Consider the following 55,353-nt stretch of genomic DNA (forward strand, 5'->3'; position numbering starts at 1 on the left):
GTTGTAGGCGAACCGCAAAGTCACCGAGAACACCCCGCGCAGCGGTTCGGGCAGTTCGGGCAGCGGTGGCAGCCGCAGCACGGCGAACGACGAAACCATCGTCTCCGGGGTGCCCGGGTGCCAGGCCGTCCAGGCTCGCAACACGTCGGCCATCCGCTCACCGGGGAAGTAGATGCCGCCACCGTAGAGGCGGGCCACCGGGAACAAGGCGAATTCCAGCGCGGTCACCACTGCGAAGTTGCCCTTGCCGCCCCGCAACGCCCAGAACAGTTCGGGCTCGGACTCCGCGTCGACGTGCCGGAGTTCGCCGTCCGCGGTCACCACCTCGAGCGAGTGCACATGGTCGGCGGCGTAGCCGTGGGAGCGGCCGAGGGTCGGGCTGAGACCACCGCCCAAGGTGTACCCCGAGACTCCCACCGTGGGATTCGACCCGTTCAGCGGAGCCAGCCCCTCCTTGGCCGCCTCCGCGACGACCTCCGACCAGATCGCTCCGGCGCCGACGCGGGCCGTTTGGCCGACCGCGTCGATGGCCACGTCGTTCATCCGGTGGGTCGCGATCACCACGGCACCGTGCGCCGTGCCGACCATCTGGTGGCCGGTGGTCTTCACCAGGACCGGCCGGTGCCGGTCCGCCGCGAACGCGACCGCGGCCTGGACATCGGCCACACCCTGCGCCACCACGATCACCGCCGGCACCAGCTCGTGATTCAGGTTGAAGACGGCGCGTTCCTCGTCATATCCCGCATCGCCCGGCAGCAGAACCGAACCCGCCACCCCGGCCACCAGTGCGGCAACATCCTCCGGCAGGACCGGAGGCAAAGACAAATCTCTGAAAGTCATGACATACGTCCTATTGAGAGTGTGAATAATGTGAAGCCCGAGTCAGCTCGACAAGTCCGGAGACCATTTGACCAAAGGTCACCCAAGCCACGTGGCGACGGAGCCAGAGTACAGAGAATGACGAATCGGGCCAAAAGCTCATCCCCGAAGGGCGGACCGCATTGGCAATAACCAAAGTAACAAGATTGGACCGATTGCAGCGGAGGTGCCGGTTATGATCATCGTCACTGGACTCAATGGGCACTTTCCGTGCCCGTGAGCACGCGAAGCCCACTACTGCGGACAGGCTCCGTTCAGGCGAGCCACGAGGCCGGCCACTGAGTTCTGCCGCCGACGCCAAGAACCGGTGAGCGTGACGCGACCGGCGGTCCGGGACCTGGTGGAGCCGGAGGGCGTTTGGGCGGACTTGCGGGACGCGAAGGCCGAATCCGTCATCGATGGATCGATCAGTGGGCCACACCATGGCGAGCATCTCGAATCTCGAGCGCATGTGGGCGTCCTGGAATATCGACTTCCGCGCTGTCCGGATCTGAGTGGTTTCTGGCCGGATCAAGGCGGCGCCGAACGGTCAGTTCACTCACCGTTCAAAATTGCGAAAGACCGACATCACCCTTCCTCCCCTTGGCGGGATCCCCCGTCCGATCACGCAGCGGTCATGCGCGGAGCGACCTTGAAGGAATTGTGACGTCGAGAACTTCCTCTACCGTGGGGATGCGTTCCCCGGAGCCCAGGTCGACGCTTCCCAGGTCATCGATCGTGGGCTCTTCTATGGGCGTGTGGGAGTCTCCGCCACGACGGTCCGCGCCACGGTTCGATCGTGTTCGGCGCCGTCACGCAGTAACGCCATCCCGTCGGCCGGCGGCCACCCCTCCAGCTCGTGCGCCCGCACTGCCGGCACCATCGCGGCGCTGTTCGACGCCACGGTCGGCAGCCGCAGCTCGGCGGCCATGTCGGCGAGCAGGTCGTTGTACACCCGCGTCCTGCGGCTGGCGTGGTCGATCAGCTCGACCGCCACTTGGTCCCGGCCGAACCAGGCGACCAGCTTCTGCAGCTCGGTTGCCGCCGCGGCCACACCTTCGTCCCCGGTCAGGGCCTGGCGCAGGAGGCCCTTGCGGCAGCTGATGGGCCCAACACGTGGCGCGCAGCTCTTCCACTGGTCGAAGTCGTAGGCGGGAAGGTCTCTTCTTCCCGCCCGGTGCGAGCGGGGCGTGGGAGATCACCCGGCACAGCCGCCGGTAGCCCTCGCTCACGTGGGCCGGCGCAAGCAGATGCGACCTCTCGGGGTCTGGCACGCCGCCTCGACATCCGCGCGTGGCCACCACGCCGCAGGGCGCTGGTAGCTCTCCCGCCCGCCGGGTATCCACCCGCACCTCGGCATGGGTCACCTCGGAGATCTCACGGAGGCGGGCCGGGAGTACCTGGCCTTCTCGTTCGCTCCGGAGGTGTTCCGCGCCTGACGCGATCTCGCAGACTGCTCGAACCCGTCGGCGACGACGCGCTCGTCGTGCAGCCCGGCGCCTCGGCGGAGGCCAGCCACACGATGGGCGGCCCCATCACCCCGGCTCGAGGAAGGTGTGGCCGGTAGGCGTGTCCGGCAGCATCCCGGTGACGGCCGCCCCACCCGGCAGCAGGAGGTTCGCCGCGACGCCGGTGCCGCGCAGGTCGGCCGCCATCACCCGCGACAGTGACTCGCTGCCCGCGCGCGAAAGGCCGTAGGGCCGAACTCCGCCCGGCGCATGATCGCCTCGCTCACCGCGATGTTCACGATCCGCCCGCCGCCCGCCGCCGGCATCCACGGCGTGACCGCGCGCACAACGAGGAAGTAGCCGGTCAGATTCGTCTCGGCCACCTGGCGGAATCCCTCTACCGAGACTTCCCAGAAGCCCCGCGGCTGCGTCATGAACCGAGGGTTGACCGTGCGCATCCCGAGCCCGGCGGCGGCGCGGCGCCTGACCTGACAGTCGCTCCTGCGGTGCGGCATTGAACGGCCAGCCACGATCTCCGACCAGGACCTCGGCGGAAACGTCCTGGGCGCCACCGCCCAGCGCGCCGTCAACATGGGCTTCGCGGTGTGGCTACCGCTGGCGAGCTCGCTCCGCGTGCCCGAGGCGACCATGGCGCAGCGCATCAGCCGGGCAGAGCAACGCCACAAAGCGGCCGGAACCAGCTTCGACCTGCCGCCGGCAGCTGAGCAGGCGGCGTGGCTCGGCGTCATGCTCCATGTGCTGCACCTCGTCGTCAACGAGGGCTCCACGGCCACGCCGGGAGCAGTTGCCGCCCGCCTTCACGACGCTGCCCGCGCCCGGGCCACCCTCGAGGACGGTGCGGGGGGCAGCGAATCGTGACCGCCCCACTCGTCGGGTCTGCTCCGCGTCCGACCAGCCGGTCGAAGTGCCGCGTCGCGAAGCAAAGGGCGGCGCCAGGGTATGGCCCCGGGCCGCTCGGCACTTTGCTGAACTCACACCGGAGCCATCACTCACCGGTCTGGACGGGCAGGCTCTCCGGGCCGTGCATCAACGTGCTGTCGCGCCACCGGACCTCGTCTCGCGGGACGGCGAGCCGCAGGTGCGGAAACCGCGTCACCAAGGCGGCGATGGCGAGCCGGCCCTCCATCCGGGCCAGGGGCGCACCCGGGCAGTAGTGGATGCCGTGTCCGAAGGCCAGGTGCCCGGCGGCCGACCGCGTGATGTCGAACCGGTCCGGGTCCGGGAACACCGATTCGTCGCGGTTGGCCGACAGCACCGACAGCAGCACCATCTCGCCCTCCGGAATGGTCCCGCCTGCCAGCTCGATCGCCGAGCCCGCGAACCGCGGCGGCAGGATGTTCACCGGGGACTCGTACCGCAGCACCTCTTCGACGACGTTGTCCACCAGCGAAGGATCGGCGCGCAACGCAGCGAGCTGGTCGGGCGAGGTCAGCAGGCACAGCACCGCGTTGGCGATCAGGTGCACCGACGTGTCGTGTCCTGCGATCAACAGCAGCAGCGACGTGGCGACCAGCTCGTCCGCGCTCAGCCGGTCACCGTCCTCATCGGACACGGCGATGAGTTCGGAGAGCAGGTCCGTCCCGGGGTTGGCCCGCTTGCGTTCGATCAGGGCGGTCAGGTATGCGACGGCGTCGGCGAGCGCTTCGTAGTACCCGTCGCCGAGTTCGGCGTCGTTGATCTCCTGCGACCAGCCCCAGAACGCGGCGCGTTCGTCCTGCGGGATCCCGAGCAGCTCGCAGATCGCGAAGGTGGTCAGCGGCACGGCGAACTCGGCCACCAGGTCCACCGACCGACCCGGGGTGAACGCGGAGATCAGCTCGTCGATCACCGTCGACAGCCGCGGGCGGAGTCGTTCGACCGCTCGCGGGGTGAAGGCCCGGTTGATCAGCCTGCGCAGCCGCGTGTGGTCGGGCGGGTCGCGGTAGATCATGCTGATGCCCAGCGCCCGGTGCATCAACTCTTCGCGCGGCGTGAGCTCACGCTGCTCGGCCGCGGCCTCCTGCTCGGCCTTCGACCGGACGTCGTGGCGGACGCGGCCGTCACCGACGAGAGCGCGCACGTCCTCGTAACGGGTGACGAGGACAGCCGCCGCCTGGCGCGCCTCCGAAGCCGGACACACCGGCGCTGACGCGCGCAACTTGGCCATGAAGCCGTGCGCATCCTGCATCGCTTCACCATCCACGACCACCCGCATTCGCCCACCGTAAGCCCGTGACCCACCTGATCAGCGACCGCGGAGCCGCAGTGGCCCGGTCAGACAGCAGGCGAAGGTGATATCGGGCAGCTCAGCCCTGGCGATTGAGAGGTACCGCCCGAGTACGGCCGTTTGCCCCCGTTTTCGGCATCAGGCCGGGTCTGGTCAGTTGTGCGAGTTCTGCGGAGCGGCCATCGCCGCTCGAAGATCCGCAGGTCAGCTTCACTCCGAACAGACCCGCTTACCGCCAGGGCACCCACAGCAGCAGTGGATGGCGGCCTGTCACGACGATGGCTTCCGCACCGCTATGAGTCCGGATCGGCGGCCGCGACGATCCGGGTCTGTTTGCTGACGCTGCGGTGACCCGGACAGTCCCGGAGGCCGTCTGGGCGATGATCTCAGCGCATTGAGCCGGTAAGCACCACCTTGTCGCCCGGACACAGGTCCAGGCCACCGACTGTGGGGGTGCATGTCAGGCCGGCAGAGGGCGCCCGCGCATCGGCACGTTCGTCTACGACGCGGGTGACGAGGGCGTGCTCACGCCGGTTCACCGACCAGTTGCGCCCGGCTCCTTGGCTTCCGGTGCCGGGTGACCAATCGAGTCGGCCACCCGGTCCCCGCCCGAGCCTCGTAGATCGTCAACCGCTTGAGGCTCCGGACGGCTGGGTATCTCCCGGCCACGATCACTCGCCCTGGGGACGCCGGACCGCAGATGCGGGGGTACTGCGCCACGGCCGCGGTCCCCCTTGGCTGGACCGCGTCCACGCGACCGATACAGGAGTGTCCGACCTTGTCTTGGTCCAGTAGTGACTGCGCGAAGAAGGCTACCGCGGACCAAGGAGAATTCGAGGAAGGTACCGATGAACTTTTCCACCGCACTGGCCGCGAACGAGGGTGCGCACATCGCCACGGCTGTGGGAATCAGGGCGTTGCTCCTGGTCCCGCTGGTTTTTTTCGTGGTTGCGCTCGTCAGCATTCTGAGTAGCCCGCTGACGGGTGGCATGAGACTGGTCTGGGTCGTGTTCGCGTTCTGCGCTCCGTGCCTCGGCCCGCTGCTGTGGTTCCTGATGGGTCGGCGCAGCGCCGAAGCCGGGGGGACTGCCGCATCGGCGGATGATCCTGAGTCGGCTGGCGGTGGCCCTAGGTGGACACGCCCGACGGGGGGGCATGGCAGCGACTCGGGCCACGGTCCGACACGGATACGTCGCGCCCACCGGCGTGCGGTGGCCCTGCCGGTCGAGCACCGGCCGGCGGCGCCGCCGCCACGGGCGGTGGGGCGGCGGACGCGGAGGGGCTGTGCCCGGACCGGAATACGCCATTCGCCGGTGGTGCTCACCGACGGCGTGCGCAGGGTTAACCGCGTACTGGTCGTCGGACGATGCGAGCACCACCACACGCGGCCACCCGAGAACTGCCGCGGGAGGAAATCGGTCTCCTACTTCAGGTCCCGTGGGCACCGCCTGGCAGGTCGAGGTACCCGCACACCGCCCCGGTCGCGACGGCGAACGACATTGCGGACCGCCGTGCAGGACGTCGCCGAGCGTGCACAGCGACTCCCCCGTTGGTGAGCCGGCTACGGAAGACTCCTTGCCATCCGAGGGGACCTCGATGCCGCGCCGTTCGCCGAAGGGCATGGTCCGGCGGAGCAGTTGCGTGCCCTCGGGATCGGCCGTGCCTAGCAGTCGGCTGCAGCCGGCTGTGGTGCGTCGACGACCTCCGGAGTGATCAACCGAGGGGGTTGGTGAGCAGCAGCTCCGTGTTGTGGTCGCCGACCGAGCCGACGCGGTTCAGGTCGACGTGGATGTCGTTGTAGGACAGCTCGCGGTAGAGAGCGGCAAGCGCTTGGGGGTTCCGCGCTGAATAGTCCACAGCGTACGGCGCGTCGGCTTCGATGAGCGTGGTGAAGATCGACAGCGTGCCGTCACTGTTGTCCACCAACTCGAGCACGCGCGCGTGCTGCGGGAAGTCGACGTGGGAGGCGGTGTTGATCTCCCAAAAACCCTGCGCCGGCGTGTCACCGGGATGCGGCGTGATCTTGTTGCGGTGCGTGTGCCCGTTGACCCAGGCGAGCACGTTCGGGAAGCGGTTGAGCAGCGCTACGAACGCGTCGCCGTCGAGCCGCGGCTCCAGGGGGTGGCGCGAGTCGGGTGCGGGGTTGCCCATGGTGTCGCTCGTGTGGTGGCTGAAGAGTACGAACAGCTCGTCGGTGACGTCGTGGGTGATTCTGCGGCCGAAGAAGTCGTAGTACGTCGACGAGTTGCGTGCGAGCAACGCCTCGAGCCAGTTGTACTGCCGGAGCCCGATCGAGCCGTCGACGAACCCGCCGAGCGTGGTCGTGTCGAGGCTGACACCGGTGATACCGGGTGCGATGCGGAAGGTGTAGTACACGTCGCGGCCATCGGCGTTGTGGTCGGTGAACCCGTGGCCTGCCGGGCCGGGACCGGTGTTGCGGGTATCGAGGTGGGCCCGCACGAACTCCGCGGTGGAGAAGGGCCGGCGGCGCGCGTCGGGAGTGACTTCGCGCAGAATCGTGCCGGGAGCGCTCAGCATCTCGGCCATCGACACGGTGGTGCGGTTGCCGATCCCCGTGACGATCTTCTTCGCGGTGCTGTCGGACACGCCGGTCACCTTGTCCCGGCCGGTGTAGAAGCTCTCGATTCCGGCGGTGTCCTCCGGCAGGAGGCCGGAGATGCTGTCGTCGTGGTTGCCGAACGTGCAGAACCACGGCACGTCCAGCCCAGGGGCGCGGAACGGCGCGATCGCCGCGTCAAGCAGGCCCGAAAGCTGGGGAAAACCCTTCAACGTGTAGGGGTCGTCGAGCCGGGCCGACGGGTTCCAGAACGCGGCGCTGCCGGAGTTCTGCACGCCCTCGTACCGCTTCGGATCCCCCGAGTTCGGGCTCACGGTGCCGCCGTTGAGGCTGGTCAGGAACCAGTCGAGCTCGATCAGCTCGTGGTTGTCGGTGTTGTCGCCGGTGGTCACGAGGAAGTCGAACGGCCGGGCGGTGAACGGTCCCCGCTTGAGCGTGTTGACCCGACGCACGAGCGCGCTGGTCGCGACGGTACCGAGCGTTTCGTGCGGCCGGAAGGCCGCGGCGTTGAACGGGTGCAGGTACTCGAACCGCACCGGGGATTCCGTGTCGGTCACGTGCAGGTCGGTGAACTGCACGAAGGCACTGACCGCGCGGCGGCGATCGTCGCGGCCGGGTTTCGGCTCCGCGAGGTCACCGCGGACCACGAGCGGCCAGCCGGGGCCGCCGGTGAGCCGGCTGTAGGTGGCGGTGCCGGGAGTGAGGGCCGTGGCGACCTGTTCGAGCGTGGTGCCCGCGGTGCGGACGGTGCGCGCGCCAGTGCGCTTCAAAGCCCTGTCGAGCGCGTTGGCTGTCGGCGTGCACAACAGCAACCCCACGCCGGCTGCCCCCGCCGCGGTGAACGTCCGCCTCGTCAGCCGCGCCATCTTCACCTCCTCCAGGCCATCTCAACCCAAGCTGCCGGAGGGGGGTGGCCCTGCGGTGAACAGCACCTGAAACTCACATTGATCATGGCGGTATGGCTGGCGGGGTCGAGGGATTTGCCAAGGTGCCGGTACATGGTGGGTCAGGTGACGCCGAACTCGGCGAGGATCTCGCCGAGGGTGCAGCGGCGTTTGCCGTCGTCGCCGCGCTCGTCGTGCATCTGCCGGGCCGGCTGCACCTGGCGGGATCCGAGCTTCGGCTTCTGCCCGACGGTGCGGCCGCCTGCGCGGGCGGCGGCCAGACCGTCGACGGTGCGTTCGGACATCAGGGCGTGCTCGAACTCGGCGATTGAGCCGAGGATATGGAAGAACATCCGCCCGACTGCGGTGGAGGTGTCGATGCGCTGGTAAGGCATCACGCGATGCGTGCGACCCCGAAGCCGACCAGGCTCGCCGTCGCGACGTCCACTCGGTTCACCTCGTCGCTACCGAACAAGAGGCTCAGGGATACCTGGATGATGCGAGCGATGACCACCGCCGAGCCGAGCAACAGTGCCGTGAGAGCGACACCGACCGCCAGCCCGAAAGCACCCGGCAGCACGACGATCCCGGTTCCGATCAGCCAGCGCGACCACAGACTCAGGATGCCTCGTCGGTCCCGAGTTCGCGCAGACCGACACCGCCGGGTACCCGTGCCGTAGCGCCCGCCGACCGGCGCCACGCGGCCCGACCCGCACCCGCGGAACGTCGGCCTTGGGACAACTCCTCCAGCGCGGCCCGGGCCACGAAGTCACCCGACGTCGCGAACTTCGCCACGCGGTCAAGGCCGGCGGCGTACGGGTTGAGCTCACGTGTGAGCTCAACCCGTACAACAGCATCCTGGCTAACCCGCGCAGCTTGCCGGTAAAGGATCCAGGCGAAGACCCTGAGCCACTCGATCAGACCGTCATCCGGCTCCAGAATGAACAGGGAAGGTCCCTAGGGATGTCTCGTAACTGATCTTGTGGTTGGTGGGTTGGTGTTGCGGGTCAGTCGGTGAGGAGTGCAGGTGGGCGATGCCGGACACGGTGTCGTTGAGTGTGCGGGCGGCGCGGCGGTAGTCGCGCAGGATTTTCCAGCACTTCGTCCGCGCCAGCGCGTGTTCGACGCGGGCACGGATTTTGCGGTGGCCGGCGTTGAGGTCTTCCTGCCAGTGCAGCAGATCGCGGCCGTCGCGAGGTTGGCGGTAGGGCATGATCACGGCCTGGTTGCCTTGGTAGCCGCCGTCGGCCATCACCGGGCGCCCTGCCAGTTCCTGTTCGATGCCGGAGTCGCGGTAGACGGTGCAGTCGTTGCGGTTGCCGGGATGTGCGTCGCCGGTGGCGATCACCAGCCGGGTGTCAGCGTCGATCGCGATCTGCACGAACGCCTGAGTACCGGTAGTTCTTCGACGGTGCCGCCAGCCGGTGATCCCGCGTCGGCACCAAGGTGCCATCCACGATCGCAACCGAGTCGATCCGCCACTTGCGGACCGGGGCCAGCGCCAGCAGTGGACCGATCGTGTCGCTTCCCGCGGTGCGCCGCGGAATGCGACACCCCGAACAGCGGCCCGATCTGGCGCATCGTCAGGTTCGTCCGCCAGTACGTGGCCACGATCCGCACCAGCTTACGAAACTGACCCGGTTCCAACCCCGTGAACGGGGCAATCCACTCCGACCGCGACGCCGAGATCACCTGCACCACACCATGATCAACTACCCCGCAGACCAACCCCACACCGGGTTACGAGACATCCCTTAGTGGTTCGAAAAAGCCAATTACGATGGCGCCGTTCACACACCTCGATGAACGCAGCTTCCCCCGGCGAAACTGATCTACCTTCGAGCTTGGGAACTTCGTCTGGCACCACAAGCGGCGGTGAGCCAACCTCGCAGAATAATCGGGAGTCCGCGTAGGTTTTCGGGCCAGCAAATGCACAAGAAGGAACGAGAGCCGGGATCAGGCTGATCGTGGCCGAGCGGGGGCGCGGGCCGTCCACGATCAGTCGTGAGTACCGCCGCAACGGAGTGCCGCTACGCGAGGAACCTCACGCTGGGCCTACGTTCACCGTGTACCAGCTGACCCAAATGCTTCCGCAGGCGCCGCGCCAACGACGATGTTGCCGGCCGACGGTCACGTGGGTGGTGTCTGCGCATAAACAGCCCGTCCGTACTCAGCGAGTGCACTTGATGACGCAGACCCGACTGCGACTTGTCGCGGATCTTGCTCGCAGGTGAATCGCGTTGAATCGAAGTAGTGACTTTTTCCGCATAAGGAGTCGCTTTGTCTTCGACGATTAGCTCCCGGCCCTTGCCCGTGCCGCGTGAGGACGTCTGTCCGTTCGGGCCAGCCCCCGAGCTGGCGGAGCTGCGCCACACAGACCTCAGTGGCCCGGGTCACCTGCCCGACCGGCATTGAGGCCTGGGTGGGCACCCGGTACGCCTACGCTCGCGAGGTGCTGGGCGACCCGCGGCACTTCTGCAACCGCTCCGGCCAGGGCCGGCCACCTACTCGCCAACATGCCAGCCGACGCACCCGTCGAGGAAGGTGACTTCTCGAAGAGGGACGGGCCCGAGCGCGTCCGCTTCCGGCAGGTGTTCGCGCCGGCGATCACCACCGTGCGCCGGAGCGAGGAGTTCCGGCCGATGGTGCGGCGCACCGCTGACGAGCTGCTGCACGGCCTCGCCGGCGAGGCCGTGCCGATCGACCTGCACGAGCAGTTCTCCAAGCCGCTGACCGCGTCCGTAACCGCCGAGCTGCTCGGCGTGCCCTACTCCGACCACGGCAGGTGCCAGCGCGTCGCCGAGACCCTATTCAGCGGCGACACCGAGATCGCCGGCCAGCCGATCGCCGCCGGCGAGTACGTGATCGTTGCCGTCCAGGCCGCCAACCACGACCCGGAGCGCTTCCCCGAGCCGGAGCGTCTGGACATCGAACGGCGGACCAGCGGCCACCTGGGCTTCGGGCACGGGCCCCACCAGTGCGTCGGCCGGCGGATCGCCCGCCTGGAACTGACCACCGCACTGGCCGCCCTGAGCCAGCGGGTGCCGACCCTACGGCGGGCAGATTGTCAACCATCCAGTTGGTTTATTAGGATGGCCCCATGACCTACGACTCGGACGCGACCCGCGCCCGCCTGCTGGAGGCGGCGCATGACGAGTTCGTCGAGCGCGGCCTCGCCGGGGCCCGGGTCGATCGCATCGCGGCCGCGGCCGCGGCCAACAAGCAGGCCATCTACGCGTACTACGGCTCGAAGAACGCCCTGTTCGACGCCGTCCTCGACGCGCGGCTCGGCGTGCTCGCCGACCTGGTCCCCTTCACACCGCACGACCTGCCCGGCTACGTCGGCGCGCTGTTCGACTACCTCGTCGCCGAGCCGACGGTGATGCGGCTCATGCAGTGGAAGGCGCTGGAGCGCCCCGAAGCGTCCGCCACGGAGGTGCGCGCCCACGTCGACAAGGCCGCAGAGATCTCCACCGGGCACGGCCTCGACGAGGAGCAGGGCATCGACGTCCTCATGCTCATCCTCGCGCTGGCGCAGTCGTGGAACCTCGCCCCGCCGGCGATCCGCTCCCCCGCCGGCCACGACCCGGCCGCCCGCCTCAAGCGCCACCGCGAGGCCGTGCTGCGCGCGACCGCTGCCCTCGTGGCCGAACTCCTGGGCGCCGGCGGTGCAGACTGAGCTTTGATCACCCACGAGCGGAGGGAGCCGCATGAGCCGGTATGCGCGTTTCGAGCACCTGAGGGTCGACGGGCCGGACGAGGACGGCGTGGTCGAGCTGGTGCTGGAGGGACCGAACCTCAACGCCGTGAGCGAGGCCGCGCACGGCGACCTGGCCGAGATCTGGCGCGAGTTCGACCGCGACCCCGCGGTGAACGCCGTGCTGCTGCGCGGCGAGGGCAAGGGGTTCTCCGCCGGCGGGTCGTTCGACCTCGTCGAGAAGCTGACCACCGATTTCGAGGCTCGCTCGCGCACCATGCGGGAGGCGCGGGACCTCGTCTACAACATCATCGACTGCTCGAAACCGATCGTCTCGGCGATCCACGGCCCGGCCGTCGGCGCCGGACTGGTGGCGGGGGTGCTCGCCGACGTGTCGGTGGTCGCGAAGACGGCGAAGATCGTCGACGGCCACACGCGCCTCGGCGTCGCGGCCGGGGACCACGCGGCGATCTGCTGGCCGCTGCTGTGCGGGATGGCGAAAGCCAAGTACTACCTGATGACCTGCCGGCCGATGACCGGTGAGGAGGCCGAGCGGATCGGCCTCGTTTCGCTGTGTGTGGACGAAGAGGCGGAGCTGCTGCCGACCGCGCGTGAGCTTGTCCGGGAGCTGGCGCTCGGCGCGCCGAACGCGATCCGGTGGACGAAGCAGAGCCTCAACGCGTGGTATCGCCAGATCGCCGGCGCGATCTTCGACTCTTCGCTGGCGCTGGAGTTCTACGGATTCGCCGGGCCGGAAGTGCGCGAGGGCCTGGCGTCGCACCGGGAACGCCGCAAGCCGGACTTCACCGGCCGGGGCGGTGCCGATGCCTGAGGCACTGCTCGACGGGCTGCGGGTGGTCGAGATCTCCAGCTACGTCGCCACTCCCCTGTGTGGCCTGACCCTCGCCCAGCTGGGCGCCGACGTCGTCCGCGTCGAACCGTTGGGCGGCGCGCCCGACCGCACGCGCTGGCCACTCGCCGACTCGGGCACGAGCCTGTACTGGAGCGGGCTCAACAAAGGCAAACGCGCGATCTCGGTGGACCTGGCGTCCGAAGTGGACCGACAGCGGGTGGCCGACCTGATCGTCCACGGTGGACCGTGTGTCGTGGTCACCAACACCGACCGGCATCCCGAGCTCACGCACTCGGCGCTGTCCGCCCGGCGTCCTGACGTGATCCACGTGCTGCTGGACGGCCGCTCCGACGGTGGCGCGGCCGTGGACTACACCGTCCAGGCGGCCACCGGGTTCCCGCTCGTCACCGGCCCGGCCGACGTGCCCGGGCCGGTCAACCACGTCCTGCCCGCGTGGGACCTCGCCGCCGGTCTGTACCTCACCACGGGCCTGCTCGCCGCCGAGCGCCGCCGGCTTCGAACCGGCCGGGGCGCGTCGTTGCGCGTCGCGCTGGAGGACGTCGCCCTCGCCACCGCGGGCAACCTCGGTTACCTCGCCGAAGCCCAGGTCACCGACCACGAACGCGCCAAGTCCGGCAACGACATCCACGGCACCTACGGCCGCGACTTCACCACAGCCGACGGCGTCGCGGTCGTGGTGGTCGTCCTGACCGAACGCCATTGGAAAAAACTGCTGGCCGCCACGGGTCTGACCGCCGCGTTCGCCGCTCTCGGCGACTCCCTCGCGATCGACTTTTCCGGCGAAGCCGCCCGCTTCGAACACCGCGACCTGATCTCGGCGCTGCTGGCGCGCTGGTTCGCCGCCACGCCGTTCGCCGACGCCGCCAAGGTCCTCGACGCCCACCGCATCCTGTGGCAGCGCTACCGCACCTTCGCCGAGGTCGGCCGCGACCCCGAGCTGGCGGAGCAGGACCTCTTCGCGCCACTCGACCAGCCCGGCGTCGGCCCGCACCTGGCGCCGAAGTCACCGGTCGTGGTCGACGGCGCGCGCCTCGACCCGAGCCCGGCGCCGTCTGTCGGGGAGCACAACGCGGAGGTCTTCGGCCGCTAGCACCCGGAGGGGAGGTGATGCTGCCGGGGTTCGAGCAGGACCCGTACTCGACGAACCAGAACCTGTTCCTCGGTTCCGCCGCCCACGCCGACTTCGGCGCCGACCTCCCCCGGCTCGGCCTGAGGTTCCGGATCCCGCACCGGCTGTACTCCGACGTCTCCCCCGCCGGCCGGAGCCTGCGCTCCACGGCTCGGCGCCGACCTCGAAAGCCGCCGCCCTCGAAAGCCGCCGCCCGCGAGGTCGCGCGGCTGGTCGGAAGCAAGGGGTGAGCGGTGCGCTCGACCTGGCCCGCACGCTCCTGACGGGCACCCGCGAGCTCGGCGAAACCCGGTTCGAGACGCGCGAAGGCCACGCGATGGCCGCGTGCTGGGGCGTGCACCTCGACTTCGCCCCGGACGTGAGCGGGGGGATGTTCCCGCTGCCGGAGCTGGTCGCCGACATGGACAACGGCATGTCCGTCGTCGAAGGCGGAGCGCAGCGGCTCCCGGACGCGCCGGCCGCGCCGGTGCTCGAGTACGGCGGCGAAGTCCACACAGGACTCGAGGTCGACGGGATACCGTGCGGGAACGTCCGCGCGCCGCCGGAGCGCGGACGGCACCCGGCCGCGGGCGCGCCGCGCGGTCTTGGCGACGTGGGACCACGAGCGTTGTACGGGAAGCTGCTCGCCGACGTCCCCGAAGACCCGCGGCGCAAGGCGGAGTACTTCCGCTGCGGCCCCGCCACGCTGATGCCCCACCTCGCCCTCGGCGGCCCGCTCGCGTGGGCCGCCGGCGAAGACGTCGCCGAGTTCGGTCAGGTCCACGCCGGACCTTGAGTCGACGACCTCGCCAAGACCCACACCGAAGCCCGGGCCGGCCGCCTGCCCGCCGACCCGCTGCTGGTCGCCGGTCAGACCACGGCCGTCGACCCGACGCGCGCCCCGCCGGCAAGGACGTCACGTGGCTGCAGGTCCATTTTGTGCCCTCGGTCATCCGCGGCGACGCGGCCGGCACGATCCGCGCGACGATCCGGTCCGAAGCAGCCGAGCCGATGGCCGAACGCGTGCTCGCGAAGCTCGAACGCTACGCCTCCGGCGCGTCGGCCCGGATCGCGAAGTACGCGGCGCGCACACCCCGGACGTTGAAGCCGCCAACCCGAACCTCGGCGGCGCCGGGGAGCATCGCCGGCAGCCACCACCTGCCGCAGAATTTCCTGGTCCCCCGCGCGGCTGGGGCCGCCACGGCCACCGCACGGCGGTCAACGGGTTCTACCTCACCGGCGCGGCGACCTGGCCGGGCGCCGGCACCAGCGCGACGTCCGGCCGGCTCCCGGCCCAGCGCGTGCTCCGGGACGCGAAGCGCCGCCGCTGACGGCTCACGCGCGGTCCTCGTTCACCACGCGCAGCACCAGCCACTGGTCGAACCACGCCCCCACGGTCGTCACCACGAGCATCACCAGGCCGAGGATCAGGTGGGTGTAGCTGTGCAGGAGCGCGACGCTGTCGGTCAGCCGAGTCAGGCCGAGCTGCACGAGCAGCCGCGCCACGAACAGCGTCGCCACCAGGCCCAGCGCCTGCTTGCGGCGCCACACCGCCCGCAGCAGCCGCCGTCGCCGGGCGAGCATCGTGGACCACAGCACCAGGTGGATCGCGACCACGACGAGCGGCAGCAGCGCCACCCACGGGTACCGGTCCTGAAACTGCACGGTGAGGTCCCCGCTCGCCGCGAGCAGCCCTACGAGCACGAAGTACCACGCGGGCAGCCCGGGGATCCGGCCCTCCGGAAGCCGCTGTGCCTCGGGGATGAAGTCCGTCTTCAGCATCGGGATCTCCTTCGTGTACCGATGCGTCGAGACTCCCGGAACCGGCGCCGGCGAAGATCGACCGCGCGGACGAACCTCGGCCGCCGTCTCATACCTGCGTACGAGACGCGCGCGGTTCACCGCCGGAGCCGGTAGCCCACCGCCTCCCGATCCCATGTCCCGTCGCTCACTCCCCGCGAGCGCAGAACGGCCTTGCGCACCTTGCCGTTCTCTGTCAGCGGCAGCGCGTCCACGAGGTCGACCTACCGCGGGATCGTGAAGTACGACAGCCGCCGATCCGGTCGTTGCGCTCCACGAGGGTCACCGGCCAGCCGGCGCCGGCGAGCTCAGCCGCCGCGGCCGGGCCGTTGACACCGCTGCCGACCACGATCGCGTCCGGCCTCCGATTCCCCTTCACGCCGTTCTTCTCACGACAGGTGGGCCCGCACCGACTCCTGCTGCGGATCGGTCCAGCCCTTGCCCGCAGCGTAGGCGATCATCTTCCCGAAGGCTTCCGTCCACTGTGGATCGGCACCGGGTCCTTCGCCCCGCAGCCACGCCACCGACAGCCACGCGTGCCCTTCGGCCGCGGTGCCGGCCCCGGCCCCGCGCAACGCCGCGTCGACGTCGGCTTCGGTGACTCCCTCGGCTCGTTCGACCGACAGCGACGTCAGCTCCTCGGCGTCGACCAGCGCCGGCCGACGCTCCGCACCGATGACGACCTTCATGCCTTCTCCTCCCGCCCGCCCTGCTGCAGCAGGTGCGTTCCGAGTCTGCCGCATCCGCCCGCGGTGAGCCCGACGATCGTGGTGAACGCCTCGACGACTTCATCCTTTGGCGGCCCCGCGCGCGGAGCGCGCGACGACCTGGATCTGCACGCCGAGCCAGACGTCCGGCGCGGTCAGGAACGCGGCTGGTGGGTGGTTGGCCTGCGAGCGCGGTGTGCCCGCGGTTGTGGTTGCCGGTGTGGCCAAGCTGGCGGGCGGGTGCGTTCGTGGGTGACGCCGGCCGTGCCGGGTGTGCCAGTGTCTACCGCGCACGCGACTTGATCCTTTGTGGATCGGACCACGAGCGGTGCCACGATCGGAGAAGTGTCGAGCACCCGTCCTGCCTAGCCCCGACACGCTCGACCCGCTGTGCCAGGCCTGCCGGGAGCAGCAGGTGCTCGGCGAGGCGCCGCGCGTTGTCCACGAGCCGACCGGTCAGGCGGCCGGACGCGTCCCGGCGGATCGGCTCGACCGCACGGACACTCCTTCACCGAGCGAGAGGGCGCGGCAGCCGAAAACGGCGGCGCACCCGCCCAGGGATGCGCCGCCGCCGTCGTGTCGGGGTGCCTCAGCCGACCTTCATCTCGCCCAGCTCCGACCAGGTGTCCTGGTCGAGGGTGGTGTTGATGATGTCCGGGGTCTTCTGCAGGTACTGCGGGAAGTCGGCCTGCGCCTTCTTGAAGTGGTCCGCGTTGACGTGCGCCGCGGCCGCGTCGTCGGCGAAGGCCTCCACGAGGACGTACTCGTTCGGGTCGTCGAGGCTGCGGGACCAGTCGAACCACTTGTTACCCGGTTCGGCTCGCGTGGCCTCGGTGAACTCCCGCGAGAGCTCCGGCCACCGGTCCGCGTACTCCGGCTTGATCTGCCACTTCACGGTGATGAAGATCATCTGTTCCTCCTTCGTGCCCTCAGCAGCCTAGCGCCGCCGCATGCGCGTCCGCTGTGGACGGCCGCGCTCACGGGACCAGGATCGCCCGCCCGCGGATGCGGCCGCCGTCGAGGTCGTCGAGGGCCTGCTGGAAGTTGTCGAGCGAGTACTTCGTGGTGTGCAGCTTCACCTTGTCCTGCGCGGCCAGCACCATCAGCTCGCACAGGTCGGTGTAGGAGCCGACGAGGTTCCCGATGAAGTTGATCTCCGTGGAGATCACGTCGATCGTCGGGATGTTGATGTTCTCGCCGTAGCCCACCACGTGGTAGTCGCCCGCACGCCGCAGCATCGCCACGCCGTCGCGCGTCGCGCCGCCCTCGCCGACGAAGTCGATCACAACCTCCGCGCCGTGGCCGCCCGTCAGCTCCTGCACGGCCGCCACGTGGCCGCCGTCGGCGACCACGCCGTGGTCCGCGCCGATCGACTCGGCCAGCTTCACGGCGTCGGCATTGCGGTCGACCACGATCAGCTCGGCCGCGGTCATCGCCTTGAGCACCTGGATGCCGATGTGCCCGAGCCCGCCCGCGCCGATCACCACACACTTGTCGCCCGGGTGAAGGCGACGCGACGCCTTGGCCGCCGCGTGGTACGCGGTGAGGCCGGCGTCGGCCAGCGCCGCGACGTCCGCGGGCTCCAGCGAGTCGTCGAGCTTGACCACGCTGCGCGCCGACGTCTTGAGCACCTGCGCGTAGCCGCCGGCGGTGTCGATGCCGGGGAACTGGCTGTTCTCGCAGTGCACGTCGTCGCCGCGCCGGCACGCGGGGCACAGCCCGCACGTGATCAGCGGATGCACGATCACCTTGTCGCCCTCGGCCACGTTCGTGACCGCGGAGCCCACGGCCTGCACCCAGCCCGCGTTCTCGTGCCCGATCGTGTAAGGCAGGGTGACACCGGATTTCTCCGCCCACTGCCCCTCGAGGATGTGGAGGTCGGTGCGGCACACACCCGCCCCGCCGATGCGCACGAGCACGTCGTGCGGCCCGGTCACCTCGGGTTCGGGAACGTCGGTCATGCGCAGCTTCTCGCCGTACCCGACAACCTGAACAGCCTTCACGAAGCTCGTGCCTCCTCACCGGCGACAGCCGAAACGGACGGGTCGTGCGGCCGGGTCGTCTGGTCGGTCTCCGACCCGGGGTAACGCGTGCGGAGCAGGCCGCGGCAGAAGTGCGCGTTGCCGTCGATCGAGATCCGGATCGACCGGGCGAACCGCAACCGCAGCGGCACCTCCTCGCGCGGATAGGGCTCGCCGTGCTCGTCGACGAGCACCGGTTCACCCGGTTCGACGCTCAGCCCGAGCGCCGTCCGCCGCCGCAGCAGCGCGTCGGTCGTGCGGCCCGCGGGCAGGTCGCCGAGCGTCACGTCGTGCAAATCCTCTTCCTTCAGGTCCTTGTCCGCACGCAGCAGGCCCGTGAGCGCCCGCTCCATGGCGGCCGAGTGGGCCTTGCGGCGGAAGGTGAGCCGCAGCTCGTCGAGGTCCTTCTCGGCCTCGGAGCCGAACGTGCCGAGGTATCCGGCGTCGGCGGCGAGACCGCGGTTGATCAGCTCGGAGTCGTGGTGGTCGTCGAGCTGCACGACCACACGCCGCTCGCCCGGCAGGGCTGTGAGCACGTCCTTCGCGTCCGAAGCCATCAGGTACGCGAAGTTGGGCGAGCAGAACGAGGTCGGCAGCCGCAGGTGCACGGTGAGCTCCGCCTCGGTCGCGGCCACGGAACGCACGAACCCCAGATCGGTGATGGGTTCGTCGAGCTCCGGGTCGTAGACCGAGTCGAGCGCACTGCGCGCCAGCTGTTCGAGATCGGGCATCAGGCAACCGCCGCCGCTTCGGGTTTCGCGTCCGCGGGCGGATTCTTCACCTGCAGCTCCTCGGGCACCGGGATGTCGTACATGGCCGCGGCGTTGAGGCCGAGGATCTTCTTCTTGATCTCCGTCGTGAGCGGCGCGTACTCCGTCATGTCCTCGGGGATCTGGAAGTCCACGAACTTCTCGACGAGCCACTTCGGCGTCCAGATCGCGTAGTCGCTGGAGAACTGGATGCGGTTCTCGTCGAGCCAATACAGCAGCTCGCCGATGATCTGCGCGAAGTAGCGCGGTCGCGTGTGGATGAACGGCATCGCGACGGCGAGGCCGGCGTGCACGTTGGGCTCCTGCGTGGCGATCCAGCAGAAGTCCTCGAGCCGCGGCAGGCCGCAGTGCTCGATCACGAAGTTGAGGTCGGTGAAGTCGGTGGCGACCTTGTCCACGTCGGCGACGTCGAAGGCGTCGCGGTCCAGCGGCCGGATGGTCGGGCCCTTGTGGATGTGGATGTTCTTGATCCCCAGCTCCTGCGCGGCCTCCAGGTAGCGGTAGCTCCACTTGTCGTCGAGCTTCCAGCCGCGCGAGTCACCGAACCACTCGGCCGTGTAGAGCTTGGCCCCCTTGAGGTTGAAGCGCTTGGCGTCCTCACGCAGCTGCTTGAGACCGTCCTCGCCGAAGCGCGGGTCCCAGCAGTGGTTGTAGGTGAGCTTGTCCGGGTGCTTCTGCGTCAGCGCGAACGCCTCGTCGGCCTGCCCGAAGTTGTTGTTGTAGAAGGCAGGCAGGGCCGCGGGCTGGAAGATGGCGTGGTCGACGTAGCCGTCCGTGAACAAGTCCTTCATCAGCTTCTCGCCACCGTAGTAGAGGTAGTCCTCGTACGGCCACACCTCGGACTCGGGGCTGAGGTTGCGGTGGTAGTCGTAGAAGCAGTCGATGAACTGTTTGCCGTGGATGTTGCGCTGGTTCTCCGGCCGGGCGTCCCAGAGCGCGATGTGCGCGTCGAGGATGAAGTACTTCTCGCCGTCCTTGCTGTACATGGGCTTTCCTCCGCATTCGTGACCACATCGGCACGTCAAGACCGGAACTTAGGGCGATCATCGTGGCTGGAGGTGGCCCATGCTGTCTCGATTTGAGACATCAGGGGTGCTGCTGCGGTTACGCTGTGGCTTCTAGCCTGGCCGAGCCAGACGCGGTGTGGCGTCTTCCGGGAGGTGGCATGACACGCGGTGACGGGCTTGAGCCCCGCGGCGACACCACGCCGAGGCTGCGGGCGTCGTGGCAGCGCAGCGCGCGCTATGGGGTGCCCGACGACGAGGTGAAACCCGTGTTCACGGCCACGGTCGACACGGGCTCCCTGCTGTTCGAATGCGGCAACGAGGTCCTGCGGGGGTTGCACGCGACGCTGGCCAACGAACCCATCAGCCTGATGCTCACCGACAGCGAAGGCCTGGTGCTCAGCCGCCTGTGCGGGGACCCGGGCATCACCCGGTCGCTGGATCGGGTGCACCTCGCGCCCGGGTTCTCCTACGCGGAGAGCAACGCCGGCACCAACGGCCTCGCCCTCGCTCTCGCCGACCGCGCCCCGTCGCTCGTCCGAGCGGGTGAGCACTACTGCACCAGCCTGCGCGGCTACACCTGCGCCGCGGTGCCCGTGCTCGACCCGATCACGGGCGCGCTGGCGGGCAGCGTGAACCTCACGACGTGGTCCGAGCAGTCGTCGGGTCTGCTGCTCGCGCTGGCGCAGACGGCCGCCGGGCACACCACCTCGCTGATGCTCGCGCGCGCCTCGGGCCGCCGCCCGCGCCCCGCACCGCGTGGCGAGGTCTTCCGCGTGTACGCCGACCGCATCGACCCGCCGGAGCTCTCCGCCGCGTGGCAGCACGCGCTGCTGGAGGCGATGGACACGATGGGCCGCGGCCGCGCTGCCGTCGTGGTCGGTGAGCCGGGCGTCGGCAAGACGGCGCTGGCCGCCCTGGCCCGGCGCGAGCTGCACCCGCGCGAGCGGGTGCTCAACGCGCGACCGCCCGCGCCCGACGACGTGGACGCGTGGCTCGCGATGTGGGCCCCGGAGGTCGGCAAGGCCGACACGTGCGTGATCGTCTCCGGCGTCGACGCCCTGCCCGCCTGGGCCGCCGGCGAGCTGGCCGCGCGCTTCACCGGCCACACGAGCGGTTTCGTCCTGACCGCAACGGATTCCGCGGCCATCCCGAAGCCACTGGCGTCCTTCGTGGACACCGTCGTCGAGCTCCCGCCCCTGCGCCTGCGGCCCGACGACATCCTCCCGCTGGCCCGCCACTTCGCCCACCGCGCGCGCGGTCGCGCCGTCTCCTTCACCCCGGCCGCCGCCCGCGCCCTGGCGACCCACGACTGGCCCGAGAACGCCAAGCAGCTCCGGCGCGTCGTCGCCGAGGCCGCCGCCCGCGCCGACACCGTCGACACACACCACCTGCCACCGGAGGTGTTCACCACCACGGGCCACCGACTCAGCCGCCTGCAGGCGATGGAACGCGACGAGATCGTCCGCTGCCTCGCCCAGCCGGGCGCCACCGTCGTCCGGGCGGCCGCCGAGCTCGGCATGGGCCGCGCGACGATCTACCGGAAGATGGCGCAGTACGGGATCAAGAACCGGCAGCTGCGGCCCTGACCGGCTTCCGTAACATCGGGCCGTGATGGTTGACCGCGGCTCCGACGACCCCGGCCCGAGCCGGTGACCGGCTCGTTCTGGTGGGACCTGGTGCTTGGGCTCGCCGGCGGGCTGCTGCTGCTGTGGCTCGCTCTCGTGGCCGTGCTCGTCGCGGCCCGCCCTCGCGGCGACCTGCTGCGCGAGGCACTCCGCCTGCTTCCCGACGTCCTGCGGCTGATCCGCCGCCTGGCCGCCGACCGGGACCTCCCCCGCGGCGTGCGGGTGCGGCTGGGCCTGCTGCTGGTCTACCTCGCGCTGCCGATCGACCTGATCCCGGACTTCATCCCGGTGCTCGGCTACGCGGACGACGCCATCGTCGTCACCCTCGTGTTGCGCAGTGTCGTGCGCCGCGCCGGGATCGACGCCGTCCGGGCCCACTGGCCCGGCACGGAAGACGGGTTCGCCGGTCTGACGCGGTTGACCGGCCTCTGACCGAGGGTGCGGGCCCTTGCCGCGCCGTGCAGGGCGTTATACACCGGGTGAAGTCAGCCCTTCGGGACTGTCGCCGCGGCGTCCGACACGGCAGGGTGGGGTCCGGGTGTCCGCTCGGAAGAAGGAGCGTGGGTCGAGATGCCGTGGTTCCCGGACTTCGTCAACGCCGCCGAGCTGGCGCGCAAGCAGACTCGCGTCCAGGGGCACGAGGATCCCGTCGGGCAGTTCTTCGGGGCGCTGAACGACGGCGACGCGCGCACCCTCGAGACGGCCTGGCCCGGCGAGGTCGTGGTGTTCGACCCCCGGGCGGGGGAGATCCGCGGCCGCAAGGAGCTCCGGCAGTTCGTCCACGTCAACCAGGTCTGGCTGGGTGAGCAGCACGCTCGCGCCGAGAGGATCGCGACCACGCGCGCCGGCGGGCGGGCTGTGGTCGAGCTGCTGGCGTGGCTCGGCGGCGACGGGCAGGAGGTGGCCTGGCCGGTGGCCGTGGTCGCCGAGTCGGCCAACGAGCGGTCCGTCGTCTTCCGGACCTACTGCAGCCAGTGGCCGGTCGACGGGCACCGGCACCTGCGGCCGCCGATCCTCGCGTCCGCCGACACCCCGCTCGGCGACGTCGTCGGGCACTACCTCGCGGCGCTGGCGGCCGGCGACGCCGACGCGATCGTGGGCACCTTCTCACCCACCGGCTACCTTCGCGAGCCCGTCGGCACGCACACGCAGCACACCGGTCCCGACGAGCTGCGCGAGTTCTTCACGGCGACGTTCGCCGCCGGCGGTGTCCACCTGGAACCCTGCGTGGTCACCGACGACGGCGTGCGCTGTGTCCTCGAGTACAACTGTGTCGGCTGGGGCTCGCACGACATGCCGCCGCAGGCCGGGGTGTGCGTGTTCGACCGCGGCCTCGACGGGTTGCTGAGCGCGGTCCGCGTGTACGACGACATCGAGGCGCCGGCCGCGTGAGCGCACCGCGGTCAGTTCCTTCGGGGCCGCGCCGCGAGGCCGGACCGTCGAGGCTGATCGGGCTCGACGCCGACGTGAGCGAGGTCTTCCACGACGCCGGCGGCGTGTTCCACCACGCCGGCACCACCGGGCGTGTGCCCGGCCACGCGCCCGAGCACCAGAGCTACGGCTCGTTCGCCGCCTTCCCCGAGCCGGACGGCAACGGCTGGCTGCTGCAGGAGATCACGGTCCGCCTCCCGGGCCGGTGACCATCACCCCCGTACGCACGCAGTAGTACGTCGAAGTACCGCAGCTCGACGGACGACGCCCGCCCGCCTTCCCCCGACGATGGACGCACAGCTCGGGCCATCGACGGAGGCGGCGGCATGGCGACCGGACACGGGTGGCGGCTCGGCGCACGCACCCAAAAGTGGTACCTCGTCGGGCACCTCGTGTCCGGGGCGGCGTGGTTCGGTCTCGACCTCGCGCTGGGGATCCTCGCGTGCACGGCCCTGCTGACCGACGACCCGGCCGTGACCGCGACCTGGTTGCAGGCGCTGCAGTTCTTCGCCGTGTGGCCGATGTTCACCGCGAGCGTGCTCACGCTCGCCACCGGCTTCGTGCTCGGCCTGGGCAGCAAGTACGGCCTGGTCCGGTACTGGTGGGTGGCCGCGAAACTCGCGGTGAACGTCCTGATGGCGGTGCTCATCCTGGTCGCGCTGCGGCCGGGGATCGACGCGGCCGCCGACTACGGCCGGGCGCTGGTGGCCGGCGAAACCGCCGCGCGCCCGGCGGATCTGCTGTACCCGGTGTTCGTGGCGCCGAGCCTGCTGCTGTTCGCCTATTTGATGACGGTGTTCAAACCGTGGGGTCTCCTCCGGCGAAACCCGTCCGGGAAAGCACTCGCCCGCGACGGAGCGTGAGCGAAAAAGACGGCGAGGACACGAAAGCGTGCAAGATCGTTTTCGGGCGGGCGTGGCCCGCGTTTCCTGTTAGCGTCGATCACGAGGGGCCGGTGGGCCGACCGGGATCGACAGGGAGGAAAATGACCATGGTTCGCCTTCGCAGGATTCTCGGTCACGTCGTGAGCGGATTCGCCACCGCCGGCTTGTGCGTGAGCGGTCTCGCGGCCGCAGAAACCTGACCCACGCCATTCGCCGCGATTCTTTTCCGAAAAGGAATCGCGTTTTTCATCAGGCCCGCGATGACCGCGAATGCCGCCGCCGGACGCCGGCAGTACGGTGCCGGTCCGTGACCTCCGAGACGCCGCGCACCGCGCGCCAGGCCGCCGCCGAGCAGACCGGCAGAAGCTGCTCGAAGCCGCGTTGGCGGAGTTCTCGCGGCGGCCGTACGCCGAGGTGACCGTGGGCGACATCGCCCGCACCGCCGGCGTCGCGCACGGCTGGTGTCGCACCACTTCCAGGGCAAGCAGGGCGCGTACGTCGCCGCCGTGGCCGAGGTCTACGAGCAGCTGCGCGAAGCGGAGGAAGCCGAGCAGCCGACGGCAGTGTCCGACCGGATCCGGGCCCGCTTTCGCGGGTTCGTCTCCTTCGTCTCCGCGCACCCCGACCGGGCGTTGAACCTGGTCTCGGCCGGCGGACCGCGACGAGGCGTTCGCCGACCTCCGCGGCCGGAACCTGCGGGTGCTCGCCAGGCTTCTCTGCCTCGACCCGGACCGCCCGCCGTGGCCGCGACGCTGCGTTCGTTCGCCGACGGCGCCGAACGCCTGACGGCCGACTGGTTGCGTGCCGACCGGCCGTTCGGACTCGACGCGCTGGTGGAGGCGTTCTGCGCCCTGCTTGCCGGAGCTCTGCGCGGCGCGCACGAGCTGGACCGACCACGACGAACCCTCGACCCTTGGCGACCTCGAGTCCGACGCAGACGAGGTGCGCAACACCGGGCCGGCCGCCGCGAACACCAGCTGCCCGACGCCGGGCCGAACAGCACCGTGACCCCGGGCGCGCGGAACTTCGGCGGCGCCCCGCGGGCGGGGCACCATCCCGAGCCAGGCGAACGCCAGCGCGGCGGTGACGGCCATCCGCGGCTTCTGTCCTGCGCCGACGGATACGGACGGGCCCGCGCCGCCGTAGCAAAAGGATCTTCGATAGGGAAGATCTATTACTCGACCCGATGTGTTGATACGGTCACCGCCGCCACAAGCACGCGATGTACCACAGGTCTTCGTCCGAAAGGTCGGCGTATGTGCCAGTTGTGCGGTTCCGAAGGCCGGGAAAGCTCCACGGTCTCGAGGCGGACCTTGTTCGCCGCGGCGGCCGGGCTGGCCGTGACACCGATGATGCTCGGGACACCGGCGAACGCCGCCGCCCACCCGGACGCCGGGGCCGACCTGATCCTCCACAACGGACACGTAGTCACCGCGGCGCTGCACGGGCGCACCGCGCAGGCGATCGCGATCCGCGGCGGACGCGTCGAAGCGGCCGGGACGTCGGACCGGATCCTGCGCCTGCGCGGACGGCACACCCGCACCGTGGACCTCAAGGGCCGCGCGGTCGTGCCGGGATTCATCGACAGCCACCTGCACCAGTTCACCTCGGCGCTCGACCGGCCCAACGTCTCACTGCTCGAAGCGCGCAGCATCGCCGATGTCGTGGCGGCCATCGGCGCTCGGGTCGCCGCGAGCGCGTCCGGCGCCTGGGTGCAGGCGCGGTCGGGCTGGCACGAAAGCCTCCTCGCCGAGGGCCGGCTGCCCGCACGAGCCGAGCTCGACCCGGTGTCGCCCGAGAACCCGGTGTTCATCCCGCGCGGAGGCCATGTCGCCACGGCCAACAGCCGCGCGCTGGAGCTGGCGGGCATCACGCGCGACACGCCGGACCCGACGGGCGGCGTCATCGTCCGCGACGCGAACGGCGAGCCCACCGGAGTACTGCTCGAACGCGCGCGCTCGCTCGTGACGCCGGTGCTGCCGGCCCCGCCGTCGGCCGACCAGCAGCGGCGGCAGCTGCGCGACCAGATGGCCGAGCACAATGCGCTGGGCATCACCGGCGTCACCGAGCCGGGACTGGACCCGTCGCAGATCGAGATCTACACGCGCCTGTGGCACGACGGCGAGATGACCACGCGAGCGCACCTGCTGTGGCGCATCGCGTCGCTCGCGGACGTCGACGCGGCCGTGGCGGCGTTCAAGCCGCGCACCGGCGACGACATGCTCCGATTCGACGGCCTGAAGTACCTCTCCGACGGCGGCGTCGAGGGCGGCTTCCTGCGCGACCCGTACCAGCTCGTGCCCGGTGAGCAGACCAGCCCGGGCTACCACGGCGTGCAGCTCCTGCCGCCCGGCGGCAAGGACGAGCTGACCGAGATGTACCGCCGCGCCGCGCGGCACGGGTTCCAGGTGCAGACCCACGTCGTCGGCGACGCGGCGATGGACTTCATCGTCGACGTCCTCGCCACCGTGCACCGCGACACGTCGCTCGCGCACCTGCGCTGGGTCCTGATGCACCTGTTCCTGCCCAGCGGCCCGAACCTCGCGCACATGCGGAAGATGGGCCTGCTCGCGAGCGTGCAGGACCATCCCGTGCTGCTCGGCGCCAACCAGGTCAAGTGGTGGGGCGCCGAACGCGGCTCCCGCGCCGTGCCGATCCGCGACATCCTCGACGCGGGTCTGCTCGCCGGCGGAGGAACCGACGCCCCGGTGGTCCCGCCCAGTCCCCTGTGGTCGCTGGGCTGGATGGTCACGCGCGAGACCCTCAAGGGCGACGTCCTCGGCCCCGAACAGGCCATCACCGCCCGCGAGGCCCTGCACCTCTACACGCTCGGCAGCGCGCAGACGCAGTTCGCCGAGCACACCCTCGGCACCCTCGACCCCGGCAAACTAGCCGACCTCGTCGTCCTCGACGCCGACCCCCTGACCGCCGAGCCGGGCGCGATCAAGGACCTCGCTGTCACGATGACCATCGTCGGCGGGCGCGTGGTGCACGAGGCCTGAGGTTCGGTGCGGCGGGGTCGTGCCGTGCCGGGACTTCGCCGCGCTCGTCAGCTCACCCGGCTGCGCCTCGGCCCAGGACGGCCGCCGTACGCGCACGTCCTTGCCGTCGCGGCAACCGAACAGGCCGTCCACGCCCACAGGCGGGCTGCACGCGCGGCACGCAGCAGTTGACGCGTCGTTCACCCGGTCCACGGTCGGGCGGTCCGGGAGCGCCGCGAGCATCTTCCGCAGGAAGCCCTCGCAGGTGCCCGGCACCTCGACCGGTGCGGCGGGCGGCGGTGTGACCGGGGCCGCTTCCGCGGGACAGTCCACGGAGGACTCGGAAACGAGCCTGTGACAGCCGAAATCCGCCTGGTAGCAGGCGGTCGCCGGCTCGGTCCTCGTCAACCCCGCCTCGACGCCGTCGTGGCCGCGTCAGGGGGTCGCGTCGTCGGCCGGTCGGTGATCTCCAAGGGGGCGAACCCCGGCCCCGGCTTTCCGCGTCCCCGGCCGGCAGCGAGCGCAATCCCCCAGATTCGGTTCACCTTCCAAGACAGCGCGAACGGGCGAACGGCGGCGGAAGCGCGCCGGCCACCGGGAAACCCGGTGGCCGGCGCGGACAACTCAGCGCCAGCCGAGTTCCGGTGCCACGTGCGTCAGGATGCTCTCCAGCACGTGGGCGTTGTACTCCACCCCGAGCTGGTTCGGGATGGTCAGCAGCAGGGTGTCCGCGGCCTCGACGGCCTCGTCCTCCTTGAGCTGGCGCACGAGCTCGTCGGGTTCCGCGGCGTAGGAACGGCCGAAGATCGCCCGGGTGTTCTCGTCGATCATGCCGACCTGGTCGCGCGAGTTGCGGTCGCGGCCGAAGTAGGCGCGGTCGAGGTCGTTGGTGAGCGCGAAGATGCTGCGACTGACCGACACGCGCGGTTCGCGCTCGTGGCCGGCCTCCTTCCACGCCTCGCGGTAGGCCTCGATCTGCTTGCGCTGCTGGACGTGCAGGGGTTCGCCCGTCTCGTCGTCCTTGAGCGTGGAGCTCTGCAGGTTCATGCCGAGCTTCGCGGCCCACACGCCGGTCGCGTTGGAGCCGGAGCCCCACCAGATGCGCTCGCGCAGGCCGGGCGAGTGCGGTTCGACGCGCAGCAGGCCGGGCGGGTTGGCGAACATCGGCCGCGGGTTCGGCTGCGCGAAGCCTTCGCCCTCGATGACCTTCAGGAAGACCTCGGCGTGCTGGCGGGCCATGTCCGCGTCGGTCTCGCCGTCGGCGGGGGCGAAACCGAAGTAGCGCCAGCCGTCGATCACCTGCTCGGGGGATCCCCGGCTGATGCCGAGCTGAAGCCGGCCGCTGGAGATGAGGTCGGCCGCGCCGGCGTCCTCCGCCATGTAGAGCGGGTTCTCGTAGCGCATGTCGATCACGCCGGTGCCGATCTCGATCTTCGAGGTGCGGGCGCCGATGGCCGCGAGCAGGGGAAACGGGCTGCCGGCCTGCCGCGCGAAGTGGTGCACGCGGAAGTAGGCGCCGTCCACGCCGAGCTCCTCGGCCGCCACCGCCAGGTCGATCGACTGGTGCAGGAAGTCCTTCGCCGACCGGGTCTCGGAGTGCGCGGTGTCCGACCAGTGGCCGAACGAGAGGAAACCAATCTTCTTCACGCCCATGGAAGCGTACGCGCGCCGCGATTGATTCCCGCACGCGGTGCGGCTCACGTCCTCGCGGCGGGTCGCCGCGGCCGGTAAACCGACCACAGCACCCGGCCGGCCACGTCGCCGCGTCCGCGCCGGTCACCACGCGGTCGGCGAACACGCCGGCGGTGTGCGCGGGCGGGAAGGTCGCGGCGGTGTGGGTCACGAGCCCGGAGATCGGGCCGGGCCGGACCGTCCGCACCGCGCGGAGGTACGTCGGCAGCGTGGCGACTGCGGCCGAACCGATCGCCCCGATGAGCAGGCGGCCATCAAAGGAGTTGTCCATGCGACCACGATGGTCTGCCGGGCCGCCTCCCTGGCCGGGTCTGCCCGGACGGGTGACGGCTTGCGCCGGTCAACTCTCGCGCGCGACCGACCCTGGCAGCGGCCTGCGCGCCGTCTCCCGCATGAAGAACACGCAGATACCGCCGATCACCCCGGCGATCATCAGGTAGTACGCGGGCCAGTTGAGGTCTCCCGTGCCCGAGACCAACGCGCTCATCACCGTCGCCGTCGTCCCGCCGAAGAGGGACACCGAAAGGTTGAAGGCGATCGACAGCCCGCCGGCGCGGACGTTCGTGGGGAACAGCGCCGGCAACGTCGACGGGAGGATCGCCGAGAACAGCACCAGCACGAGCCCCATCACCAGGAGACCGAAGAACGTCGAGGTGGTGCCGCCGGCGCGAACCAGCAGCACAGCGGGCAGCGACAGCACCACGAGCCCGAGGCAGCCGGCCAGGATCACCGGCCGCCGGCCCACCTTGTCCGACATTCGGCCGACGAACGTGATCACCACCATCAGCAGCACGAGCACCACGATCTGCAGGGTCTCCGACACCGTCTTGCCGACGCCGGTGTGCTGCTCGGGCAGCGTTTCCGTCAGGTAGGTCGGCATGTAGCTGGTGAGCATGTAGTTGGCGACGTTCCACGTCAGCACGAGCCCGGCGCACAGAAGCATCGCGGGCCAGTACTTCGTGAACACCGCGCGCAGCTCTCCGCCCAGCGACCGGACGCGCTCGTTCTGCTGCTCCGTCTCCTGCAGCTGCGCGAACGCGGGCGACTCCGCCAGCCGCTGGCGCAGGTAGAGCCCGACGGCGCCCAGCGGGAGCGCGAGCAGGAACGGGATGCGCCAGCCCCACGTCAGCAACGCCTGGTCGGACAGGACCGCGCTAAGCACGGTGGCGATCGTGGCGCCGAACGCGTAGCCGGTCAGCGTGCCGAACTCGAGCCAGCTGCCGAAGAACCCGCGCCGGCGGTCCGGCGCGTACTCGGCGATGAAGGTCATGGCGTTGCCGTACTCGCCGCCGGTCGAGATGCCCTGCACCAGCCGGGCGAGCAGCACGAGCAGGGGCGCGGCGAGGCCGATGGCGCCGTAGCTCGGGATCACGCCGAGCGCGAACGTGCCCAGCGCCATGAGGATTACCGTGAGCGACAGGACCTTTTTCCGCCCGATCCGGTCACCCAGCGGCCCGAAGATCAGCCCGCCGAACGGGCGGATCAGGAACGAGACGGCGAACACCCCGAACGTCGCGATCTGCCCGGCCGAAGCCGGCAGGTCCGTGAAGAACACCTTCTGGATCGTCGTCGCCAGGTACCCGTAGACGCCGAAGTCGTACCACTCGGTGATGTTGCCGATCGCGGCCGCGCCGACCGCCCGGTTGATCACCGCGGGCTCGACGACCTGGACGTCGCCGGCCTTCCCCTCCACCATGGATCCACCTTCCGGCCGCCCACCGTTCAGCGGCCGCGTACGAGTGTCTCCCGGATCGGCGAGGTCTGCCGGTTCACACAGGGTTGCCCAGGTGAGAGGCGGGTTTCACGCGGTTTGGGCCGACCGGCACGAGGCGAAGAACGGCTCGACCCCGGCCAGGAAACCGGACGGACCGGACGCGAAGGGCACGTGTCCGGTGTGGAGCGTCACCAGGCCCGGACCGGGGCAGCGCGGCATGGGTCTCCCGGCCGGCCCGGACGTGCAGAACGAAGTCGCGCCCTCAGACGAGCTGGACCCGCACCGTGATCCGGGTCGCCTCGCCGCGCAGGCCGTACGTGGGACCGGGGAAGCTGCGCCGGAACGCAGCGTCGAGATCCGCACCGGCGCGCGGGTGGGCCGCGCCGCGCTGGTGCGCGTCAGGCCGCTGTCGACGTCGTTGCGGGGCTTCAGGTATGCGGGCACCATCCGGGGCATCAGGGCCCGGTCGAGCGCGAGCACGCCGAGCAGACGGCAGAACGCGCGCGTCCTCGGGTTTGTGGCGATTGATCCCGGCACCGTTCGCGAGCACCAGCCCGGCGACGTGCGGGGGCGTCGAGCGCGAGCGGCACCGCGGCGTACCCACCCACCGAGTTGCCGACGAACACAGCCGGCGGCAGCGCGTGCACTGTTGCCGGAGGCCCGCAACGACGAGGCGGTCGCCGCCAGGTCGCCTCCCGCAACGACGCCTTGGCCCGCCTCGCCGCGCCCGACCTGCGGGCGATGGGCTGGCAGCAGCCGGTTGCCGCCGCCCGGCTCCTCATCGCGATGGCCGCGGAGACCGCGCTGGTCGAACTTCTCCGCGGCCGCCCCGACCCCAGCGCCCGGCGCGTTCTGTGGCAGTTCCTGGAACGCAACGATCTCCGGCCCGGTCTCTCCGACAGTCCTTTGCGGACACCCGGAGGTCCGGCACCGGCGCGGGGCCACGAGCGTCAACCGGTTTTCTCCGATTCGCGCGAAAGCGCGATGCTCCTGCGCAACCGGGGGGAAGACAGGATTTTCGCGCCTGCGGTAGCCGTCAGCGCACCCGCACCGGACGCAGCCACTCCACGTGCAGGACCCGGTGCTTCCCGGCCTGGCGCAGCCACCCGGACGCGGTCACCGGGCGCAGGATGGTGGCCCGGGTCAGCGCGGTGAGATCCGAGGGGAACTCGAGCGCGACGCAGTCCCCCGAGCCGTCCAGGACGACGGCCAGGTCGAGGCGCCCGTCCTGCGCGGCGCGGACCTCGAGCATCCCCGTGACCACCACCCGCAGGCCGGCCCGCGAGCCGATCGTGCCGGTCACCCCTTCACTCCTCCCCGACTGCTCCCGTTGCCCGCCACGGTGCACCGGGGCGACGGGTGGTCGCATCGGTGGGCGCCCGGGTGTGGGACCCCGGTTGGGCCGGCCCGGTGGGCGGACGCGGGGGTTCCCCGACGCGAAGGGCGAGGCCGGGGAGAAACGCTGCGTTGCATGGAACTCGGAGCAGCCGGGCACGGGAGGTGCGCCTGATGGCCTTCGCCCGCAACTTCCACAGCAAGCGCCGCGCCGAGGTCGACCCGGCGCGGGTGCCGCCGGGGCAGTACGTGACGCCGGGGTTCCCGGTGCTCTCCGCCGGGCCGACGCCGAAAGTCGTCGCCGGCGACTGGACGTTCACCGTCCGCGGCGCTGCGAAGAACCGCGGAACCTGGACCTGGGACACGATGCGCGCGCTGCCCGCCGAGTCGATCACCGTCGACATCCATTGCGTCACCAAGTGGTCGAAGCTCGGCACGACGTGGACCGGCGTCTCGCTCGACACGCTGCTCGACAACGTGGAAACCAAGGCCGGTTACGCGGTCGCCTTCAGCGAAGGCGGCTATACCACGAACCTGCCGCTGGCCGACCTCACCGGCGGCAAGGCGTGGCTGGTCTACGAGTTCGACGGCGCCCCGCTCGAGCCCCAACACGGCGGCCCGGTGCGGTTGCTAGTGCCGCACCTCTACTTCTGGAAGAGCGCCAAGTGGGTGCGGGGCCTCGACCTGCGCGAGCAGGACGAGCCCGGCTTCTGGGAGCGCTACGGCTACCACAACTACGGAGACCCATGGCGGGAACAGCGTTACGCCGGAAACTGATCTGGCAACCGGCCACGGTGACCGGCCTCGTCGCGGAGACCTCGAACACCCGCAGCATCGCCTTCGCCGTGCCGGACTGGCCGGGCCACCGCGCGGGCCAGCACGTCGATCTGCGCCTGACCGCCGAGGACGGCTACCAGGCCGAGCGCAGCTACTCGGTCGCCTCCGCGCCCGGGGATCCCCATGTGGTGCTCACGGTCGAGCGGCTCGACGACGGCGAGGTCTCGCCCTACCTCGACGACGAGCTGCGGATCGGTGACGAGGTGGAGCTGCGCGGCCCGGTCGGCGGGCACTTCGTGTGGGAGTCCACGTGCGACAGTCCGGTGCTGCTCGTCGCGGGCGGCTCCGGCGTGGTGCAGTTCCGCTCGATGCTGCTTCACCACGCCGCGGCGGGCAGCACGGTGCCGATGCGGCTGCTGTATTCGGCGCAGTCGCGGGAGACGCTGATCTACGCCGACGAGTTCACCCGGCTCGGGGGAAGCGGCGGGATCGACATCCGCGTCACACTCACTCGCAAGAACTCGGGCACCCGGCCGGGCGAGCGCGGGCGGATCGACCGGGACTTCCTCACGCGGACCGGCCTGCCGCCCGCCGGGGAGCCCCTGGGCTACGTGTGCGGGCCGACCGCGTTCGTCGAGACCGTGGCGAACACGCTCGTCGACCTCGGCCACCGGCCCGAGCGGATCCGGACCGAACGCTTCGGCGGAACGGGGACATCATGACGACCTTCGACGGCAACGCCATCGCCGGCACCCTCAACGCGGTGTTCGGCGGCGAGATGACCACGGCCAACGGAACCTGCGCGTGCTGCGGCGCCACCGAACCCCTGGCACAGCTGCGGGTCTACCGCGACGCGCCCGGCGTGGTGGCCCGCTGCGCGCACTGCGACGCGATCCTGATGGTCATCGTGGAGAAACGCGGGATCGCCTGCGTGGACGTGTCGGGCTTCGCGGCGCTGGAGGAGCCCGCTCAGCTTTGAAGCCCGCGCCGGGACGTGACGTTGAGCTTGTCGTAGATCCGCCCCAGGTGCCATTCCACTGTGCGCGGGCTCAGGAACAACCGCGCGCCGATCTCCGCATTGGACAGTCCCTCGCGCACCATCCGCACGATCTGGGCCTCCTGCGCAGTCAGCTCCGTGCCGGTCTCGACGGAACGCTTGCGCGCGGTGCCGCCGGTCGCGGCCCGCTCGTTCGGCGAACGCCGCCATGCCCATCTCGGTGAACATGTCGTGGGCGGTGCGCAGCTGTTCGCGGGCGTCCGCCCGACGGCGACGGCGGCGCAGCCATTCCCCGAACAGCAGCCGTGCCCGCGCGTGCTCGCCCCGGATGCGGGTGCGTGAGAGGCGTTCCACGGCCTCGCGGTAAGCGCTCTCGGCGTCTTCGCCGGTGGCCAGCAACGCGCGTGAGCGAGCTTCGATGCCCAGCGCCCAGTCGGTGCCGCTGGCGCGCGTGGTCTCCACGAGCTTGGCGAACGCGTCCTGGGCCGCGGCGGTTTCGCCGAGCCGGGTGGCGGCTTCGATCAGCTCCACCAGCGCCAGCCACGGCTCCACGCCCATCACCGGCGGCCGCTGCCGCGCGTCTTCGCTCGACGCCAGCGCTTCCGCGTAGTGGCCGAGGCTGTTGCACAGCACCGCCCGCGCCGAGCCGACGATCAGCAACCCGAACCCCTCGCCGCGCCGCACTGCCTCGGCTTCGGTGCGGGTGATCACGTCGCGTGCGTCGCCCTCACGGCCGCGCCACGCCGCCAGCAGCAGCGTCCCGTACGTCGCCGCGGGGATCCCCGTCGCCCGCGACACCTCGGCAAGCTCGTCGCGCAGGTGCGCCGCGGTGACCAGGTCGCCCGCGTAGACGTGGGCGCCGATGTGCGACGCGAGTGCGAGCGGCAGGGTGCTGAGCGCACCCTTGTCGCGGGCTAGCTGCAGGTGCCGCGCGGTGCGAGGAACACCCGAGCCGGCGACCCCAGCGGGCCGCCGGATTCACGGGCCGCCGTGGTCGCCTGCCCGGAATGGCCGGTTTCGGTGCGCATCCCGGGCGTGGGGTCAGCCGACGTCGATGCCCGCGGGGCTGTCGAGGGCGCTGAAGTCGCTCGACGCGTGGTCGCCGTTCACGGTCTGCGGGAGACCGCCGAACTCACCGGTCTTGGTGAGCTCGCCGTTCGCGCCGATCCGAGCGGGGAGCTGCCCTGGGTGTTGGCCGATTTGTCGGTGGTGCCGGCCACCTCGTGCAGGAGGGTGCGGCTGCCGTCGGGTTGACCTTCCAGCGCCGAGCCAACCGGGGTGATCGACACGGCTCCACGCATCGGTCCACTGGGCGGGCCCGCACCCTGAGCCGGCTGCTCGAGAACCGGTCCACTGGCCGAACTGACCGGGTGTTTTCGCCCGCGGCGGCCCGCACGCTGCCTGCATGGCACTCAACCCGGGGATGTTCGGCGGCACCACACACATCCGGCGCGAGCCGGCCGGGGTGGTCGCCGCGATCGCGCTGTGGAACTTCCCGCAGGCCCTGGCGGCGCAGAAGTACGCGCCCGCGCTGGCCGCAGGGTGCACGGTGATCCTCAAGCCGTCGCCGCAGACGGTGCTCGACACCCGGGCCGTCGCGGAAGCCGCGATCGAGGCCGGGCTGCCGCCGGGCGTCCTCAACGTCGTTCCCGCCGAAGCCGACGCCAGCGCGTACGTCGTGGGGCACCGCGGCGTGGACCTGGTGGCGTTCACCGGGTCCACCGCGATCGGGCGCCGCATCTCCGAGATCTGCGGCGCGCTGATCCGCCCGGTGATCCTCGAACTGGGCGGGCGATCCGCGGCCGTCGTGCTCGACGACGCAGACCTCGACCTGGCGCGGGTGACACTGTTCGGCGCGATGCTCATCAACAACGGGCAGACATGCTTCCTCTCCACCCGCGTGCTCGCGCCGCACCCGCTACACCGAAGTGGTGGACACCCTGGCCGCGTTCGCCGGCTCGCTCACCGTGGGCGATGCGCTCGACCCCGCCACGCAGATCGGCCCGCTGGTGTCGCAGCACCACCGGCAGACGGTCGAGGACGCGATCGCCCGCGGCCTCGAAGACGGCGCCCGCCTTGTCGCGGGCGGCGCGCGGCCGCGCGGGCTGGACGACGGCTGGTTCCTGCAGCCAACCGTCCTCGCCGACGTGGACACCAGCTGGGCCGTCGCCCGCGAGGACATCTTCGGCCCCGTTCTCACGGGGACGCCGTACGACACGGACGACGAGGCCGTGGCCCTCGCCAACGATTCCGACTACGGCCTCGCCGGCAGCGTCTGGACCGCCGACGTGGACCGCGGCCTCGCGCTCGCCGCCCGTGTGCGCACCGGAACCATCGGCATCAACGGCTACGTCCCGGACCTCGCCGCTCCCTTCGGCGGCGTGAAGCAGAGCGGTATCGGGCGGGAGCTCGGACCGGATGGGCTCGCGAGCTACCAGCAGGTGAAGTCGATCTACCAGTTCTGACGCCCGCCGTGATCCGGGTCACGGAATGCCGGACGATCTTCGGCGCTACAGGAGGGAGACACCTGTTCCGACCCGAGGGAGAGACATGACTGCTTCCACCGCGTCCGAGACGGCCGAGGCCCTGCCCGTGCCCGTGCTCGACGACTTCGACTTCGAGCTCACCGACGGCGCCTCGTGCCGCATCGACGACCCGGACTGCGAAGCCTGCCAGTGACGCACGGCCGGTGATTCGCGGGCTCGCGGGTCACCGGCCCGGATCGCGTCGCGTCGGTGACAATGGTCGCCGTCGTGTCCACCCCGAGCCGCGGAGTCGCCCGTGCCCGAACTGCCCGAGGTCGAGTCGGCCCGATCGGTGATCGACCGGGCCGCGCTCGGCCGGTTGATCGTCGACGTCGACGACACCGATTCCTACGTGTGCCGGCCCCACGCGCCCGGGGAGATCCGCGAGGCGCTCGTCGGGCGCCGGCTCGTGGCGGCGCACCGGCGGGGTAAGTCGCTGTGGTGCGACACCGCCGACGACGGTCCCGCGCTCGGCGTGCACCTCGGGATGTCCGGCAAGGTCGTGATCGCCGACGCCGACGGTACCGAGATCGACGGCGGCGACTACTGGGAAGGCCGCCGCGTGCAGGGCGACTACCGCTGGTCGCGCTTCGCGCTCACCTTCGACGACGGCGGGCTGATGATGCTCGTCGACCCGCGCCGCCTCGGCCGCATCACCCTCGACCCGCACATCGAGCTGCTCGGCCCGGACGCCGCCTCGGTCACGCCGGCCGAGTTCCGCACCGCCGTGACCAAGGGCACCGCCCCGGTCAAGGCGCGCCTGCTCGACCAGCACGCGCTGGCCGGCATCGGCAACCTCCTCGCGGACGAGATCCTCTGGCGCGCCCGCGTGCACCCCGCCCACCGCGTCGACGAGCTCGACCGCCCGGCCGTCGACCGCCTCCTGCGCGCCACCCGCGGCTCCGTCACCGCCGCCCTCGACCACGGCGGCGTCCACACCCTCACGGTGATCCCCTACCGCAAACCCGGCGCGCTGTGCCCGCGCGACCATGCACCCATGGCCAGCGGCAAAGTCGGTGGGCGCACGAGCTGGTGGTGCAGCGCGGAGCAGCAGCTCCCGCACTGACACCGCGCCGCAACACCGCGCCGGAACACCGGCGAGACGCCGTGCGGGCGCAGCCGCTCGCGAGTGGCGAGATCGTGCCAGCCCGCCGGTGCGCGAGGCCCGCCGGGCTGAGAGTCGTTCCTCCGGGGCCTGCCACCTCCCTCGATGACGCCGCGGTCCCCGGCCCGGCGGGAAATCGGCAGAATGGACCCGTGGGTGTCCTTCTGGGGTTGTTGTCCGCGCTCAGCTACGGCGCTTCCGACTTCGTCGCCGGCGTGGGCGGGCGGCGCAGCGACCCGAACGCCGTCACAGTCCTGGCGCAGCCGTGGAGCCTGCTGGCGGCGCTGGTCGCCGTGCTGGTGATGGGCCCGCGCGCCCCGCACGTCGACGAGCTCGCGTGGGGTGCGGTCAGCGGGCTCGGCACGGCCGTCGGCACGTTCGCGCTCTACCGGGGACTCTCCACAGCGCGGATGAGCGTGGTCGCGCCCGTCTCCGCCGTGCTCGCGGCGGCGCTGCCCGCGCTCGTCGGGTTCGCGACCGGCGACCGGCTGGCGTGGCTGTCGTGGGTGGGGATCGGGCTGGTGCTGCCGGCCATCGCGCTGGTCTCACAGCACCAGGGCGACGACGCCGAACGCAAGCGGTCCGGCCTGGTCGAGGGCGTGATCGCCGGTGCGGGGTTCGGGGTCCTGTTCATCGGCCTCGACCGCGCGGGCACGGCGGCGGGCAGCTGGCCGCTGGTCGCCGGCCAGGCCGTCGGCGTGCTCCTGCTGGTGATCGCCGCCATCTGGTTGCGGCCGACGTCGTGGTCGCGCGCCTGGTGGCCCGCCACCGCCGCCGGGATCCTCGGTGGCGCTGCCAACCTGCTGTTCGTCGCCGCCACCGGAGCGGGCCAGCTGGCCGTGGTCGCGGTCATCACGTCGCTCTACCCCGCCATCACGATCGTCCTCGCGCGCGGCCTGCTGCACGAACACTGGAGCCGCCCTCAGGTCACCGGCCTCGTCATCGCCGCCGCCGGGGTCACGGCCATCACGCTCGGCCAGCCGTGACCCCGCCCGGCGTCCGGCCGGCTTCGGCTGCTTGACGTACCCGTCGCGCAGGTCCCGCTCGCGCGCCGCGTGAACCGCTCCGCCCGGTTTTACGCGGCGACCAGCGAACCCCTACCCTCGGTGCCGCACCCGTCACACAAGCCGAGGAGGAACCCGGATGTCGCAGCACGCGGACCGATCGGCACTCGACAGCCCGCCTGGCGTCGACCCGAACCGGGCGAGCGTCGCGCGCGTCTACGACTACCTGCTGGGCGGCAACACGCACTACGAAGTGGACCGCGAGGTCGCCCGCGAGCTCGCGGAGAAGATGCCGGAGGTGCGCGACCTCGCCGTCGAGAACCGGGCGTTCCTCATCCGCGCGTGCACCTTCCTCGCGCGCAACGCCGGGATCGACCAGTACCTCGACTGCGGGTCGGGCCTGCCGACGGCCGAGAACGTGCACCAGGTCGTGCAGCGCGTCAACCCCGAAGCGAAGGTCGTGTACACCGACTTCGACCCGGTGGTCACCGCGCACGGCCGCGCGCTGCTCGAAGAGAACGAGCGGACCCGCTACGTCGAGGGCGACATCTACCGGCCCACCAGCATCCTCGACGACGAGGTCGTGCGCGGGCACCTGGACTGGACCAGGCCGATCGCCCTGCTGTTCGTCGCGACATTGCACCACTGGAAGGGCGACCGCAACCGCCCGGCGGAGGTCACGCAGGAGTTCATCGACCGCCTGCCGCCGGGTTCGTTCGTGGTGATCTCGCACATCCTCGACCCGCACGACGGCTCCGACGACGCGCACGCCATGGAGCAGCTCATCGAGACCGTCCGCAGCGGCGCGCTCGGCGGCGCGACCATGCGCACACGCGCGGAGATCCGGGAGCTGTTCCACGGTCTCGAGCTCGTGCCGCAGGGCCCGGGCGCCGAGCCCGAGATCGTGCCGCTGGCGGCTTGGTGGCCGGCCGGTCCCCGCCTGTCCCGGATGAACGTGGCCCAGCGCCTCATCGTCGGCGGCATCGCGCGCAAGCCGTAATCCTCGTGACCGGCGCGAGCGGCAACTTCGGCTCGGCGCTGACCACCCCTGCTGGGCGCGGACGCCGTGGTCGCCTACCGCGATCCCGCCGAGACCGCGCGCTCGAGTCCGGGCAACCGGCAGTGACCGCCGCCCCCGCCGGCCGGTCCCCCACTGACCACTGTGGACGTCGAGCAGCTCGCCGTGGAGCTCGCGTGTCTGCCGGCATCGTCCCGGCGCGGAACCCGGCCGCGTTGCCCGACGTCGGAGACACCGGGGCCTGAGGGAGGGACAGCGGTGCGAAGAAGGTCCTGGTTTGCGGCAGCCGTCACGCTCGCGGCGGCGGTGATGCTGACGGCCTGCACGCAGACCACCACCGGCCGAACACAGCCCAGCGCGGCGGGTGAGGTCGGCCGGCTCGGCGGCGCTCCGGGCACCAGCTCCCCCGCCCCTTCCCCGCAACCGTCCTCCCCCTCCGCCGACGGCGTCACGGCGACCGTCGCGACCATGACAGTCACCCTCCCCACCGGCACGCAGTACGCCGTCGAGTCGCGCGACCCCGGCCATGAGGCCTGCCTGCAGTCGGCCACCTTCGCATGCGCAGGCAAGATCCTCGACCTGCGCCAGGCCGCCGCCGAGGGCATGATCAACCTCCCCAGCCCGACGCGCGCGTTCGGCCGGTACCCCGGCACGGACGTCCCCACGTGCGTCGGCCCCTCCGCCGATCCCGGCGCCGCCTCCGAAGCCACCGGCGGCGCGGTCCTGGAACACGGCTTCGCCTCGGTCGGCCCGAAGAAGGCCGAGTACGCGCGCTTCCAGGAAACGTGCAAGGACCCGGCGCAGAACAACCAGGTCCGCATGTGGTGGCTGCCCACCAGCAAACTCCTCATCTTCGAACACGCCGGCACTCCGGCCCAGGACGCGGCTTTCGACGGGATGGTGGCTTCGGCCAGGTTCAGCTGACGCCTACGCCGCGGCCTGAGCAGCGAGGCGGGCAGGATGGTGCGAAGTGGCGACGGCGATGGCCTTGGTCTTCGTACCGGGGCCGTCGCCCCGGCCTTCGGCTGTTTCCCGGATTTCCCGGTCGCCCCAGGAAAATTCCGGACCGGCGAAGCTCTCGGACTCGACCACGTTCCGACATACGGCTCGGAACGTGCGCGCGGTGCGACTCTCCGGTTGAGCTTCGCCGGTTTCGTCCGGGATGCGCTCCCGCGAGTACAGCCAATGGTCCAGGCAGGTGTACTTCATGGCGACATGCTTGCTGAGAAACCCCTTGCCCGCGCCGGGGTGGACCACGCCGTAGTCGCCGAAACGCAGGCCCTCGGCGCCGGCACCGAGGAGAGCACGCCACACCTGTTCTTCGATTCGGGGAGCCGCCCAGACCGCGGTCTGCGCAAGAGAATCGGGAATCGAGCCGCGCACCACGCTCGTGGAGCGGAAGTTGCCGGAACCACCGGCTGCGCGCAGGATGCCGCCGACCCGATCCGCCAGCCCGGACGGCAACTCCGGGACGTAGCCGAGATCGACGATCAAGTCGAGGTCACCCGCGTCGACGGACAGCACCTCGAGAAGGCGCTCCATCGCGTCACGGCTCGGCACCTCCCCGCCGACTCGGATTGCACCTCCCGCGCCGAGCTCGTCACACAGTCTTCCGAGCACGGTGACTTGGCGTTCGTCCGCGCGGGCGCGGATGACCGGGATGAAGGGAATCGGTTCCTGGTCTTCGAGCAGGTCGCGGGGATACGCGAGCCGATCGGCCAGTTCCCCGGGCGCGCCGGCCGGCCCGCCGCCGAACCCGGCGTCGCCGGCCACTTCTGAAGCATCGATCATCGCCAGACGGCCGAGGCTGCGAAGCTTGCGGACGGCCGCCTCGACTCTGTCGAGTGGTTCGCCGGTGACGCCTCCGACTCTTCGAACTGGAGCAGGGGCTGCACGTGGTTCAGGTGTTCGGCTTGGTCGAGGGTCTCGAGCGCCGCCAGCTCGCCCTTCTTGACCCGAAGGCGACCAGGGCGGAGAACTCGCCTGGCTGGACCACACTCCACTCCTGTCACCACGAGTATTCGGCCCACTACACAATCGACCGTAGGACTGCGACCCGCTCGGCCACATCCACCACAAGCCTGAACCGAGAGCGGCTACCGCGCCGCCAGAGTCGTGTCCAGGAACGCCTGCGTAGCCGCCGTGATGGGCCCAGACCGGTGCACCAGCCACTGCGGCAGCCGCTCAGCCGGGGAGAACCGCACGACCTCCGCGCCGGCGCGGCGAGCCAGGTCGGTCCAGCCGTCGGGCATCAGGCCGGCGCCGATGCCGCGCAGGACCATCGGGAGGACGACGCTGCGGTCGCCCACCTCGGCGGCGATGGCGACGTCCGGGACGGTCGCGGCGATGCGGTCGAACAGCGCGCGCACGGCCGTGGCCGGTTTGGTGACGACGAAGCGCATCCCCCGCAGGTCGGACCACTCGACCGGGTCCGTGACGCCCGAGCCCGGCGGCGCGACAAGCAGGAACTCCTCGTCACGCAGGTGGTGGGCCACCAACCCCGGGCCCGCCGGGCGTTCCGCGCTGCCGCAGACGCCGGCCTCGCAGCGGCCCTGCAGGACCATCGCCACGGCTTCCGCCGCCGACAGCGCCGAGGAGGTGCTCACCAGCACGCCCGGGTGACGTTCGCGCAGGTCGGCGATGATGCTGATCACCGGCTCCAGCGCGGAGGACGACGTGGCCGCCACGTCGACGCGCCCGGCGAGACCGTCGCCGACGGCCCGGGCGGCGGCGCGCAGCGCATCGAGGTCGCGCAGCACCAGGCGGGCGCGGTCGGCCATGAACTCGCCCGCGCTGGAGAGCACGGCGTTGCGGCCGACGCGGTGGAACAGCGCCACGCCCAGTTCGTGCTCCAGCTTGGCGATCGCGCGCGACAGCGACGGCTGAGCGACCCGCAGCGCCCGCGCGGCGTGGGTGAAGCCGCCGTGCTCGACGATCGCGACGAAGTACTCGAGCTGGCGACGTTCCATAGCACCAGGCTATCGGAACGGTGTCATACATGTCTTTGACGTACGCCGACCTACGCGCGACGATGCAGGGATGTTCCAGACCCGTCCCACGTTGCAGGGCACCTTCGGAATGGTGTCGTCCACCCACTGGCTCGCCTCGGCCGCCGCGATGGCCGTGCTCGAAGACGACGGCAACGCCTACGACGCCGCCGTCGCGGCCGCGTTCGTGCTCCACGTCGTCGAACCACACCTCAACGGCCCCGGCGGCGAGGTGCCGATGATCGTCGCCCCGGCGGACGGCACGCCGAAGGTCCTGTGTGGACAGGGGGGCGCGCCCGCCGGCGCCACGATCGAGCACTACACCTCGCTCGGCCTCGACCTCGTGCCCGGCACCGGCCCGCTGGCCGCCGCGGTGCCCGGCGCGGTGGACGCGTGGCTGCTGCTCCTGCACGACCACGGCACCAAGCCGCTGCGCGAGGTCCTCAAGTACGCGATCTCCTACGCCGAGAACGGCCACCCCACCGTGGACCGCGTCGGCACCACCGTGGAGACCGTGCGCGAGCTGTTCGAATCCGAGTGGACCACCTCCGCCGAGCTCTACCTGCCGGGTGGCCGCTCACCGAGGCCCGGCGCGCTCTTCAAGAATCCCGCCCTCGCGAACACCTGGCGCCGTCTCATCGCCGAGGCCGAAGCCGCCGGCGCGAGTCGCGAGACGCAGATCGAGGCCGCCCGCAAGGTCTGGCGCGAAGGCTTCATCGCCGAAGCCATCGCCGAGTTCGCCGCGAAGCCCACCATGGACACCTCCGGCGAACGCCACGCCGGCACCCTGACCGGCGACGACCTCGCCGCCTTCCGCGCGACCTACGAGGACCCGGTCACGTTCACCTGGAACGGCTGGACCATCGCGAAAGCGGGCCTGTGGAGCCAGGGCCCGACGCTGCTGCAGCAGCTCGCGCTCCTGCCGGACGCGGACGGCCTGGACTACGCCACGCCGGACTACTACCACACCCTCATCGAGGGCACGAAGCTCGCGATGGCCGACCGTGAAGCCTGGTACGGCGACAGCGCCGACGTCGACATCACCACGCTGCTTTCCCCCGCCTACAACGAAACCCGCCGCAAGCTGATCGGCGAACGCGCTTCGCACGAGCTGCGCCCCGGCAGCCCCGACGGCCGGGAACCGCGCCTGAGCAAGCACGCCCGGTACGTGGCGAGCGGCGGCGCCGTGGCCACGGCCGCCGGCGCGGGTGAGCCGACCGTCGCCAAGGACGGCGCGACGCGCGGCGACACCTGCCACCTCGACGTGGTCGACCGGTGGGGCAACATGATCGCCGCGACGCCGAGCGGCGGCTGGCTGCAGTCCAACCCGGTCATCCCGCAGCTCGGGTTCCCGCTCGGCACCCGCCTGCAGATGGCGTGGCTCGACCCCGGCCTGCCCAACTCGCTGGCCCCGGGCAAGCGCCCGCGCACCACGCTCACGCCATCGCTGGCCTCGCGCGACGGAGTGCCCGTGATGGCCTTCGGCACGCCCGGCGGCGACCAGCAGGACCAGTGGAGCGCGCATTTCTTCCTCGCCGTCGCACTGCGCGAAAAAGTGCGCAGCGGCCTCGACCTGCAGGGCGCGATCGACGCCCCCAACTGGCACACCGACAGTTTCCCCGGCTCGTTCTACCCGCGTGCGATGGTGGCCGGCAGCGTCACCGTGGAATCGCGGATAGGCGACGACGTCATAGCCGAACTGGAGCACCGAGGCCACGTCGTGACCGTCGGAGAACCTTGGTCCGAAGGGAGGTTGTGCGCCGTCGCCCGCGACCCGGAGACCGGCGTTCTCTCGGCCGCGGCCAACCCCCGAGGAATGCAGGGATACGCCGCCGGGCGATAATCACCGCACTTCCCGCCGAAAAGCGGACCCGATTCCCGGGCCCGCTTTTCGGCATGCTCATTTTTGGCGAATAACGATTTAACACGCATTAACCATCCAGAAATGGAGTCGGGGAAAAACCGACGTACGTTGTTCGCCATGTCTCCTCGGTCCCTGCTCCCCCTCCTGGCCGGGCTGGCGGTGCTGACACTCACGGCGTGCGTACCCGTGCAACACGCGAGCGCCCGCGGCGAGCACCACGACGACTTCGGCACCCCGGTCGGCAACCGATCGGTCCAGCACGGCGGCGACCTCGTGATGGGCCTGTCCAACGAGCCCGACAAGCTCGACCCCACCACGTCCAGCTCGCTCTACACGCGCTACGTGATGACCACGATCTGCGAAAAGCTCTACGACATCGACGATGCCAGCACCGTCGTGCCGCAACTGGCCACCGCGTTGCCGATGGTCTCCCCCGACGGCCTCACTGTCACGATCCCGGTGCGCACCGGCATCGTCTTCGCCGATGGCACCCCGTTCGACGCGCCGGCGGTCGCGACCAGCCTGCGCCGGCACTTCGAGCTCAAAACCTCCCAGCGCAAAAGCGAAATGGGCCCGATCAGCCGCATCGACGCGCCCGACAAGAGCCACGTCGTGCTGCACTACAAGAAGCCTTTCGCCCCGATCACCGCGGCACTGGCCGACCGCGCGGGCATGATCATGTCGCCCGCCGCGCTCGCGAAAGAGGGCGACGACTTCGGCGACCACCCCGTGTGTGTCGGTCCGTTCAAGTTCGTGAAACGCGTGCCGCAGACCGAGATCGACGTCGAGCGCGACCCACGGTACTACGACGCCAAAGACGTCCACCTGGACACCATCACCTACCGGATCATGACCGACGCCAACATCCGCGCCGCGAACCTGCGGTCCGGCGACATCCAAGTGGCCGACACGATCTCGCCCCAGGACGTCGACGCGCTGGCCAAGGACCCCGATCTCAAGGTGCTCCAGTCCCCGTCGCTGGGCTACCAGAGCGTCACCTTCAACACCGGGAACGTCGACGGCGTCGGCAAACCCACCAAGCACATCGACAATCCCGTCGCGGACGATCCCCGCATCCGTCTCGCGTTCTCCCTGGCCCTGGACCGGCAGACGCTCGTCGACACCGTGTTCAACAACTGGTTCGACCCGGCCTGCTCCCCCATCGCTCCGAAAACGCCGTATTCGAGCCCGGCCAGCGACGCCTGCCCACCGTTCGACCCGGCCAAGTCACGGCAGCTGCTGAAAGAGGCCGGGGTGCCCGTGCCGTTCCCGATCTCGTTGCAGGTGACCAACACCCAGGACCAGCTGCGGTACGCCCAGGCCCTGCAGGCCAGCGTCGCCGAGGGCGGCTTCGCCGTGCAGATCGTGCCGGTCGAGTACTCCACCCTGCTGGACGTGCAGAAGCGCGGCACGTTCGAAGCGCTGATGCTCGGCTGGTCCGGCCGCATCGACCCCGACGCCAACACCGCACGCTTCCTCTCCACCGGCTCGGGCGGCAACTACGGTGGCTTCAACTCGCCCACATTGGACAACTTGCTGTCGAGTGCCGCGCGCAGCATCGACACGAAGCAGCGCGCCTCGCTCTACGGGCAGGCTGTGCGGCTGATCCAGCAGCAGAACCCGATCGTCTACACCTACCGGGTCCGCAACCTCACCGTACATTCCACCCGCGTCACCGGCATCCAGGTGTACGCGGACGGGGTGGTCCGGCTCGGCAAGGCCGCGTTCGTCGGCAGTCAGGAGGGCTGAGCCGTGGGACGTTATCTCCTCCACCGCCTGTGGCAGTCCGCCCTCACGCTGGTGCTCGCGTCGATCGTGGTGTTCATCGACGTGCGCGCGCTGCCCGGTGACCCCGCGACGGCGATGGCCGGCGAGGAAGCCGATCCCGCCGCCATCGCGGCCGTACGCGCGCAGCTCGGGCTCGACGACCCGTTGCCGGTGCAGTACTTCAAGTTCGTCGGCCACGCGCTAACCGGCGACTTCGGCAAGTCCGTGCGCACCGGCACCCCGGTGCGCGAGATGATCGGCGCGACCCTGCCGGTGACGGTGCAGCTCGCCGTGTTCGCGATGCTGGTCGCGGTCCTCATCGGCGTGCTCGCCGGGGTCGTCGCGGCGGTGTTCCGCGGCCGCTGGCCCGAGTGGGGCGCGAACGGCTTCTCGCTGTTCGCGCTGTCGGTGCCGACGTTCTGGCTCGGCATCCTCGCCGTGCTCTACCTGTCCGTGCAGCTGCGGTGGTTCCCCGCGTCCGGTTACGTGTCGCCGTTCGACCAGCCGTTGCGCGGGATCTACTACCTCACGCTGCCGGCGGTGATCCTCGGCCTCACCCACGCCGCCGTCGTGCAGCGGCAGACCCGGTCGTCGATGGTCGAGACGCTCACCGCCGACTTCGTGCGCACCGCGCGGGCGAAGGGACTCGGGCGCGCGGCCGTCATTTTCCGCTACGGCCTGCGCAACAGCCTCATCGTGGTCACCACCATCGTCGGGCTCCAGCTCGGCGGGCTCATCGCGGGTGCCGTGGTCACCGAGCGCATCTTCAGCCTGCCGGGCATCGGCAAGCTGACGCTGGACTCGGTGTTCACCCGCGACTACCCGGTGATCCAGGCCGTGGTCCTCGTGATCACGGCGGCATACATCGTGATCAACCTGCTCGTCGACTTCCTCTACACGGTCATCGACCCACGCCTGCGAGTCTCCGGGAGGACCCGATGACGATCGCCGCACAGACCCCCGCGCCACTGGCCCGTGCCCACGGCCGCGTGGCGCGCCGGCTCCTGCACAACCCGCTGGGCGTGATCGGCGGCGTGCTGCTGCTGATCGTCGTGATCGCCGGGGTGTTCGCACCACTGCTGGCGCCGTACGCGCCGACCGAGGTGCACTTCGAGACGCCGTTCCAGCAACCGGGCACGGTCGGGTTCGCCCTCGGCACCGACGACCTCGGCCGCGACATCCTCTCCCGCGTCTTCTACGGCACCCGCGCGTCACTGGAGGTCGGGGCGCTGTCGGTGCTGTTCGCCGTGGTCGTGGGCGTGCCGCTCGGGCTGCTGTCGGGGTACTGGCGCTGGCTCGACGCGCTCATCTCCCGGCTCGCGGACCTCATGCTGGCGTTCCCGTTCCTGATCCTCGCGGTCGGACTGGCCGCCATCAACGGCGGCGGCCTCACCAACGCGGCGATCGCGCTCGGTATCGCCCAGATCCCGACGATGACGCGCGTGGTGCGCGCGGACACGTTGCGGCTCAAGGAAACCGACTTCGTGCTCGCCGCGAACACGATGCACGCCGGGCCGTGGCGCATCCTCGGGCAGCACGTGCTGCCCAACGCCGCTTCGGCGATCATCGTGCAGGCCACGGTGATCATGCCGATCGCGGTGATCGGCGAGGCGGTGCTGTCGTTTCTCGGCCTCGGCATCCAGCCACCCGCGCCGAGCCTCGGGATCATGCTGTCGGACGCGCAGCAGTACCTGTTCCGCACGCCCTGGCCGGGCATCTTCCCCGGGATCGCGCTCGCGTTGATCTGCCTGGGGTTCAACCTGTTCGGCGACGCCCTGCGCGACGCGCTGGACCCGAAGAGCACGCGGTGAAGGGGACCACGATGACCGAACCGCTCCTGGAAGTCAGCGAGCTCGAGGTGTCCTTCGGCCGCACTCGGGCCGTGCAGGGAGTGAGCCTGCAGGTGGCGCCCGGCGAACGCGTCGCGGTCGTCGGCCAGTCCGGCTCCGGCAAGTCCACCACCGCCCACGCGGTCATCGGCCTGCTGCCCGGCGCGGGGCGCGTCACCGGCGGCGCGATCCGGTGGCGAGGCGAGGACCTCACGCACGCCGGGGAGAAGCGGCTGCGGCGCCTGCGTGGACGCGAGGTCGGCTTGGTGCCGCAGGACCCGATGTCCAACCTCAACCCTGTGGCGCGCGTCGGCCGGCAGGTCGCCGAAACCCTGGTGGCGCACCGGATGTGCGCACGCCGGGAGGCCTGGACCCGGGCGGTCGAGCTGCTCGGCGAGGCCGGGATCCCCGAACCGGCGCGGCGGGCACGGCAGTACCCGCACGAGTTCTCGGGCGGGATGCGCCAGCGCGTGCTGATCGCGATCGGCCTGGCCTGCCGGCCCGACCTGCTCATCGCCGACGAGCCGACCTCCGCGCTCGACGTGACCGTGCAGCGGCAGATCCTCGACCACCTGGAGAAGCTCACGCAGGAGCTGGGCACGGCGTTGCTGCTGGTCACGCACGATCTGGGGCTGGCGGCGGACCGGGCCGACCGGGTCGTGGTGATGTCCGAGGGGGACATCGTCGAGACTGGGCCGGCGCGCCAGGTGCTGACCGAGCCGCGGGAGGGCTACACACAGCGGCTGGTGGCGGCGGCCCCGTCGTTGACCGGTCCGATGCACGAGGCCGCATCGGCCGCCGACGTGGTGCTCGAGGTGTCGCACGTGTCGAAGGAGTACCGCGTCCGGGGCGGCGGAGGTGCGCTGCAAGCCGTGGACGACGTGTCGTTCACCGTCGGGCACGGGCGGACCACCGCGATCGTCGGCGAGTCCGGTTCGGGCAAGACCACGACCGCGCACATGGTGCTCGGCCTGGTGCCCGCGACGTCCGGCACGATCCGCCTCGACGGCGCCGAGGTCATCGGCCTGCGCGGCGCCCGGTTGCGGGCCGCCCGGCGCGCGATGCAGCCGGTGTTCCAGGACCCGTACGCCTCGCTCGATCCGATGTGGACGGTCGAGCGCCTCATCACCGAACCGCTGCGGACCTTCGGCGTCGGCGACCGCGCCTCGCGACGCAGGCAGGTGGCGGAGCTGCTCGACCAGGTGGCACTGCCCGCCGCGCTGGCCCAGCGTTATCCCAACGAGCTGTCCGGCGGCCAGCGCCAGCGCGTCGCCATCGCCCGGGCGCTGGCGGTGCGTCCCCGGCTGGTCGTGTGCGACGAACCGGTGTCGGCACTGGACGTGCTGGTGCAGGACCAGATCCTCGGGCTGCTGCGGACCCTGCAGGAGGAGCTCGGGCTCAGCTACCTGTTCATCTCCCACGACCTCGCCGTGGTCCGGTCCCTGGCCCACGACGTGCTCGTGATGCAGGCGGGCCGCGTCGTCGAGCACGGGCCGGTCAGGGAGGTTCTCTCCTCGCCGGCCGATCCGTACACCCGGCAGCTGCTTGATGCCGTGCCCGGGGCGGACACGTTCACGCGGTGACCGGCGAGGGTCCTTCGGCCTGGTCGAGCCGGAGGCCCCTCGGTTCAACCGCGGCGTGGTGGTCATGCGGTTCTGGCCATTGGCCGGTGGTAGGACAGGTACGCGGTGCCCGCCGTGGTCAGCCGGGCCGAGTCGATTCGCCGTCGGCGGTGCCGTACGCCGGGCGCCGAGCTGCGCCTCGCTGACCGTGGGCCACCGGACGCCGGCGTCGGCCTGGAGCTCGGCACCGCGGCCTCGTAGAGCGGTCCGACCGACTTCGGGCTGACCGAGACCAGGCCCGGGCAGGAAGCGTCCTGGCCCAACACGAGCAGGCTGTTCGCGTCGCTGCTCCACATGCCGCCCTCGTCGAACGACGAGCGCACGCGCAGCTTCTTGCACCGGTCGCAAGTGGACGGTCCGGCGACCAGCAGCCGGGCGTACGCGCCGCCGGCTGTGGTCGCGCTCATCTCCGGCACCGAACCCTGCCCGCGCGGGATCGTGAGATCGGGCTCCACGGCGAACCTCTGGGTCAAGATCGCCCCGCCGTCCGAGCTGATCACGAAGGCGCGGTTGTGGATGGCGCACGCGTCGGCTTTCGTCGTGTGGTGGCCGTTGCGCGCGGCCGCGTAGACGCGCCCGTCGGCGAGGTCGGTGACGCTGATCTCCTGTGGGTTCACCAGGTGCCTGGTCGTCGCTGGAGACGAGGGCGCCGACGCCTCCGCTCGACGCGTTCGCCTGGGAGCTCATGCCGACCACCAGCCGGCCGGCGTGCGCGCCGTGCGCAGCACGATGCCGGGGCCGGGGCCGGTGGCGAGCCAGCACGGCTCGGTGGTCAAGCCGAGCCGCGCGGTGCGCGATTTCGGCGCCGTCCGGGTCGCGCCGTTGTCGTCGCTGTAGCTCACGCGCGGCTGCCGCGCGCACGGGCCCGACTTCACGCACTGCATGTCGGTCAGCAGCACGATCCGCCCGAGTCGGCCGCACGATGGGCACCGTGTTGTCCTTGGTGTCGCCGAATCCCTGCACCGCGATGGTCGACGCGCTCCCGGTCTTGCCGTTGACCTTCGACCGCTTGAGCTCCACGGCCACATCACCGATGTCGACGCAATCGGCCCCCCGTGTGCCATCCCTCAGCGAACGCGAGCAGGTCTCGGTTGTGTGCCTTCACCACCGCGGGAATGCGGAATCAGTCGTACCCTCCGGTGCTGGTCTGGAACACCACCGTGCTCGCGACGTCGGCCGACGCGAGCGCAGCGGGCAGCGTCCCCAGCCCCGCCACGGCGGCGGCCGTCGCCGGCACCCGGTCGCGAAACGTGTCGATCCCATGATCCCGGCTCCGTCCTGACTCCTGTGAAGTGCCGCCGGGATCGCGGCGGACCGCGCACGCGCCGTGCGGCGGCGATTGTTCCCGGCGCACCTGGAGGCCGAAACTTCCGGAATCGCCAGTGTGAGGGGCTTCGCCCCGATAGGATCCCGCGCTGTGACCGCGCCGCCACAGTCTCTCGCCCATACCCTGCCGGAACCCGCGAAGAATGCCGAACCGGTCCGCGACGAGCTCGTCGAAGAGCTGCGCGAGTTGATCAAGCCCACGGCCGGAGCCGTGCTCGGCGTTCTCGCCGAATCCCCGGACGTGGCCGTGGCTCACCGGGTGCGGGACGAAGGCGTGCGGACCGAGGTCTTGCAGCGGGTCACCGCGGACTCGGACACGCTGCTCAGCAAGACCAACGAGCAGATCTCCGCGCTGCGCCAAGCCCGCCAGGCCCTCGAAGCGCACAACGCCCCGCCCCAGCACGCGGCCGGGCAACCCGACCCGCGCGACAAGGTCGCGCACGCGCTGCTGGGTTTCGCCCTGTGGCTCGGTGTCCTGGTGCCGGTGGTCGTCTGGCAGCTGCTTCAGACCCCGCTGAGCCCGACCGCCCACTTCTGGGTGGCCGCGGCCGTGGTGGTCGCGGGATTCGCCTTGCTCCGGCCGGTGTTCCTCGCCGTCGCCCGGGCGGGTCGGCGGCTGAACGGCCAACCCGCGCTCGGCGGTGCGGGCTGGCCGGTCCTGACCGGCTTCGCCACGACCTACCTGGTGCTGATCCTGCGGTTGTGGCCCTCCTCGAGCCAGAGCATGGGCCCGTTCTGGGCGGTGGTCGTCTGGGTCGCCCTCGGCCTCGTCACCGCGTTCGTCTTGTTCATGGTGGTGGCGATCGCGTTCGTGAAGCTCAAGGACGAGCCACCCGGCCGGCGTGTCCCGGGCCCGGTCCTGGGGCGGGAACTGCTCGTCACGGTGGCGGCGACCGCGATCCTCAGCCCGGTGCTCACCGGAGCGGGCGGGGACTGGACCGCGTGGCTGGTGGCCGACGTGCTGTGTTCGCTGATCGCGGTCTTCGGCGGTCCGCTCCTGCTCGGCTCCGTGCCCGCACGGCTCTCGCGAGATCCCGCCCGGTTCGGCAGCCCCGCGTGGACCCGGCGCCGCGACCAGCTGGAGCTGGCCCGCGAAACAGCGAGCAAGGAGTGGACGAAAGCCGCCGTGGCGCAGGTCGAGCAGAGCGTGCGGCTGCACCTCGCCGCGGTGCTCGACCCGCCGTTCAGCACCGAGCTGCCCCAACTCGACCGCGGGGCACTCGGCCAGATGCGCCCCGGTGAGCAGGTCTTCCTGGACACCGACGCGGCCCGGCGGCTGCGGTCCTTGCTCTCGGGCATCCGCGGCGGCGCGGTCGGGATGGCGGGCCCGCGCGGCGTGGGCAAGTCGACGCTGCTGGAGGCCTACCAGGCGGGCCGGTTCCTGGACCCCAACCGCGTGCACATCGCGTTGCTGGAGAGCGTCCCGGTGCGCTACGACGCGCGCGAGTTCGTACTGCACCTCTACGCGCGAATGTGCGCGGCGGTGATCACGTTCTGCGAGTCCGAGGGCGCCGAGGCCGCGGACCGGCCGAGCCGGTGGTCGGCGGTGTGGCCGGTGCTGCGCCGGGCGTGGCCGTTCGCCGCGGTGGTGGTCGCGTGGGTCGGTGTCGGGGTCCTCGGGTCGCTGACGTTGCGCAGCCCACAAGCCGACCTGCGGACCTGGCTCACGGCCAACTGGTGGACGCTCGTGACGCTGTTGGGCGTGGCCGGTGTCGCAGCTCTCGCGCGGCGCAGCCGCCGCGTCGCGCCACCGGAGCCGGCGGAGGTTCACGAGCAGCCCGGCCTAGCACCCGGTGACGTACGAGGGCTGAAGGCTGTCGCGGAGGGCAACCTCGGCCGGATCCGCTACCAGCAGAAGCACACGTCGGGCTGGTCGGGCAAAGTCGGTCTGCCGGTCGGTGCCGAAGCCGGCGTAAGCGGCTCTCGGGAGACCACCCGGCAGCCGCTGACGTACCCGCAGATCGTGCACGAGTTCAGCGCCTTCCTCGAACTGACAGTCGACTGCGTGCGCGGGTTGGCTCAGATGGCCACGCCGTCCGTGGTCGTCATCCTCGACGAGCTGGACAAGATCGTCTCGGCGGATGCGGCCCAGGATTTCGTCAACGAGATCAAGGCCGTGCTGACCTTCGACGTGCCCGGGTTCCTGCTGCTGGTCTCGGTGTCGGAGGATGCGCTCGCGTCGTTCGAACGGCGCGGACTTCCGGTGCGCGACGCGTTCGACAGCACGTTCGACAGCATCTTCCGGCTCGAGTACCTGCGGCTCGGCGACGCGCGGCAGCTGTTGAACCGGCGCGTACTGGGGCTGCCGGAACCGTTCGTGTGCCTGGCGCACTGTCTCTCCGGTGGGCTGCCGCGCGAGCTGATCCGCGTGACGCGGGAGGTGCTCGCCTCGGCCGGGCAGCTGGCCGACGTGGCGCACCGTCTCGTCGGCGAAGAGCTGCGGGACAAGCGGGCGGCCCTGCGCACGGTCGTCGGGCGCGACACCTTCGACGACGTCGCCGTGAGCGAGCTGGTCCGGCACGTCGACGCCCATGCCGTGGCCGACAGCGCTTCGCTGTTGACGGCCGCGGCCCAGCCGCCCATCACCGCCGCGAAGAGCGCTGAAACCGTTGCACTGCAGAGGCTTCAGCTCGAAACGCTCGGGCACCTGTACTACCTCGGCACCGTTCTGGAGGTCTTCGGCCCGGCATTCGGTCCGGCGGATCTCGAACGCGGGCGCGGCGAGGGAGACGCGTCGTTCGACACCCTCACCTCGGTCCGGCAGCTCTTCCCGGTCAACGCCCGGCTCGCTTGGCTCACCATCAGCGCGTTCCGCCGGGCGTGGGACCTGCCGGTCGTCAACCCGCCGGACCCCACTCAGGGCGCGTAGCCCGTCAGCTCCTGGCGTGATGGCGCTGGTAGTGCCGCTGAACCCGTGCCCGGTTCCCGCACCCGGCCGAGCACCACTCGCGCCGGGAATGGTCTTTCACGAAGAACAGCAGGCAATTCGGCGCCAGGCAGGCGCGCAGCTTCTGCCGCTGGTCGCCGCCGAGCAGGTCGATGCCTTGGTGCGCCAGGAAAGCCACCGCGCGTTCGGCCGGGGTGCCACCCGAACGCAGCACGCGCACGGGCTCGCCGTCCTCAGGCCAGACGAGCTCGGCGCGGGTCTGGGCCAGGTCGTTGAGCGTGGCCAGAGCTTCCGCCCGGTCCACTTCGACCGCCACCGGGCGGGGGTCGGCCGTGGCCTCGGCGGCGAGCGCGCGCAGGGCGTCGCGCAGCCGTCGCAGCCGGTCGGCGACCGGCGCCGAGTCGCCGTCGAGCACCACTCCGGCCTCGGTGTCGAGGCGAGGGGCGACAGCTGCCAGCCAGCCGGCGACGTCGGACTCGTCCGTCAGCGCGTCGGTCACGCCTTCCCGTCCGGCGTTCACGGTGTTCATCAGCTCCACCGGGAGTGGTTCGCCGAGCAGGGCAGCCGTCGTCATGACACCCACCATAGCACCATCTAATGGAAATCTACGTCACAACCATTTGACAGCGCCGGTCGACTGCTGCCACGTTTGCCTAACGGTTACATAGTCTTCAATCATTAGGAAGGTCCAAGATGTCGACGCTGCCCCAAATCGAGCTCGAGCACGCCACCGGCCAGGCCGCGGTCCTGCTCGCCGAGACGAAGAAGAACATGGGCGCGATCCCGAACATGGCGAAGACCATGGCGAGCAGCCCCGCACTGCTGAAGGGTTTCCTCGGCCTGTCGGGCGCGCTCGCCGGCGGCGTGCTGCCCGCCGCGGTCCGCGAGCGCCTCGCGCTGGCCACCGCCGAGTACAACCAGTGCACCTACTGCCTGTCGGCGCACACGATGGTGGGCAAGAAGGTCGCCAAGCTCGACACGGACGAGATCGAGCGCGCCCGCCACGCCGACTCGGCCGACGAGTACGTCGCCGCCCTGCTCACCCTGTCCGACGCCATCGCCCGCGGCCGCGGCACGATCGACGAGACCGTGCTGAAGACCGCCCGCGACGCCGGCGTCACCAACGCCGAGATCGGCGAGGTCATCGGCAACCTCGCGCTGAACATCCTCACGAACTACTTCAACATCGTCGCCGACACCGACAACGAGTTCCCCGTCGTGCAGCCCCACCAGCACGCCTGAGTTCGCAAGCGGGGTTCGAACCGGACGAGGCTCGAACCCCGCTCCCGCGGTTCGCGAAGCGGTGCCGCCGGCCGGTACGCAGACAGACACTGTCACCGGGTGCGTCCTCATCGCAGGGGAGCCGTTGACGAGCCCGTGCCTGGCCGGCAACTGGCCGGTATCGTCCGCTCCGGCCGGCAACTGGCCGGTATCGTCCGCTCCGGCCGGCCACCGGAGCGAGCCCGCCTGCGGCACCGGCCCGCCTACGACGGCCGCGTGATCACCGGCGACACCAAGGAAAATGCCGCGATCCGAAAGCGCTGGCGCGAACGTCCTCGAAGACAGCCGGATCCTCCCCGCGGTCCGAGCCTCAGCGTGCGAACACCCTCCGCACCACGTCGGCCTGTCCCTTCCGGTGCCGATGGTTGCCGGTGGTGCGACCCGGTCGGGGGTGACGCGGCGGCGCGCCGCGACACCACCGTCAGACGCTTGCCCGCCGGCAGGCCGAGCTCGCCGCGCAGGAACGACCCCGCCCCCTGGTTCTTCGGTTCTTCCTGCGCCCACACCATTTCCGCGTTCGGGTACCGCGACAGCACCCGCGTCAGCTCCTCCTGGGGCAACGGGTCGAACTGCTCCAGCCGCACCAGCGCGACGTTCGCACCCGCCCGAGCGAGCAGGTCGCTATACACCTTGCCCGACACCGGCACCACCTTCTCGCAGCGGCACCCGGGTCAAGGTCGCGGTCGCCGACGCCCGGGCATCGACGCGATGCCGGCCCAAACG

56 protein-coding genes and 2 pseudogenes are annotated in these 55,353 nt (G+C 70.8%); 32 read left to right on the forward strand and 26 right to left on the reverse strand.

Going from position 1 to position 55,353, the window contains the following annotated elements:
- From AB0F91_RS37375 to AB0F91_RS37385, 3 genes are all read right to left on the reverse strand, one after another.
- A partial coding sequence (locus tag AB0F91_RS37375; RefSeq protein ID WP_360605516.1) for an FAD-dependent oxidoreductase occupies positions 1 to 840 on the reverse strand: 840 nt, incomplete at its 3' end.
- Between the two features lie 766 nt (positions 841 to 1,606).
- On the reverse strand, positions 1,607 to 1,912 hold the full coding sequence (locus tag AB0F91_RS37380; protein WP_360605518.1) for a hypothetical protein: 306 nt from the start codon (positions 1,910 to 1,912) through the stop codon (positions 1,607 to 1,609).
- Between the two features lie 600 nt (positions 1,913 to 2,512).
- On the reverse strand, positions 2,513 to 2,740 hold the full coding sequence (locus AB0F91_RS37385) for an SDR family NAD(P)-dependent oxidoreductase (protein ID WP_360605520.1): 228 nt from the start codon (positions 2,738 to 2,740) through the stop codon (positions 2,513 to 2,515).
- Positions 2,741 to 2,897: 157 nt separating this feature from the next.
- Here AB0F91_RS37385 and AB0F91_RS37390 point away from each other — a divergent pair, with 157 nt between their 5' ends.
- The gene (locus tag AB0F91_RS37390) at positions 2,898 to 3,185 is read left to right on the forward strand and encodes a hypothetical protein (protein WP_360605521.1); all 288 of its coding nucleotides are present in this window, start codon (positions 2,898 to 2,900) and stop codon (positions 3,183 to 3,185) included.
- A 127-nt stretch (positions 3,186 to 3,312) separates the two neighbouring features.
- Here AB0F91_RS37390 and AB0F91_RS37395 read toward each other — a convergent pair whose 3' ends face one another.
- The 5 genes and pseudogenes from AB0F91_RS37395 to AB0F91_RS37415 all read right to left on the reverse strand — a co-directional run.
- Complete coding sequence (locus AB0F91_RS37395) at positions 3,313 to 4,494, reverse strand: cytochrome P450 (RefSeq protein WP_360605523.1); 1,182 nt, start codon at positions 4,492 to 4,494, stop codon at positions 3,313 to 3,315.
- A 1,752-nt stretch (positions 4,495 to 6,246) separates the two neighbouring features.
- Entirely contained in the window at positions 6,247 to 7,977 is a 1,731-nt protein-coding gene (locus tag AB0F91_RS37400; protein WP_360605525.1) for a TIGR03767 family metallophosphoesterase, read from the reverse strand.
- A 140-nt stretch (positions 7,978 to 8,117) separates the two neighbouring features.
- Positions 8,118 to 8,390 (reverse strand): recombinase family protein, encoded by a 273-nt coding sequence (locus AB0F91_RS37405; RefSeq protein WP_360605527.1) that lies wholly within the window; start codon positions 8,388 to 8,390, stop codon positions 8,118 to 8,120.
- Positions 8,390 to 8,695 (reverse strand): hypothetical protein, encoded by a 306-nt coding sequence (locus tag AB0F91_RS37410; RefSeq protein WP_360605529.1) that lies wholly within the window; start codon positions 8,693 to 8,695, stop codon positions 8,390 to 8,392. The genes AB0F91_RS37405 and AB0F91_RS37410 overlap by 1 nt, the downstream gene beginning before the upstream one ends.
- Before the next feature lie 318 nt (positions 8,696 to 9,013).
- Positions 9,014 to 9,693 (reverse strand): annotated as a pseudogene (locus AB0F91_RS37415) (transposase family protein); the annotation flags it as partial.
- 818 nt (positions 9,694 to 10,511) lie between these two features.
- Between AB0F91_RS37415 and AB0F91_RS37420 the strand changes: the two are divergent.
- The 6 genes from AB0F91_RS37420 to AB0F91_RS37445 are packed head-to-tail and all read left to right on the forward strand — an operon-like array spanning position 10,512 to position 14,470.
- Positions 10,512 to 11,099 carry a cytochrome P450 gene (locus tag AB0F91_RS37420; RefSeq protein ID WP_360605531.1) on the forward strand — a complete coding sequence of 196 codons (588 nt, stop codon included), beginning with the start codon at positions 10,512 to 10,514 and terminating at the stop codon, positions 11,097 to 11,099.
- Positions 11,096 to 11,674 carry a TetR family transcriptional regulator gene (locus AB0F91_RS37425; RefSeq protein ID WP_360605533.1) on the forward strand — a complete coding sequence of 193 codons (579 nt, stop codon included), beginning with the start codon at positions 11,096 to 11,098 and terminating at the stop codon, positions 11,672 to 11,674. Before AB0F91_RS37420 ends, AB0F91_RS37425 begins: the two co-directional genes overlap by 4 nt.
- Positions 11,675 to 11,705: 31 nt before the next feature.
- On the forward strand, positions 11,706 to 12,524 hold the full coding sequence (locus AB0F91_RS37430) for an enoyl-CoA hydratase/isomerase family protein (RefSeq protein ID WP_360605535.1): 819 nt from the start codon (positions 11,706 to 11,708) through the stop codon (positions 12,522 to 12,524).
- A complete protein-coding gene (locus AB0F91_RS37435; RefSeq protein ID WP_360605537.1) occupies positions 12,517 to 13,656 on the forward strand; it encodes a CoA transferase in 1,140 nt (379 codons plus the stop codon). Before AB0F91_RS37430 ends, AB0F91_RS37435 begins: the two co-directional genes overlap by 8 nt.
- A gap of 17 nt (positions 13,657 to 13,673) precedes the next feature.
- Positions 13,674 to 13,925, forward strand: a complete 252-nt coding sequence (locus AB0F91_RS37440) for a hypothetical protein (RefSeq protein WP_360605539.1) — start codon at positions 13,674 to 13,676, stop codon at positions 13,923 to 13,925.
- Entirely contained in the window at positions 13,922 to 14,470 is a 549-nt protein-coding gene (locus AB0F91_RS37445; RefSeq protein WP_360605541.1) for a hypothetical protein, read from the forward strand. Before AB0F91_RS37440 ends, AB0F91_RS37445 begins: the two co-directional genes overlap by 4 nt.
- Before the next feature lie 539 nt (positions 14,471 to 15,009).
- Here the strand turns inward: AB0F91_RS37445 and AB0F91_RS37450 are convergent.
- From AB0F91_RS37450 to AB0F91_RS37485, 8 genes are all read right to left on the reverse strand, one after another.
- Positions 15,010 to 15,456, reverse strand: a complete 447-nt coding sequence (locus AB0F91_RS37450) for a hypothetical protein (RefSeq protein WP_360605543.1) — start codon at positions 15,454 to 15,456, stop codon at positions 15,010 to 15,012.
- Positions 15,457 to 15,670: 214 nt separating this feature from the next.
- Positions 15,671 to 15,853, reverse strand: coding sequence for an FAD-dependent oxidoreductase (locus tag AB0F91_RS37455; RefSeq protein ID WP_360605545.1), 183 nt, complete (start codon positions 15,851 to 15,853; stop codon positions 15,671 to 15,673).
- Between the two features lie 10 nt (positions 15,854 to 15,863).
- On the reverse strand, positions 15,864 to 16,163 hold the full coding sequence (locus AB0F91_RS37460) for a hypothetical protein (RefSeq protein ID WP_360605547.1): 300 nt from the start codon (positions 16,161 to 16,163) through the stop codon (positions 15,864 to 15,866).
- 99 nt (positions 16,164 to 16,262) lie between these two features.
- Positions 16,263 to 16,409 (reverse strand): hypothetical protein, encoded by a 147-nt coding sequence (locus AB0F91_RS37465; protein WP_360605549.1) that lies wholly within the window; start codon positions 16,407 to 16,409, stop codon positions 16,263 to 16,265.
- A 361-nt stretch (positions 16,410 to 16,770) separates the two neighbouring features.
- A complete protein-coding gene (locus AB0F91_RS37470; protein WP_360605551.1) occupies positions 16,771 to 17,091 on the reverse strand; it encodes a putative quinol monooxygenase in 321 nt (106 codons plus the stop codon).
- A gap of 67 nt (positions 17,092 to 17,158) precedes the next feature.
- A complete protein-coding gene (locus AB0F91_RS37475; RefSeq protein WP_360605553.1) occupies positions 17,159 to 18,184 on the reverse strand; it encodes an NAD(P)-dependent alcohol dehydrogenase in 1,026 nt (341 codons plus the stop codon).
- A complete protein-coding gene (locus AB0F91_RS37480) occupies positions 18,181 to 18,933 on the reverse strand; it encodes an iron-sulfur cluster assembly protein (RefSeq protein WP_360605555.1) in 753 nt (250 codons plus the stop codon). Before AB0F91_RS37480 ends, AB0F91_RS37475 begins: the two co-directional genes overlap by 4 nt.
- Positions 18,933 to 19,958 carry an amidohydrolase family protein gene (locus AB0F91_RS37485; protein WP_360605557.1) on the reverse strand — a complete coding sequence of 342 codons (1,026 nt, stop codon included), beginning with the start codon at positions 19,956 to 19,958 and terminating at the stop codon, positions 18,933 to 18,935. Before AB0F91_RS37485 ends, AB0F91_RS37480 begins: the two co-directional genes overlap by 1 nt.
- A gap of 179 nt (positions 19,959 to 20,137) precedes the next feature.
- Between AB0F91_RS37485 and AB0F91_RS37490 the strand changes: the two genes are divergently transcribed.
- From AB0F91_RS37490 to AB0F91_RS37520, 7 genes are all read left to right on the forward strand, one after another.
- Positions 20,138 to 21,565, forward strand: a complete 1,428-nt coding sequence (locus AB0F91_RS37490; protein ID WP_360605559.1) for a helix-turn-helix domain-containing protein — start codon at positions 20,138 to 20,140, stop codon at positions 21,563 to 21,565.
- A 63-nt stretch (positions 21,566 to 21,628) separates the two neighbouring features.
- Positions 21,629 to 22,036, forward strand: coding sequence for a YkvA family protein (locus AB0F91_RS37495; protein ID WP_360605561.1), 408 nt, complete (start codon positions 21,629 to 21,631; stop codon positions 22,034 to 22,036).
- Positions 22,037 to 22,174: 138 nt separating this feature from the next.
- Positions 22,175 to 22,996 (forward strand): nuclear transport factor 2 family protein, encoded by an 822-nt coding sequence (locus AB0F91_RS37500; RefSeq protein WP_360605563.1) that lies wholly within the window; start codon positions 22,175 to 22,177, stop codon positions 22,994 to 22,996.
- Positions 22,993 to 23,244, forward strand: a complete 252-nt coding sequence (locus AB0F91_RS37505) for a hypothetical protein (RefSeq protein ID WP_360605565.1) — start codon at positions 22,993 to 22,995, stop codon at positions 23,242 to 23,244. The genes AB0F91_RS37500 and AB0F91_RS37505 overlap by 4 nt, the downstream gene beginning before the upstream one ends.
- Positions 23,245 to 23,361: 117 nt before the next feature.
- The gene (locus tag AB0F91_RS37510) at positions 23,362 to 23,898 is read left to right on the forward strand and encodes a hypothetical protein (RefSeq protein ID WP_360605567.1); all 537 of its coding nucleotides are present in this window, start codon (positions 23,362 to 23,364) and stop codon (positions 23,896 to 23,898) included.
- A 291-nt stretch (positions 23,899 to 24,189) separates the two neighbouring features.
- Positions 24,190 to 24,555, forward strand: coding sequence for a helix-turn-helix domain-containing protein (locus AB0F91_RS37515; RefSeq protein ID WP_360605569.1), 366 nt, complete (start codon positions 24,190 to 24,192; stop codon positions 24,553 to 24,555).
- 620 nt (positions 24,556 to 25,175) lie between these two features.
- Positions 25,176 to 26,921 carry an amidohydrolase gene (locus tag AB0F91_RS37520; RefSeq protein ID WP_360605571.1) on the forward strand — a complete coding sequence of 582 codons (1,746 nt, stop codon included), beginning with the start codon at positions 25,176 to 25,178 and terminating at the stop codon, positions 26,919 to 26,921.
- Between the two features lie 603 nt (positions 26,922 to 27,524).
- Here the strand turns inward: AB0F91_RS37520 and AB0F91_RS37525 are convergent.
- From AB0F91_RS37525 to AB0F91_RS37535, 3 genes are all read right to left on the reverse strand, one after another.
- Complete coding sequence (locus AB0F91_RS37525; RefSeq protein WP_360605573.1) at positions 27,525 to 28,547, reverse strand: LLM class flavin-dependent oxidoreductase; 1,023 nt, start codon at positions 28,545 to 28,547, stop codon at positions 27,525 to 27,527.
- Positions 28,548 to 28,932: 385 nt separating this feature from the next.
- A complete protein-coding gene (locus AB0F91_RS37530) occupies positions 28,933 to 30,288 on the reverse strand; it encodes an MFS transporter (RefSeq protein WP_360605575.1) in 1,356 nt (451 codons plus the stop codon).
- A gap of 1,054 nt (positions 30,289 to 31,342) precedes the next feature.
- Positions 31,343 to 31,609, reverse strand: a complete 267-nt coding sequence (locus tag AB0F91_RS37535; RefSeq protein ID WP_360605577.1) for a hypothetical protein — start codon at positions 31,607 to 31,609, stop codon at positions 31,343 to 31,345.
- A 206-nt stretch (positions 31,610 to 31,815) separates the two neighbouring features.
- Between AB0F91_RS37535 and AB0F91_RS37540 the strand changes: the two genes are divergently transcribed.
- The 3 genes from AB0F91_RS37540 to AB0F91_RS37550 are packed head-to-tail and all read left to right on the forward strand — an operon-like array spanning position 31,816 to position 33,397.
- A complete protein-coding gene (locus tag AB0F91_RS37540; RefSeq protein WP_360605579.1) occupies positions 31,816 to 32,418 on the forward strand; it encodes a sulfite oxidase-like oxidoreductase in 603 nt (200 codons plus the stop codon).
- Positions 32,388 to 33,140 carry a ferredoxin reductase gene (locus AB0F91_RS37545; protein WP_360605581.1) on the forward strand — a complete coding sequence of 251 codons (753 nt, stop codon included), beginning with the start codon at positions 32,388 to 32,390 and terminating at the stop codon, positions 33,138 to 33,140. Before AB0F91_RS37540 ends, AB0F91_RS37545 begins: the two co-directional genes overlap by 31 nt.
- Positions 33,137 to 33,397 (forward strand): DUF6510 family protein, encoded by a 261-nt coding sequence (locus AB0F91_RS37550; protein ID WP_360605583.1) that lies wholly within the window; start codon positions 33,137 to 33,139, stop codon positions 33,395 to 33,397. Before AB0F91_RS37545 ends, AB0F91_RS37550 begins: the two co-directional genes overlap by 4 nt.
- On the opposite strand, the gene AB0F91_RS37555 is transcribed toward AB0F91_RS37550, so the two are convergent.
- Positions 33,388 to 33,549: a helix-turn-helix transcriptional regulator gene (locus tag AB0F91_RS37555; RefSeq protein ID WP_360605696.1), complete on the reverse strand. Its 162-nt coding sequence runs from the start codon at positions 33,547 to 33,549 to the stop codon at positions 33,388 to 33,390. The two genes, AB0F91_RS37550 and AB0F91_RS37555, sit on opposite strands and share 10 nt — an antisense overlap.
- Before the next feature lie 4 nt (positions 33,550 to 33,553).
- On the opposite strand from AB0F91_RS37555, the gene AB0F91_RS37560 reads away from it, so the two are divergent.
- The 8 genes and pseudogenes from AB0F91_RS37560 to AB0F91_RS37595 all read left to right on the forward strand — a co-directional run bounded on the left by AB0F91_RS37560 (position 33,554) and on the right by AB0F91_RS37595 (position 39,991).
- Positions 33,554 to 33,757, forward strand: coding sequence for a hypothetical protein (locus AB0F91_RS37560; RefSeq protein ID WP_360605585.1), 204 nt, complete (start codon positions 33,554 to 33,556; stop codon positions 33,755 to 33,757).
- A 76-nt stretch (positions 33,758 to 33,833) separates the two neighbouring features.
- Positions 33,834 to 34,025 carry a hypothetical protein gene (locus AB0F91_RS37565; protein WP_360605587.1) on the forward strand — a complete coding sequence of 64 codons (192 nt, stop codon included), beginning with the start codon at positions 33,834 to 33,836 and terminating at the stop codon, positions 34,023 to 34,025.
- Positions 34,026 to 34,838: 813 nt separating this feature from the next.
- Positions 34,839 to 35,880: pseudogene (locus AB0F91_RS37570) on the forward strand (aldehyde dehydrogenase family protein).
- Positions 35,881 to 35,965: 85 nt separating this feature from the next.
- Entirely contained in the window at positions 35,966 to 36,094 is a 129-nt protein-coding gene (locus tag AB0F91_RS37575) for a hypothetical protein (protein WP_354870323.1), read from the forward strand.
- A gap of 102 nt (positions 36,095 to 36,196) precedes the next feature.
- Positions 36,197 to 37,006 (forward strand): DNA-formamidopyrimidine glycosylase family protein, encoded by an 810-nt coding sequence (locus AB0F91_RS37580; protein WP_360605589.1) that lies wholly within the window; start codon positions 36,197 to 36,199, stop codon positions 37,004 to 37,006.
- Between the two features lie 191 nt (positions 37,007 to 37,197).
- Positions 37,198 to 38,031: a DMT family transporter gene (locus tag AB0F91_RS37585; protein ID WP_360605591.1), complete on the forward strand. Its 834-nt coding sequence runs from the start codon at positions 37,198 to 37,200 to the stop codon at positions 38,029 to 38,031.
- A gap of 157 nt (positions 38,032 to 38,188) precedes the next feature.
- Entirely contained in the window at positions 38,189 to 39,049 is an 861-nt protein-coding gene (locus tag AB0F91_RS37590) for an SAM-dependent methyltransferase (protein ID WP_360605593.1), read from the forward strand.
- 486 nt (positions 39,050 to 39,535) lie between these two features.
- Positions 39,536 to 39,991 (forward strand): hypothetical protein, encoded by a 456-nt coding sequence (locus AB0F91_RS37595; RefSeq protein ID WP_360605595.1) that lies wholly within the window; start codon positions 39,536 to 39,538, stop codon positions 39,989 to 39,991.
- Positions 39,992 to 39,994: 3 nt separating this feature from the next.
- Here the strand turns inward: AB0F91_RS37595 and AB0F91_RS37600 are convergent, their stop codons facing one another.
- Together AB0F91_RS37600 and AB0F91_RS37605 are read right to left on the reverse strand one after the other, a co-directional pair.
- On the reverse strand, positions 39,995 to 41,137 hold the full coding sequence (locus AB0F91_RS37600; RefSeq protein WP_360605597.1) for a hypothetical protein: 1,143 nt from the start codon (positions 41,135 to 41,137) through the stop codon (positions 39,995 to 39,997).
- 26 nt (positions 41,138 to 41,163) lie between these two features.
- Positions 41,164 to 42,036 carry a LysR family transcriptional regulator gene (locus AB0F91_RS37605; protein WP_360605599.1) on the reverse strand — a complete coding sequence of 291 codons (873 nt, stop codon included), beginning with the start codon at positions 42,034 to 42,036 and terminating at the stop codon, positions 41,164 to 41,166.
- Positions 42,037 to 42,106: 70 nt separating this feature from the next.
- Between AB0F91_RS37605 and AB0F91_RS37610 the strand changes: the two genes are divergently transcribed.
- The 5 genes from AB0F91_RS37610 (at position 42,107) to AB0F91_RS37630 (ending at position 49,097) form a co-directional block, all read left to right on the forward strand.
- Positions 42,107 to 43,897, forward strand: a complete 1,791-nt coding sequence (locus AB0F91_RS37610; protein ID WP_360605601.1) for a gamma-glutamyltransferase — start codon at positions 42,107 to 42,109, stop codon at positions 43,895 to 43,897.
- A 138-nt stretch (positions 43,898 to 44,035) separates the two neighbouring features.
- Positions 44,036 to 45,667, forward strand: coding sequence for an ABC transporter substrate-binding protein (locus tag AB0F91_RS37615; protein ID WP_360605603.1), 1,632 nt, complete (start codon positions 44,036 to 44,038; stop codon positions 45,665 to 45,667).
- A gap of 3 nt (positions 45,668 to 45,670) precedes the next feature.
- The gene (locus AB0F91_RS37620; RefSeq protein WP_360605605.1) at positions 45,671 to 46,627 is read left to right on the forward strand and encodes an ABC transporter permease; all 957 of its coding nucleotides are present in this window, start codon (positions 45,671 to 45,673) and stop codon (positions 46,625 to 46,627) included.
- On the forward strand, positions 46,624 to 47,496 hold the full coding sequence (locus tag AB0F91_RS37625) for an ABC transporter permease (protein WP_360605607.1): 873 nt from the start codon (positions 46,624 to 46,626) through the stop codon (positions 47,494 to 47,496). Before AB0F91_RS37620 ends, AB0F91_RS37625 begins: the two co-directional genes overlap by 4 nt.
- An 11-nt stretch (positions 47,497 to 47,507) precedes the next feature.
- Positions 47,508 to 49,097: an ABC transporter ATP-binding protein gene (locus AB0F91_RS37630; RefSeq protein ID WP_360605609.1), complete on the forward strand. Its 1,590-nt coding sequence runs from the start codon at positions 47,508 to 47,510 to the stop codon at positions 49,095 to 49,097.
- Positions 49,098 to 49,159: 62 nt separating this feature from the next.
- Here the strand turns inward: AB0F91_RS37630 and AB0F91_RS37635 are convergent, their stop codons facing one another.
- Positions 49,160 to 49,753, reverse strand: a complete 594-nt coding sequence (locus AB0F91_RS37635; RefSeq protein ID WP_360605611.1) for a sialidase family protein — start codon at positions 49,751 to 49,753, stop codon at positions 49,160 to 49,162.
- A 66-nt stretch (positions 49,754 to 49,819) separates the two neighbouring features.
- Positions 49,820 to 50,035 (reverse strand): sialidase family protein, encoded by a 216-nt coding sequence (locus AB0F91_RS37640; protein ID WP_360605613.1) that lies wholly within the window; start codon positions 50,033 to 50,035, stop codon positions 49,820 to 49,822.
- Between the two features lie 518 nt (positions 50,036 to 50,553).
- On the opposite strand from AB0F91_RS37640, the gene AB0F91_RS37645 reads away from it, so the two are divergent.
- Positions 50,554 to 53,331, forward strand: a complete 2,778-nt coding sequence (locus tag AB0F91_RS37645; RefSeq protein ID WP_360605615.1) for a transcriptional regulator — start codon at positions 50,554 to 50,556, stop codon at positions 53,329 to 53,331.
- A gap of 4 nt (positions 53,332 to 53,335) precedes the next feature.
- On the opposite strand, the gene AB0F91_RS37650 is transcribed toward AB0F91_RS37645, so the two are convergent.
- Positions 53,336 to 53,923, reverse strand: a complete 588-nt coding sequence (locus AB0F91_RS37650; RefSeq protein WP_360605617.1) for an ABATE domain-containing protein — start codon at positions 53,921 to 53,923, stop codon at positions 53,336 to 53,338.
- Between the two features lie 119 nt (positions 53,924 to 54,042).
- Between AB0F91_RS37650 and AB0F91_RS37655 the strand changes: the two genes are divergently transcribed.
- On the forward strand, positions 54,043 to 54,591 hold the full coding sequence (locus tag AB0F91_RS37655) for a carboxymuconolactone decarboxylase family protein (protein ID WP_360605619.1): 549 nt from the start codon (positions 54,043 to 54,045) through the stop codon (positions 54,589 to 54,591).
- A 242-nt stretch (positions 54,592 to 54,833) separates the two neighbouring features.
- On the opposite strand, the gene AB0F91_RS37660 is transcribed toward AB0F91_RS37655, so the two are convergent.
- Entirely contained in the window at positions 54,834 to 55,280 is a 447-nt protein-coding gene (locus AB0F91_RS37660; protein WP_360605621.1) for a hypothetical protein, read from the reverse strand.
- Positions 55,281 to 55,353: the final 73 nt, after the last annotated feature.

The organism is Amycolatopsis sp. NPDC023774, assembly GCF_040639695.1.
Taxonomy (GTDB): domain Bacteria; phylum Actinomycetota; class Actinomycetes; order Mycobacteriales; family Pseudonocardiaceae; genus Amycolatopsis.

What these genes read in the sequence shown, in the direction of transcription:
- AB0F91_RS37515 (WP_360605569.1), top strand. Translation starts at nt 24,190, where the DNA reads ATGCCGCCGCCGGACGCCGGCAGTACGGTGCCGGTCCGTGACCTCCGA.
- AB0F91_RS37480 (WP_360605555.1), bottom strand. Translation starts at nt 18,933, where the DNA reads ATGCCCGATCTCGAACAGCTGGCGCGCAGTGCGCTCGACTCGGTCTAC.
- AB0F91_RS37450 (WP_360605543.1), bottom strand. Translation starts at nt 15,456, where the DNA reads ATGCTGAAGACGGACTTCATCCCCGAGGCACAGCGGCTTCCGGAGGGC.
- AB0F91_RS37605 (WP_360605599.1), bottom strand. Translation starts at nt 42,036, where the DNA reads ATGGAACGTCGCCAGCTCGAGTACTTCGTCGCGATCGTCGAGCACGGC.
- AB0F91_RS37520 (WP_360605571.1), top strand. Translation starts at nt 25,176, where the DNA reads ATGTGCCAGTTGTGCGGTTCCGAAGGCCGGGAAAGCTCCACGGTCTCG.
- AB0F91_RS37625 (WP_360605607.1), top strand. Translation starts at nt 46,624, where the DNA reads ATGACGATCGCCGCACAGACCCCCGCGCCACTGGCCCGTGCCCACGGC.
- AB0F91_RS37615 (WP_360605603.1), top strand. Translation starts at nt 44,036, where the DNA reads ATGTCTCCTCGGTCCCTGCTCCCCCTCCTGGCCGGGCTGGCGGTGCTG.
- AB0F91_RS37550 (WP_360605583.1), top strand. Translation starts at nt 33,137, where the DNA reads ATGACGACCTTCGACGGCAACGCCATCGCCGGCACCCTCAACGCGGTG.
- AB0F91_RS37650 (WP_360605617.1), bottom strand. Translation starts at nt 53,923, where the DNA reads ATGACGACGGCTGCCCTGCTCGGCGAACCACTCCCGGTGGAGCTGATG.
- AB0F91_RS37500 (WP_360605563.1), top strand. Translation starts at nt 22,175, where the DNA reads ATGCCGTGGTTCCCGGACTTCGTCAACGCCGCCGAGCTGGCGCGCAAG.
- AB0F91_RS37405 (WP_360605527.1), bottom strand. Translation starts at nt 8,390, where the DNA reads ATGCCTTACCAGCGCATCGACACCTCCACCGCAGTCGGGCGGATGTTC.
- AB0F91_RS37595 (WP_360605595.1), top strand. Translation starts at nt 39,536, where the DNA reads ATGACAGTCACCCTCCCCACCGGCACGCAGTACGCCGTCGAGTCGCGC.
- AB0F91_RS37575 (WP_354870323.1), top strand. Translation starts at nt 35,966, where the DNA reads ATGACTGCTTCCACCGCGTCCGAGACGGCCGAGGCCCTGCCCGTGCCC.
- AB0F91_RS37610 (WP_360605601.1), top strand. Translation starts at nt 42,107, where the DNA reads ATGTTCCAGACCCGTCCCACGTTGCAGGGCACCTTCGGAATGGTGTCG.
- AB0F91_RS37390 (WP_360605521.1), top strand. Translation starts at nt 2,898, where the DNA reads ATGGGCTTCGCGGTGTGGCTACCGCTGGCGAGCTCGCTCCGCGTGCCC.
- AB0F91_RS37430 (WP_360605535.1), top strand. Translation starts at nt 11,706, where the DNA reads ATGAGCCGGTATGCGCGTTTCGAGCACCTGAGGGTCGACGGGCCGGAC.
- AB0F91_RS37425 (WP_360605533.1), top strand. Translation starts at nt 11,096, where the DNA reads ATGACCTACGACTCGGACGCGACCCGCGCCCGCCTGCTGGAGGCGGCG.
- AB0F91_RS37420 (WP_360605531.1), top strand. Translation starts at nt 10,512, where the DNA reads ATGCCAGCCGACGCACCCGTCGAGGAAGGTGACTTCTCGAAGAGGGAC.
- AB0F91_RS37470 (WP_360605551.1), bottom strand. Translation starts at nt 17,091, where the DNA reads ATGATCTTCATCACCGTGAAGTGGCAGATCAAGCCGGAGTACGCGGAC.
- AB0F91_RS37385 (WP_360605520.1), bottom strand. Translation starts at nt 2,740, where the DNA reads ATGACGCAGCCGCGGGGCTTCTGGGAAGTCTCGGTAGAGGGATTCCGC.
- AB0F91_RS37590 (WP_360605593.1), top strand. Translation starts at nt 38,189, where the DNA reads ATGTCGCAGCACGCGGACCGATCGGCACTCGACAGCCCGCCTGGCGTC.
- AB0F91_RS37440 (WP_360605539.1), top strand. Translation starts at nt 13,674, where the DNA reads ATGCTGCCGGGGTTCGAGCAGGACCCGTACTCGACGAACCAGAACCTG.
- AB0F91_RS37510 (WP_360605567.1), top strand. Translation starts at nt 23,362, where the DNA reads ATGGCGACCGGACACGGGTGGCGGCTCGGCGCACGCACCCAAAAGTGG.
- AB0F91_RS37485 (WP_360605557.1), bottom strand. Translation starts at nt 19,958, where the DNA reads ATGTACAGCAAGGACGGCGAGAAGTACTTCATCCTCGACGCGCACATC.
- AB0F91_RS37565 (WP_360605587.1), top strand. Translation starts at nt 33,834, where the DNA reads ATGCCCAGCGCCCAGTCGGTGCCGCTGGCGCGCGTGGTCTCCACGAGC.
- AB0F91_RS37395 (WP_360605523.1), bottom strand. Translation starts at nt 4,494, where the DNA reads ATGCAGGATGCGCACGGCTTCATGGCCAAGTTGCGCGCGTCAGCGCCG.
- AB0F91_RS37490 (WP_360605559.1), top strand. Translation starts at nt 20,138, where the DNA reads ATGACACGCGGTGACGGGCTTGAGCCCCGCGGCGACACCACGCCGAGG.
- AB0F91_RS37545 (WP_360605581.1), top strand. Translation starts at nt 32,388, where the DNA reads ATGGCGGGAACAGCGTTACGCCGGAAACTGATCTGGCAACCGGCCACG.
- AB0F91_RS37630 (WP_360605609.1), top strand. Translation starts at nt 47,508, where the DNA reads ATGACCGAACCGCTCCTGGAAGTCAGCGAGCTCGAGGTGTCCTTCGGC.
- AB0F91_RS37460 (WP_360605547.1), bottom strand. Translation starts at nt 16,163, where the DNA reads ATGAAGGTCGTCATCGGTGCGGAGCGTCGGCCGGCGCTGGTCGACGCC.
- AB0F91_RS37600 (WP_360605597.1), bottom strand. Translation starts at nt 41,137, where the DNA reads ATGTGGCCGAGCGGGTCGCAGTCCTACGGTCGATTGTGTAGTGGGCCG.
- AB0F91_RS37400 (WP_360605525.1), bottom strand. Translation starts at nt 7,977, where the DNA reads ATGGCGCGGCTGACGAGGCGGACGTTCACCGCGGCGGGGGCAGCCGGC.
- AB0F91_RS37540 (WP_360605579.1), top strand. Translation starts at nt 31,816, where the DNA reads ATGGCCTTCGCCCGCAACTTCCACAGCAAGCGCCGCGCCGAGGTCGAC.
- AB0F91_RS37655 (WP_360605619.1), top strand. Translation starts at nt 54,043, where the DNA reads ATGTCGACGCTGCCCCAAATCGAGCTCGAGCACGCCACCGGCCAGGCC.
- AB0F91_RS37530 (WP_360605575.1), bottom strand. Translation starts at nt 30,288, where the DNA reads ATGGTGGAGGGGAAGGCCGGCGACGTCCAGGTCGTCGAGCCCGCGGTG.
- AB0F91_RS37435 (WP_360605537.1), top strand. Translation starts at nt 12,517, where the DNA reads ATGCCTGAGGCACTGCTCGACGGGCTGCGGGTGGTCGAGATCTCCAGC.